Origin of the sequence: Streptomyces humidus (assembly GCF_014649655.1) — a bacterium.
GTDB lineage: Bacteria > Actinomycetota > Actinomycetes > Streptomycetales > Streptomycetaceae > Streptomyces > Streptomyces humidus.
Genome location: NZ_BMTL01000050.1, coordinates 1 through 52,238, shown reverse-complemented (window position 1 = coordinate 52,238; position 52,238 = coordinate 1). Strand labels below are relative to the sequence as shown.

Below are 52,238 nucleotides of genomic sequence, written 5' to 3'. Positions count from 1 at the left end.
TAGACCTTGCGGATGCAGCCGAACGTGCGCGACAGCTCTGCTGCCTGCTCGTCCGTGGGACAGAAGCGGTACTTGAACGCCCGCTTCACCTGCGTCGGGGCCATTCTCACAAACTAGCGACATGGCAGATGAAGACCAAACCTGCCGGTCAGAGCACAGCCTTTCGCCCTGGCGGCGAAACCCCGCTCCCTGCCCTGCTCCGCAGGAGTCCGTTCCCTCTCCGCCGTGAACGGCGGAGCATCCACGGAGGAACTCGATGACCACCGACTCCCCCGGCCGGACCTCCCCGCACGCCGCCGAAGACACCCCGCCCGCACCCACGGACGGGCTCACGTGCCGGCCCGCGCGCCCGCCTGCGCACCCGCTGCTGGGGCGCCTCCTCGACGCCGCCGAAGGACGCTTCCCGCCGGCCGACGGGGCCGTCACGGTCCTGCCTTCGCTGCCCGGCGGCCTGGAGTGCTCGGTCGCCTTCACCGGCCACGCCGTCGTCGCCACGGCGCTGTCCGCCGCAAGGGTGCGCGCCCACCGGCCCGACGGGTTCGGCGGCTCCGTGTCCCCGGACTTCCTGCGCGCCCTGGCCGGGCCCGGGGGCTGGATCGGCGACGTCGACGCCACCCTGGTGGGCCGTGGCGTCGGCGGTCCGGCCCGCCTGGGCCGGCTCGTGGGGTCCGACGACCACCCGCGGGTCCGGTACGCCCGCGAACTCCGCTCCGACGTACGGGTGTTCGGCGACGACCGAGGGCTGGTCACCCTCGCGGCGGGGCTCGCCGGACGCACCGAACTGAGCATCGAACTGCACCGCCCCGAGGACAGCGGCGGCGGCTGCGGACGGGGCAGATCGCTGCTGGGCGACGCGCTGACGCTGGTCCCCGGGGGTGAGCCCGTCTTCGCGGCCGTCGCCCCCGGCAACGCGCGCTCTCTGCGGGCCTTCCTCGCCGCCGGGTTCGCCCCGATCGGGTCCGAGGTCCTGGTCCGCCCCGACCGGACCCGGGCATGACGGCCGGCTCCCCCGGCTCCGGACTCCCCTGAGGACCCGCCGCAGCCACGAGGCGGTGGCCGGCGCACCCGCCTTCCGGCCCGACGCACCGCACAGCCGGGCGAGGACAGCCCACTGACGCCGAAGGCCCGCCGCCCCCTGGGACACGCCACGAGGGACGACGGGCCTTCCGCGCAGCGCTGGGCCCGCCGGGCGCTCAGACCGGCGGGCGCTCAGGCCGGCGCGCGCGCTCAGGCCGGCGCGCGGTCTTGCGGTCACGCGTCGGTGCGGTCAGGCATCGGTGCGCTCAGCGTCGGTGCGGTCACGGGGTCGTGAACCAGACCGTCGTGTCCGCCGGCAGCTTCGCCTCACCGGCGTCCGTCTCCGTCACCTCGTCGCTCGCGAGCAGCACCCGCCCGTACGCCGGGGTCGTCACCGACTCCCCCGTCGTGTTGGCGACGCACACGAACTCCCCGCGCCGGAAGGCGAGGACGCCCTCCGGGGCCTTCAGCCACTCCACCGAGTCCCCGGCGCCCAGGTCGTTGCGGGAACGGCGGATGCCGAGGGCCGAGCGGTACAGCTCAAGGGTCGAACCCGGGGCGCCGGTCTGGGCCGCCACGCTCAGCTCGCCCCAGCCGGCCGGCTGCGGAAGCCAGCTGCCGCCGTCGCCGAAGCCGTACGACGAGCCCTCGCGCGTCCACGGGATCGGCACCCGGCAGCCGTCGCGGAAGCCGTCCTGGCCGGCGCCGCGGAAGTAGGCCGGGTCCTGGCGCACCTCGTCGGCCAGGTCGACGACGTCGGGCAGGCCGAGTTCCTCGCCCTGGTAGACGTAGGCGGAGCCGGGCAGGGCCAGCATCAGCAGCGTGGCCGCCCGGGCCCGGCGCAGGCCGAGTTCGCGGTCGCCCGCGGTGCGGATCTGGGTGCCGAGGCCGGGCGGGTTGGCGAAGCGCGTCGCATGACGGGTGACGTCGTGGTTGGACAGGACCCAGGTGGCCGGGGCGCCGACCGGTCGCATCGACTCCAGGGTGCGGTCGATGACCTCGCGGAGCTCCGCCGCGTCCCATGCGGCGCTCAGGTACTGGAAGTTGAACGCCTGGTGGAGTTCGTCGGGGCGGACGTAGTTCGCGGTGCGCTCGATCGTCGGGGTCCACGCCTCGGCGACGAAGATCCGCCCGCCCGTCTCCCGCCCCCGCCCTTCCGCGGAAGCCCCTTCGGGTCCCTTGTCCCCGCCGGAGTACTCGTCCAGGATCAGCCGCCACTGGCGGTAGATCTCGTGGACGCCGTCCTGGTCGAAGAACGGCATGACATCGTTGCCCAGCAGCTTCACCTGGTCGTGGGCGCCGAGGTCGGGGAGTCCGGCGGCCTTGACCAGGCCGTGGGCCACGTCGATGCGGAAGCCGTCGACGCCCATGTCCAGCCAGAAGCGCAGGATGGAGCGGAACTCGTCGCCGACGGCCGGGTGGTCCCAGTTGAAGTCGGGCTGTTCGGGGGCGAAGAGGTGGAGGTACCACTCGCCGGCCGAGCCGTCCGGTTCGGTGACCCGCGTCCACGCCGGGCCGCCGAAGATGGACTCCCAGTCGTTGGGCGGGAGTTCGCCGTCCGTCCCCTTGCCGGGGCGGAAGTGGTAGCGGTCGCGCAGGGGCGAGCCGGGGCCCTCCGCCAGCGCCCGCTTGAACCACTCGTGCTGGTCGGAGGAGTGGTTGGGGACCAGGTCGACGATGATCCGCAGGCCCAGCTCGTGCGCGTCGCGGATCAGGGCGTCGGCGTCGAGCAGGTTGCCGAACATCGGGTCCACCGCGCGGTAGTCGGCGACGTCGTAGCCGGCGTCGGCCTGCGGGGAGGCGTAGAAGGGGCTGAGCCACACGGCGTCCACGCCGAGGTCGCGCAGGTACGGGAGGCGGGAGCGGACGCCTTCCAGGTCGCCCATGCCGTCGCCGTCGCTGTCGGCGAAGCTGCGGGGGTACACCTGGTAGATCACCGCGTCCCGCCACCAGTCACGGCGCTTGGCGACGGTGGCGACAGCCGAGGTGGGGGTGGGGGCCGGGGCTGCGGGCTGCTGACTCATGGCGTCCTTGGTACGTAACGGAGTTGTGGTCATGGGGCTTGGGGCTCGGCTTCGGTTTCGAGGGCGAGTGGTCTCGAGGCGAGTCGAGGGGCGGGGTGATGAGGCGGCCGCGGTGCCGGCGGGGTCGGATGGACACCGCGGCCGCCACCCGCGCGCCCTGGGGCGCACGGGAGTCCCATGAGGGGCTCAGCCCTTGGTGCCGCCCGCCGTGAGACCGGTCACCAGGTTCTTCTGCACGAGGTAGAAGAACCCGGCGGCCGGTATCGCGATCAGCACGGCGGTGGCGGCCATCAGGTTGCGCTGGGCGTCGTGCTCGCTGACGAACGACTGCAGACCGACGGCAAGCGTGTACTTGTCGTCGCTGAGCATGAACGTCGAGGCGAAGGCGACCTCGCTGAAGGCGGTGAGAAAGTTGTAGAAGGCGGCTACCGCGAGGCCGGGTTTGGCCAGCGGGAGCACCAGCCGGAAGAAGGTGCCGAACGGGGTGAGCCCGTCGACGCGTCCCGCCTCGTCGATCTCGAAGGGGATGGTGTCGAAGTACCCCTTGAGCAGCCAGGCGCTGTACGGGATGACCGTCGTGCAGTAGACGAGGATCAGGCCGAGGTAGTTGTCGATGAGCTGCAGGTCGGACAGGATCTGGTACATCGGCACCATGAGCACGGCGACCGGGAACATCTGGGTGACCAGCAGCACCCACATGAACTTCTTGTAGCCGGGGAAGCGCATGCGCGAGACGGCGTAGCCGGTGGTGGCGGCGATGAGCACGCCGACGGCGGTGGTGCCGAGCGTGACGATGAGCGAGCTCTTCAGCCAGTTGAAGAACTCGGTGTGCTGAAGGACGAACGAGTAGTTGGCGAACGTCATCTTGTTCCAGATGCCGCCCGGGTGCAGGTAGTCGTCCTTGTCCGGGCCGAGGGACAGATAGACCAGCCAGGCGATCGGGAAGAGCGCGATCAGGCTCGCGACGATCAGGACGCCGTGCGAGGCGAGCGCGCCGGCGCGGCTGTTCTCGCCGCGTCGCCGGGCCGGGCGCGGGGCCCTGGCGGGACGCTGCTCGGCCACCGGGGCGGAGGTCTCGGCTGTGGTGGTGCTCATGGGGACTCCTGCCTCAGATCGCGAGCTGCTGCTCGTTGCGGTTCAGCCATCGGCGGTAGAACGAGGTGAAGACGATCAGGATGGCCAGCAGCAGGATGCCGTAGGCGGCGGACTGGGCGAAGTCACGCGGCTGCTGTCCGAAGCCGAGGTAGTACGCCCAGGTGACGAGGATCTGCGCGTCGGGGGCCGTGTTGCCGAACAGCAGGAAGATGACGGCGAACTGGTTGAAGGTCCAGATGATGCCCAGCAGGACGACGGTCGAGCTGACCGAGCGCAGACCCGGCAGGGTGACGTAGCGGAAGCGCTGCCAGGCGCTCGCGCCGTCCATCTCGGCGGCCTCGTAGAGGGAGGCGTCGATCGCCTGCAGGCCGCCGAGCAGCGAGATCATCATGAACGGCACACCGCACCAGGTGTTGACCATGATCGCGGCGAACCGCTGCCAGAAGGTGTCCTCCAGCCACAGGGGCGAGGGCAGGTGCAGGGCGTCGAGCGCGGAGTTGATGACGCCGCCGTCGGCGAGCATGAACCGCCAGCCGAAGACCGTGACGAACGTGGGCACCGCCCAGGGCAGCACCAGGATCAGCCGGTACAGGGTCCGTCCGCGCAGCTTCTGGTCGAGGAGCAGGGCGAGGCCGAGCCCGATGCCGTAGTGCAGGGCGACACAGGCCGCGGTCCAGGCGATCGTCCAGATGAAGTGCGACCAGAAGCGGTCGTAGGCGGTGGGGCCCCACAGGATGTCGGCGTAGTTGTCAAGGCCGATGAACCTGTAGGTGGCGTCGATGTGGTTGACGCCGATCGTGCGCGCCGTGTTCAGGCTGTTGGCGTCCGTCAGCGTCAGGTAGAGGCCGTACACCAGGGGATACAGCACGAGGACGCCGAGGACGACCGCCACCGGGGCGATCATCACGTAGGCGTACCAGTGCTTGTGGTAGCCACGCTTCAGGCGTCCGGAGAGCCCTGGCCCCGGCTCACGGTCACCGCGGCGCTTGCCGGTCGCGCGGTCGATGGCGACTGTCATGGTTCGACACCTTCTGGATCTTCACGCTGGATCGTCGAGGGGGTGGTGCTCACAGGCCGGTGGCCGCCGGAACCTCCCCCCTCCTGAAGTGTGGGGGTCCCCCCGCTCGGGCGGAACCGACAGCGGGGGAGGATCCGGCGGCCACGCGGGCTCACTTGCTGAAGTCCGGCACCAGCTTGGCGATGGCGAGTTCAGCGTTGCTCAGGCCCTTGTCGAGGGTCTCCTTGCCGCCCGCGATCTTGGGCAGTTCGGTGTCCAGCGGACCCCACAGGGAGCTGTACTCCGGCAGCGCCGGGCGCGGCTGGGCGGCGGCCAGGACCGTCTGGTAGCCGGCGATCCCCGGGTCGGCCTTGACGGCGTCGGTGTAGGCGTCGTCGCGCGTGGGCAGCGTGGAGTTCTTCTGGGCGATGGCCGCCTGGGAGGACGCGGAGGTCATGAAGTCGACGAACTTCAGCGCGGCGGCCTGGTGGGCCTTGTCCGAGCCCGCGTAGACCGAGAGGTTGTGGCCGCCAGTGGGGGCGCCCGCCTTGCCGGTGGAGCCGGCCGGGACGGTCGCGATGCCGAGGTTGGCCTTGTCCTTGAAGGCGCTGCCCTTGTAGAAGTTGGTGATCTCCCACGGGCCCTGCACGATCGCGGCGACCTTGCCGTTGACGAACGCGTCCTGGATGTGGGCGTACGCGTCGGCCGTGGTGTCGGCCTTGTGCAGGCCCTTGCCGTCGAAGAGGCCCAGCCAGGCGCCGTACGCCTTCTTCGCGGCCGGCGAGGCGACGGTGATCTTCTTGGCCTTGGCGTCGACGGTGTCGGCGCCCTCGCCGTAGAGGAAGGACTGTGCGTAGTAGGCCTGGGTGGAGCCCCAGTAGCCGTCGACGCCGGTCTTGTCCTTGACGGTGGCGGCGGCGGTCTTCAGCTCGTCCCAGGTCCTGGGGGCCGCGGTGATGCCGGCCTTCGCGAAGAGGGCCTTGTTGTAGACCAGCGCGAGGGTGTCCGTGACCAGCGGGACGCCGTACGTCTTGCCCTCGTACTGGGCCTGCTCCAGCAGGTTCGGCTTGAACTTGGACTCGTCCTTCAGGGCGTCGGTGCCGTCCAGCGGCAGGAAGTAGCCCTTCTTGGCGAAGGCGGGGGTCCAGCCGACCTCGGAGCGCAGCACGTCCGGGGCGCCGGAGGCGCCGGCTGCCGTGTCGAACTTGTTCTGCGCCTGGTCGAAGGGCACGTTGACGTACTTGACCTTGACGTCCTTGTTGGCGGCCTCGAACTGCTTGACCAGGGCCTGGTACGTGGGCGCCTCATTGGTGGCGTTGGAGGTGTCCCACCAGGTGATGGTGACCGGCCCGGACGAGTTGTCGCTGCCGCTGTCGTCTCCGCCGCAGGCCGTCGCCGCGAGGGCGAAGGACGCCACCAGCGCGGTGGCCGCTATGCCACGCCGCATGAGTTTCTCCTTGAGGGTGAAAGCCCGTATAGCTACAGGAGGCGGTCCCGTCCGCCTCCTGCCGACTGTGCCGACCGCGCCGTTGCTGCCGCCGGGCGACGTGAACGTAACAGCGCGGCAAGCGGCACGAAAGACCTTGCAGAAAAAAAGTGCAAGAGATCTCTGAAGTTATCCGCGCGTGACGCGTGCGTGACCTCCCCTCGACCGCCATGAGACCGTTGTTGTCACGGTTGACCGGCCTCACAGCGGGGTGGGCGGCCGCTGTGCAAGACTCTGAAAGCTCTTGCCATCACTTTCACGAGGGAGCGCGATGACGCAACAGCCCGGCGCGGCCCGTTCATCAGGCCGCCCACGGCGGCCTGTCGGTGTCCAAGGCAGCGTCCGACCGGTACAGTCCACCCCTGTGACCACACGGCTTGCCGACATCGCCGCGCAGGCGGGGGTGAGCGAAGCGACCGTCAGCCGCGTCCTCAACGGCAAGCCTGGCGTCGCCGCCACCACCCGTCAGTCCGTGCTCGCCGCTCTGGACGTCCTGGGCTACGAGCGCCCCGTCCGGTTGCGCCGGCGCAGCGCGGGCCTGGTCGGCCTGATCACGCCGGAGCTGGAGAACCCCATTTTCCCGGCCCTGGCCCAGGTCATCGGCCAGGCGCTGACCCGCCAGGGCTACACCCCCGTCCTCGCCACCCAGACCCCGGGCGGCTCCACGGAGGACGAGCTGACCGAGATGCTGGTCGACCGGGGCGTCGCCGGCATCATCTACGTCTCCGGTCTGCACGCGGACACCACCGCCGACATGGAGCGCTACGAGCAGTTGCGCGCCCAGGGCGTCCCCTTCGTCCTCGTGGACGGCTTCTCCCCGAAGGTGCAGGCCCCTTTCATCTCCCCCGACGACCGGGCGGCGATGACCCTGGCGGTCACCCACCTCGTGTCCCTCGGCCACACGCGGGTGGGTCTGGCCCTCGGCCCCAAGCGCTTCGTGCCGGTGCAGCGCAAGATCGAGGGCTTCGTGCGGGCGATGCAGGAGCAGTTGCACCTGAGCCCGGAGACGATCGAGACCGAGCTGGTCCAGCACTCCCTCTACACCCTGGAGGGCGGCCAGGCGGCGACCACCGCGCTGATCGAACGGGGCTGCACGGCCATCGTCTGCGCCAGCGACATGATGGCGCTGGGCGCGATACGGGCGGCCAGGCAGCGCGGTCTCGAGGTCCCGCGGGACGTCTCGGTGGTCGGCTTCGACGACTCCCCGCTGATCGCCTTCACCGACCCGCCCCTGACGACGGTGCGCAAGCCGGTCCCGGCGATGGGCCAGGCCGCCGTCCGCACCCTCCTGGAGGAGATCGGCGGGACGCCCGCGCCGCACAGCGAGTTCGTGTTCATGCCGGAACTCGTGGTGCGCGGCTCGACCGCCTCGGCCCCCGGGGACCGCGTCCGCCGCTAGGCGGACAGCCAGGACGGACAGCGTCCGCGGAGCGTGACCGGCCAGGGGCGTGACCGGCCGGAGGGCGTGCCCGAACGGGACGGCCGTCCGCGGAGGGAGCGGAGCGGGACGCCTGCATCCGGTGTGCCGGAGGAGACCACGGCGGCCGTTGCGCCGTAGAACGTGCGGGCCGGGTCCTACCGAGGGATGATCGGGCCAAGAGGTCCTTTCTGGCAGACTTTGTGTCCATGGGTGAACCGACTGTGACGCCAATGGAAGGCCGTGAGCAGGCCGTTCCTCACCCTGTCACGGCCCGCGAGCGAGAGCGCCGCCTCGGCCGTCTGCGCACCCCGCGCCAACCGCGCCTCTGGTTCGAGATCCTGCTCATCGCGGTGAGTTACTGGACGTACTCCCTCGTGCGCAACGCGGTCCCGGAGCAGCGCGACGCCGCGCTGCGCAACGCGGACTGGATCTGGCGTGCCGAGCACGCCCTCGGCATCGCGGTGGAGGAGTCGGTCAACCACACGGTGAACTCGGTGACCTGGCTCATCGTGGGCATGAACTACTACTACGCCACGCTGCACTTCGTCGTCACCCTGACCGTCCTGGTCTGGCTCTACCGCAGTCATCCGGGCCGCTACGCGGCGGCCCGTCTGGTGCTCTTCGCGGCCACGGCCGTCGCCCTGGCCGGTTACTACCTGTATCCGCTCGCACCGCCACGCCTGATGCCGGGCCGCGACTTCGTCGACACGGTGGCGGTGCATCGGACGTGGGGCTCGATGGCGTCCGGCGACCTCAAGCACATGTCGAACCAGTACGCGGCGATGCCGTCCATGCACATCGGCTGGTCCGTGTGGTGCGGCCTGACCGTCTTCGCCCTCGCCAGGCTCCCCTGGGTGCGCATCCTGGGTCTGCTGTACCCGATGGCGACCCTGGTGGTCATCGTCGCCACGGCCAACCACTTCTGGCTGGACGCGGTCGGCGGCATCCTGTGTCTGGCCTTCGGGTTCATCGTGGCGCGCGTCTGGTACGGAGCGTTGCCGTACTCCCTGCCGAGGAAGGTGCCGGCGAGGAGGGCGGACGCGTTCCCGTCCCGGAGACCACCGGGGCCGGGCGGCCGACCGCGTCCAGCGCGGGACCCCCGTCAGTCGCGACGGGACCCCCGTCAGTGACGTGACCGGACTGTCCGTGACCGGACTGTCGGGGTCCCTGTTTCCGTCTCCGGCTCTGTTTCCGTCACCGTCTCCGGCTCTGTTTCCGTCACCGTCTCTGTTCCTGTTTCCGTCTCCGTCTCCGTCTCCGTCGCGAACGGGACCTCCGGCAGGGTCGGGGTGCGGCACGGGTCGCGCTGGGCTCCCCGTGGCCGCCGGCCGGGAATGGCCGGCCGCCCCCGTGACAACCGATGCCCTCAGAGTGACGGAAACAGGCCGTGGCGCTTCGTCACAGTCCGTCGCTCGGTTCGTCCCGGCCTGCGACGCCGGGAAAACGGACGGCAGGCCGCCCGACACCCGACGGGCTGGACCCGCCGCCATACCCGACGGTCGCCCGGTGATCCACCCCCGCAAGGCACGGCCCGCAGCCCGCAGCCCGAGCCCACGACCCATAGTCCACAGCCCGCGGGCCGCGGCCCGCGAGGACTCTCCCCCGCGCCTACCCCCCGTAGAACAGCTCGTCCACGACTCCTCGTGCCAGGCGGGCAGTTCGACGGTAGTCGTCGAGCATGTCCCCCACCCGGCCGGGTCCGTAACCCAAGTACCGTCCCACGGCGACCAGTTCCCGCGGGTCGGACGGGAACGTGTCGCCGGCCCTTCCGCGCACCAGCATCACCGCGTTGCGCACCCGCGTGGCCAGCACCCAGGCCTCGTCCAGCGTCGCCGCGTCCTCCTCCGTCATGAGCGCGGCGGCACGGGCGGCGGCGAGAGCTTCCCGGGTGCGGGTGGTCCGCAGGCCCTCCGTCGACGCCCCGTGCCGCATCTGCAGCAACTGCACGGTCCACTCGACGTCGGACAGCCCGCCCGGACCGAGCTTGGTGTGCAGCTTCGGATCCGCGCCCCGGGGCAGCCGCTCCGACTCCATACGGGCCTTCAGCCGGCGGATCTCCCGCACGGCCTCCTCGGAGAGCCCGCTCGCCGGATACCGCAGCGGATCCGCGAGCGCGATGAACCGTCGCCCCAGCTCCTCGTCCCCCGCGACGGGTTCGGCCCGCAGCAGGGCCTGCGCCTCCCAGACCAGCGACCACCGCCGGTAGTAGGCCTCGTAGGACTTCAGCGTCCGCACGAGCGGCCCGGACTTGCCCTCCGGTCGCAGATCCGCGTCGATGAGCAGCGGCGGATCGGCGCTGGGGATCTGCAGCAGCCGTCGCATCTCGGAGACGACCTTGTTGGCGGCGTCCGTGGCCTCCCGCTCGTCGACGCCGTCCCGGGGCTCGTGCACGAAGAGCACGTCGGCGTCGGAGCCGTAGCCCAGCTCGTGTCCCCCGAAGCGCCCCATGCCGATGACGGCGAAGCTCGTCGGGAGGGTGTCCCCCCAGCCCTCCCGGACGACCGCGTGCAGGGTCCCGGCCAGCGTGGCGGCCGTGAGGTCCGACACGGCGCCGCCCACCAGGTCCACCAGGGCGCCCTGGTCGGCCTCGGCCGGCTGGCCCTCGGTGCCGTAACTGCCGACGATGTCCACGGCGGCCGTGCGGAACAGCTCGCGCCGTCGCACCCCGCGCGCCGCCGTGACCGCCTGCACGGCCCCCTCGGCCCGTCGCACCGCGGCGAGTATCTCCTGCTCCAACGGGCCCCGTGCGCGCGGCTCCAGCCGCCCGCTCTCCCCGTCGCCGAGCAGCGCCACCGCCTCCGGCGCCCGCATCAGCAGATCGGGGGCGAGCCGTCCGGCGGACAGCACGCGCGCGAGGTTCTCCGCGGCGGCCCCCTCGTCCCTCAACAGCCGCAGGTACCAGGGGGTCTTGCCCAACGCGTCCGAGACCTTGCGGAAGTTGAGCAGCCCCGCGTCCGGGTCGGCGGAGTCCGCGAACCAGCCCAGCAGCACGGGCAGCAGGGTGCGCTGGATGGCGGCCTTGCGCGAGACGCCGGAGGCCAGCGCCTCCAGGTGCCGCATCGCGGCGGCGGGATCGGCATAGCCGAGCGCGACCAGCCGCTCCCTGGCCGCCTTGGCGCTCAACCTCGTCTCGCCCGGCGCGAGTTGGGCGACGGCGTCGAGCAACGGCCGGTAGAACAGCTTCTCGTGCAGCCGCCGCACCACGGCGGCGTGACGCTTCCACTCGCGGCCCAGCTCGGCCACCGGGTCGGCGCGCAGTCCGAGGGAGCGGCCGAGCCGGCGCAGGTCCGCCTCGCTCTCCGGCACCAGGTGGGTGCGGCGCAGCCGGTAGAGCTGGATCCGGTGCTCCATGGACCGCAGGAACCGGTACGCGGCGTCGAGCTGCGTCGCGTCGGCCCGGCCGACGTACCCGCCGGCGGCGAGCGCCTGCAGCGCGTCCAGCGTGGTCCCGCTGCGCAACGACCCGTCGGCCCGGCCGTGCACCAGCTGGAGGAGCTGCACGGCGAACTCGACGTCTCTGAGGCCGCCCGGCGCGAGCTTCAGCTCGCGGTCGATCTCGGCGGCCGGGATGTTCTCGACGACCCGACGCCGCATCCTCTGCACGTCGACGACGAAGTTCTCCCGCTCGGCGGCCTTCCACACCAACGGCTCGACGGCGGCGACGTACTCGGCCCCCAGCTCCAGGTCGCCTGCCACCGGGCGGGCCTTCAACAGGGCCTGGAACTCCCAGGTCTTGGCCCATCGCTGGTAGTAGGCGATATGGCTGCTGAGCGACCGCACGAGCGGGCCGTTGCGGCCCTCGGGCCGCAGATTGGCGTCGACGGGCCAGATGGACCCTTCCACCGTGGTCTCGGAACAGATCCGCATCATGTGGGAGGCGAGCTTGGCGGCGGCCCGCAGCGCCTTGTCCTCGTCGGCGCCGTCGACGGCCTCCCCGACGAAGATGACGTCGACGTCCGACACGTAGTTCAACTCGTGTCCGCCGCACTTGCCCATGGCGACGACGGCGAGACGGCACAGCGCGGCGTCGCCGGGCGCGGCGGCCCGGGCGAGCCGCAGCGCGGCCCGCAACGTCGCGGTGGCGAGATCGGCGAGCTCGGCGGCGGCCTCGGCGACGTCGGTCGTCCCGCACACGTCACGCGCCGCGATGGAGAGCAGACAGCGCCGGTAGGCGACCCGCAGCAGCACGGGGTCGGCGGCCTCGGCCAGCCCCCGCTCGAACTCCTCCACCCCCGGATGCAGATCCCGGGGCTCGTAGGTGACCAGCGCCTCCCAGTCCCGCGGGTGCCGGGCGAGGTGGTCGGCCAGGGCGGCGGACGCCCCCAGCACCCCCAGCAGGCGGTCGCGCAGCGGCTTGGCCGCGATCAGCGTGTCGAGCAGTTCCCGCCGTGCGGTGGGGCCGGGCTGCGCCTCCAGCAGCCGGACGAGACCGAGCAGCGCGAGATCGGGATCGGCGGTGGCCCCGAGGGCCTCCAGCAGAAAGGGGTCGTCCCGCACCGGGGACAACTCGGGCCCGTCCAGCAGCCGCTCGGAGGCGGACGGATCGGTGAAGCCGTGCCGCAGCAGCCGTGTGAAGGTGCTGCTCCTGCGCCCCGGCGCCATCATCCCCGGCCTCCTCCTGCGATCAAGCTCGTCCGCAGTCGAGCGTAACCCGCACGTCTCGCTGGCGCTGCGGGCAGGATTCCGGTTCTGTGGGGGAAAGGCGCTCTGTGTCCGTTCTGTGCGGAGCGCCGTGATCTTCGTGAACGGGAACGGACAAGGAGCCTCCATGGACATGACCCTCGAAGTGATCCTGCTGCCGGTGTCGGACATCGACCGGGCCAAGGAGTTCTACAGCGACAAGGTCGGTTTCCACGTCGACATCGACGGCGAGGTGATGGAGGGCGTGCGGATCGTGCAGCTCACCCCGCCCGGCTCCGGCTGCTCGATCGCCCTGGTGGACGGCCTCCAGGTACCGACGGGCGTGCCGCAGCCGGGCACGTACCACGGCATGCAGCTCTGCGTGACCGACGCGCAGACCGCCTACGAGGAACTGACCGCCCGGGGCGTCGAGGTGAGCGAGCCCCGCCGGCTCGCCCCGCGGGACGGTGGGACCTTCCTCTACTTCACGGACCCGGACGGCAACGGCTGGTCGATCCAGGAGTACCGCCGCCGCGAGACGGAGCCGCTGCACGAACTTCTGGCGAAGCAGGCCGCCGGCTGACCCCTCGAAAAGACGTACGGGCTGTGGCCCACGACGACCACAGCCCGCGCCGGTATTCACGCCACCGTCTACCGGACGCCTCCTCGCCCCGCTGTCCACGCACCGCCGGTACGGCTGCCTCACCGACACCCACATCACGCGGCTGTTCACCGCCGCGTGAGGCCAAGGGCGAATCCCCGCGGCACTGCACCGCCGCGTGGACCGACACCCACACCGCATCGGAACTGTGACCATGGCCGACGACGACAGGAGCGCCGCCCGCGAGGTCATCGCCGACTACGCGCAAGCGCACTTTGAATTGCCTCTCCGCGGAGAGGAATCTGGCGTCAGGGGCTCATTTCCTTGATCGGTGTATAGACCTCGTCGTCGGCGGCACCACCCGAATCGGCCCTGCGCAGCCAGATCTGAGCCTTCACTTCTTCGCCCCCTGCTTCCGTGTCCAGCTGGTCACGAAATACCATGATGGTCTTCTCCCGACTGACGAGGGAGGAGGAGGCCCTGAATCGGCTCGGCAGCGGATAGGGGGTGATCTGATCGTCGCCGCCGCCGAAGGGCTCACCACGGTCGTCCTCCCACAGTTTCACCGCGTCGTCGAAGTCGACGGACACTTCGTCGTCCCTGAAGCGGATATCGTAGGAGACCGTAATTGACCAGATGCTGCGATCGTTGGGCAACGGCCCGAACTCGCTGATCTCTTGGTTGATGATATTCGCCATCTCGGCCACCTCGCCGTTCGCCGTATTTCGATTTGACGGTTCGCCTGGCTCGACCCCCTTTCCTGCACACGGACTTACCCCTCCGCATTTCCATGAGACGGCTGCGGTCGACTCGTTGCAAGTCGGAGGATGTGGATTACCCTTCCGTGTGCCTCGTATGCCGTTCAGTGGCCCGACTCGTGCCGTGATCGCGGCACCGACAGGTGCCCGTCCCTCCTCTGCTGACGGCCCGCATACGGCCCAAGGCCCGTGAAAGACAGGTGGAGCCGACGGTCCACGACCGTCGGCTCCACTTCTCGTCGCAGCGGGAAACCCCCTGACCTGCCCCTACAGCACCGGCAGGTTCTTGCGCAGTTCGAAGGCCGTCACCTCGGAGCGGTACTCCTCCCACTCCTGCTTCTTGTTGCGCAGGAAGAAGTCGAAGACGTGCTCGCCCAGCGTCTCGGCGACGAGGTCGCTGCGCTCCATCAGGGTGAGCGCCTCGCCGAGGTTCTGCGGGAGCGGCTCGATGCCCATGGCGCGGCGTTCGGCGTCCGACAGGGCCCAGACGTCGTCCTCGGCGCCCGGCGGGAGCTCGTAGCCCTCCTCGACGCCCTTGAGGCCGGCGGCGAGCAGCATGGCGTAGGCCAGGTAGGGGTTGGCGCCGGAGTCGATGGAGCGGACCTCGATGCGCGCCGAGCCGGTCTTGCCGGGCTTGTACATCGGCACGCGGACCAGGGCGGAGCGGTTGTTGTGGCCCCAGCAGATGTACGAGGGGGCCTCGCCGCCCGCGCCCGCGGTGCGCTCGGAGCCGCCCCAGATGCGCTTGTAGGAGTTGACCCACTGGTTGGTGACGGCGGCGATCTCGGCCGCGTGCTTCAGCAGACCGGCGATGAACGAGCGGCCGACCTTCGACAGCTGGTACTCCGCGCCCGACTCGTAGAACGCGTTGCGGTCGCCCTCGAAGAGGGAGAGGTGGGTGTGCATGCCGGAGCCGGGGTGTTCGCTGAACGGCTTCGGCATGAAGGTCGCCTGGACGCCCTGCTCCAGCGCGACCTGCTTCATCACCAGGCGGAACGTCATGATGTTGTCGGCCGTGGACAGGGCGTCGGCGTAGCGCAGGTCGATCTCCTGCTGGCCGGGAGCGCCCTCGTGGTGGGAGAACTCGACCGAGATGCCCATCGACTCCAGCATGGTGATCGCCTGGCGGCGGAAGTCCATGCCGACGTTGTGCGGGGTGTGGTCGAAGTAGCCGGAGTTGTCGGCCGGGGTCGGGCGGGAGCCGTCGACCGGCTTGTCCTTGAGCAGGAAGAACTCGATCTCCGGGTGGGTGTAGAAGGTGAAGCCCAGGTCGGAGGCGCGCGCGAGGGCGCGCTTGAGGACGTAGCGGGGGTCGGCGAAGGAGGGCGAGCCGTCCGGCATGAGGATGTCGCAGAACATGCGGGCGGTGCCGGGGGCCTCCGCGCGCCAGGGCAGCACCTGGAAGGTGGACGGGTCCGGCTTGGCGATCATGTCGGACTCGTAGACCCGGGCGAAGCCCTCGATCGCGGAGCCGTCGAAGCCGATGCCCTCGTCGAAGGCCTGCTCCAGCTCGGCGGGGGCCACGGCGACGGACTTGAGGAAGCCCAGAACGTCCGTGAACCACAGCCGTACGAACCGGATGTCGCGCTCCTCCAACGTCCGGAGCACGAACTCCTGCTGCTTGTCCATCTTCCGCTTCCCCATCCTTGCTGGTCAGGCCGCCTGTTTCCCGTCCCACGGAGAGGCGGTCGGGCACCCGAGCATCACACCACGCCGGCGTTTCATCCGCGTTGCCGACCATGATCGCCTCGGCGACCCGGGTCTGAACGCCTGGCGTCCGGCAGATGCACTGCTCTGCAGCCCATCTTGCCTGCTCGCACCGGCATCCGTAATGCCCGACCCCCTCCGTCTGCGCTCGCCGCTCGAATCGCACCCCGTGTCGCACCCGTGCCGCCGCCCCGTCGCGCCCTCCGGGCGGCCCCGCGCCGGTCCCGTCACACCCGCGCGCCGTCCCGTGATCCGCCGGTGCTCCGGTACTCCGAACCGGCCGGCGGGGCGGACCCGGCGCGGATCACGGCGTCGACGAGGCGCTGCCGGGCTCGGCGGCGTCAGGACGGTGGAGCCGGGCGGGCCGGGAGATGCCCAGGAGCAGCGGCCCCGTCGGGTCCGCCACGAGGTCCGCGAGGGTGATCGGGTCGAGGGACGCGAAGAACGCCTCCTGGGCCCGGCGCAGGGCGCCCCGCAGCCGGCAGGCCGAGCGCAGCGGGCAGGGGACGGTCCCCTCGCAGTCGACGACGTCGCCGTCGCCCTCGAAGGCGCGCACGATCGCGCCCACGGAGGCGGTACGGCCCCGCTGGGTCAGCGCCAGGCCCCCGCCCCTGCCCCGGCGGGCCTCCAGCAGGCCCATGTGCTGGAGCTCGGCCACGACCTTGGCCGTGTGCGTGTAGGGGACGTCCATGGCGGCGGCCACGTCACGGGTGGTGGGGGTGGGGGTGGCGGCCACGTCACGGGCGGACGCGTCACCGGGGGCGGGGGCGGCGGCCGGGTCGTCGCCGGTCGCCGCGAGCCGCATGAGGACGCGCAGCGCCAGATCGGTGGATCGCAACAGCCGCATGCACCGAAGCGTAGATAATGCGCATCTCCGCTTCAAATTACGCGGGCTCCGGTCATGTGGCTGTGAGCGGTCTACGACATTCCCCCGCCCCCCATTACGATCAGCTGACCCGTACGTCAGCAGCCTCCCGACCGTCCCGCCCCTTTCCCCCAGAAGGACAGGCCTCATGGGTTCCGCCAGCAAGGACACCAGCGCCACGCGCAAGGAGCGCATAGAGGAGATGCGGCGGGCCGAGCAGGCCCGTGAGCGGCGCAACCGGTTCCTCGTGATCACGGGCAGCGTCGTCGCCGTCGCCGCGCTCGTCGCGGGCGGGGTGTTCGTCGTGAAGTCGCAGTCCAAGGACGACGGCGCCGCCGACGGCAAGTCGTCCGCGTCGGGATCGGCCGCCGGCAAGTTCACCACCGGGGCGGACGGGGTCAGGACGTGGAAGGGGAAGCTCGGGCGCACGCACGTCGCCAAGCGGGTCGAGTACCCGACGGAGCCGCCCGTCGGCGGCGACCACAACCAGGTGTGGATGAACTGCGACGGCGACGTCTACACCAAGGCGGTCGACAACATGAACGCCGTGCACTCGCTGGAGCACGGCGCGGTCTGGGTGACGTACAACAGCAAGGCCGCCAAGGCCGACGTCGAGGCCCTGGCCGCCAAGGTCGAGAAGACGCCGTACACCCTTATGAGCCCCGACGGCGACCAGGCCGAACCGATCGTGCTCACCGCGTGGGGACACCAGCGCACGGTCACGGGCGCGAGCGACCCGAACGTGGGCAAGTTCTTCGAGAAGTTCGTGCAGGGCGCGCAGACGCCCGAGCCCGGCGCGGCGTGCACGGGCGGTCTGTCGCAGTGAGGTACGCGGGAGTGGCGGTCGCCGTGGCCGGAGTGCTCGTCGCCGCGGGGGCCGTCACCTACTCCGTGGCCGGGGACGGCGGGCCGGGCGCCGAGGTCCCCGTCGCCGGCTCCGCGGACGCCGGATTCGCCCGCGACATGGCGGTGCACCACCAGCAGGCCGTCGAGATGTCGTACATCGTGCGCGACCGGACGACGGACGTGGAGGTGCGGCGTCTCGCGTACGACATCGCACAGACGCAGGCCAACCAGCGCGGCATGCTGCTCGGCTGGCTCGATCTGTGGGGGCTGCCGAAGGTGTCGGCGGACGGGCCGATGGGCTGGATGGACATGGCCGGCATGAGCGGCGGCAAGGACGGTGCGCTGATGCCGGGGATGGCCACCGACACCGAGCTGAAGAAGCTCGGGACCCTGAACGGCAGGGCGGCCGAGGTGTTCTACCTGCGGCTGATGACCGCACATCACAAGGGCGGCATCCACATGGCCGAGGCATGCGTGCACAAGTGCACGGTGGACGTGGAGAAGCGGCTCGCGCAGGGCATGGTGGACGCCCAGCAGTCGGAGATCGGCCTGATGGCGGACCTGTTGAAGGCGCGCGGGGCCAAGCCGTAGCCGAGGTGCGGCCGGTGGCCCGCGGACGGGCCGGGATCAGGCCGCGGCCCGCCGACGCCCATGCCCCGCAGCAGCGCGGCGGTCACCCCGGCCTCACGGCCACCCCGACCATCCGACCGCCCTTCCACCCGACCTCACCGGCCCCGCGGCCCGGTGACCGTGCCCGCGGTCCGGTGCACGGCTCCCTCGGTCAAACCATAGGGTTTTCCCTCGACTTCACGGACGTATCCGTCAAATCAGCCCAGCAAGCGGTCACTTGGGGGCTTCTTGGTTTTCGCATGCCCCAGGCATGAAGGGTTCGTCGCAAGAGTGGCCAGCACGTCGAGTGATCCACTCGCGTCGAACCACATACAGGGGGTCCTATGAGATCCAATCGCGCCGCGCTGCGCGCCGGAGCGAGCATGGCAGCGACACTGCCCATGATCGCCGGCGCGCTGGCGCTCGGCATACCCGCGGCGCACGCCGCGGCCAGCCCGGCCCGTGACACGCTGGCCGGGACCAAGCCCGCGTGGGCCACGGCCAAGGCGGACAAGGGCGCGACCGCGGACAGCGCCCAGGTCTCCGCCCGCGTCTACCTCGCCGGACGTGACGCGGCCGGCCTCGCGCAGTACGCGAAGTCGGTCTCCGACCCGAGCTCCGCCGCCTACGGCAAGTACCTCTCCGCCGAGCAGGCCCAGGCCCGCTTCGGGGCGACCGACGCCCAGGTGGCAGCGGTCAGGTCGTGGCTGACGGCGGCCGGTCTGAAGGTGACCGGCACCAGTCGGCACTACGTCTCGGTCAGCGGTGACGTGGCCGCCGCCGAGAAGGCGTTCGGCACCCAGCTGCACAACTTCGCCAAGGGCGGCAAGACCTACCGCGCACCGGCGAAGAGCGCGACGGCGCCCGCGAGCCTGGACGGCGCCGTCCTGACCGTGACCGGTCTGGACAACGCGCCGCACAAGGCCGCCTCCAAGGACCAGCTGCCGCCGCCGGACGCGGTGTTCAAGAACGCCGGGCCGTTCTCCTCGTACTACGGCTCCAACACCGCGAGCGGCCTCCCGTCCGCGTACGGCAAGAAGATCCCGTACGCCGTGCAGGGGTACACCGGCAAGCAGCTGCGGTCCGCCTACGGGGCCGGGAAGTTCACCGGCAAGGGCGTGCGCGTCGCCATCACCGACGCCTACGCCTCGCCGACCATCGCCTTCGACGCGGCCACGTACGCGAAGGCGCACGGCGACGCGTCCTGGAAGACCGGGCAGCTGCGCCAGGTCCTGCCGGGGAACTACACGAAGACCGAGGAGTGCGGGGCGGCCGGCTGGTACGGCGAGGAGACCCTCGACGTCGAGGCCGTGCACGCGGTCGCGCCGGCCGCGAACGTCACGTACGTCGGCGCCGCGTCGTGCTTCGACGACGACCTGCTCGACTCGCTCAGCAAGGTCGTCGACAACCACCTGGCCGACATCGTCTCCAACTCGTGGGGCGACATCGAGGCCAACCAGACGCCGGACCTGGCGGCCGCCTACGACCAGGTCTTCCAGTTCGGCGCGGTCGAGGGAATCGGTTTCTACTTCTCCTCCGGCGACAACGGCGACGAGGTCGCGAACACCGGCACGAAGCAGGTCGACACCCCGGCCAACTCGGCGTGGGTGACGGCGGTCGGCGGCACCTCGCTGGCGGTCGGCAAGAACGACAAGTACCTGTGGGAGACCGGCTGGGGCACCGACAAGGCCTCGCTGTCGGCCGACGGCAAGAGCTGGACGGGCTTCCCGGGCGCGTTCACCTCGGGCGCGGGCGGCGGCACCAGCAAGACGGTCGCCCAGCCGTACTACCAGAAGGGCGTCGTCCCGAAGGCGCTCGCCACGGCCGTCAACGCCGCGGGCAACCGCGTCGTCCCGGACATCGCGGCGATCGCCGACCCGAACACGGGCTTCCGGGTCGGCCAGACCCAGACCTTCCCGGACGGGACCCAGCAGTACAGCGAGTACCGCATCGGCGGCACCTCGCTGGCGGCGCCGGTCATCGCGGCCGTCCAGGCCCTGGCCCAGGAGGCGCACGGCGGCGCGGCGATCGGCTTCGCCAACCCGTCGATCTACTCCAAGTTCGGGACGCGGGTCTACCACGACGTCACGGACAACCCGACCGGGTCCGGGCTCGCGGTCGCGCGCCTCGACTTCGCCAACGGCTTCGACGCGACGGGCGGTCTGCTGACCTCCGTGCGCAGCCTCGGCAAGGACAGCTCGCTGTCCGCGGTGAAGGGCTACGACGACGTCACCGGCGTGGGCACGCCCACGAACGGCTACGTGGAGTCGTACAAGAAGCACTGAGGCGCAGCCGGCAGGCGCCCTGAGGGGGCGCGGGGCAGGTCCCCGCGCCCCCTCCTCGCGCGCGGGGGCGGCGCACGGGGGGCGGCGCACAGGTGCCCGCACCCCGATCGCGTCGCTCTGACGATTACACTGGGCCCGTGCCTGAATCGAACTTCTGGTCCCTTTATCAGCACGGTTTCGCGCGGGTCGCCGCATGCACGGGTCACACCGTCATCGCCGACCCGCCGGCCAACGCCGACGCTGTCCTGCGCCACGCGCGCCGGTGCGCCGAGGAGGGGGTGGCCGTCGCCGTCTTCCCGGAGATGGTGCTCTGCGGCTACTCCATCGAGGACCTGCTGCTGCAGGACGCGCTGCTCGACGAGGTCGAGGCGGCGCTCCAGGAGGTGGTGGCCGGGTCGGCCGGTCTGCTGCCGGTCCTCGTGGTCGGCGCCCCGCTGCGGCACCGCAACCGGGTCTACAACTGCGCGGTGGTGGTGCACCGCGGGCGCGTCCTCGGCGTCGTGCCCAAGTCGTACCCCCCGAACTACCGGGAGTTCTACGAGCGTCGGCAGATCGGCGACGGCGCCGACGAGCGCGGCGGGTCGGTCCGCGTCGGCGGCGAGGCGGTGCCGTTCGGCGTCGACCTGCTGTTCGCGGCGCGGGACGTCCCCGGTCTTGTGCTGCACGCGGAGATCTGCGAGGACATGTGGGTGCCGGTGCCGCCCAGCGCGGAGGCGGCCCTCGCCGGTGCGACCGTCCTCGTCAACCTGTCGGGCAGCCCGATCACGGTCGGGCGGGCCGAGGACCGCAAGCTGCTGTGCCGCTCGGCCTCCGCCCGCTGTCTGGCCGCGTACGTGTACGCGGCGGCCGGACTGGGCGAGTCGACCACCGACCTGTCCTGGGACGGCCAGGCCATGGTCTACGAGAACGGCGTGCTGCTCGCGGAGACCGAGCGGTTCCCGCTCGGCGACGAATACGCGGTCGCCGACGTCGACCTCGACCTGCTGCGCCAGGAGCGGCAGCGGATGGGCACCTTCGACGACAACCGCCGTACGCACCGCGCGCGCACCGACGACTTCCGGACGGTCGGGTTCGTGCTCGACGCGCCCTCTACCGACCTGGGGCTGCGCCGCCGTCTGGAGCGCTTCCCGTTCGTGCCGGCCGACGCCGACCGCCTCGCCCAGGACTGCTACGAGGCGTACAACATCCAGGTCGAGGGCCTCCAGCAGCGCCTGGCGGCGATCGGCGGCCCGAAGGTGGTCATCGGGGTGTCCGGCGGCCTGGACTCCACGCACGCGCTGATCGTCGCGGCCCGTGCGATGGACCGTGCGGGCCGCCCGCGCACCGACATCCTGGCCTGGACCCTGCCCGGCTTCGCCACCAGCGACCACACCAAGGACAACGCCCACAAGCTGATGAACTCACTCGGCGTCACCGCGGCCGAGCTGGACATCACGCCCACCGCGCGGCTGATGCTGCGGGAGATGGACCACCCGTTCGCCTCCGGCGAGCCGGTCTACGACGTCACCTTCGAGAACGTGCAGGCCGGGCTGCGCACCGACTACCTGTTCCGGCTGGCCAACCAGCGCGGGGGCATCGTGCTGGGCACCGGTGACCTGTCGGAGCTGGCGCTCGGCTGGTCCACGTACGGCGTGGGCGACCAGATGAGCCACTACAACGTCAACTCGGGCGTGCCGAAGACGCTGATGCAGCATCTGATCCGCTGGGTCGTCAGCAGCGGCCAGTTCGACGAGGAGACCGGCAGGACGCTCGCCGCGATCCTCGACACCGAGATCAGCCCGGAGCTGGTGCCGGGCGAGGAGATGCAGTCCACCGAGTCGAGGATCGGCCCGTACGCGCTGCACGACTTCACGCTCTTCCATGTGCTGCGGTACGGCTTCCGGCCCTCGAAGATCGCCTTCCTGGCCTGGCACGCCTGGCACGACCCCGACGCCGGCGACTGGCCGCCGGGCTTCCCCGACGCCAAGCGGGTGGCCTACGACCAGGCGGAGATCCGGCGCTGGCTCGAGGTCTTCTGCCGCCGCTTCTTCGCGTTCGCGCAGTTCAAGCGGTCCGCGATGCCCAACGGTCCGAAGGTGTCGGCCGGCGGTTCGCTCTCTCCGCGCGGCGACTGGCGGGCTCCGTCGGACAGTTCGGCGGCAGCGTGGCTGCGGGACCTGGCCCGGTTCGACGAATGAGGCGACGGCGACGGGATGTGGTCACCGTCGCCACCGAGGCTTCGTCGCCCGTCGCCCCCGGGACGTCGTCACCGAGGGGGCCGCGGTCCTGTCAGCGGTGGGCTTCCGCGGTCGCCGGGCGGGGCCGGTGGGTGGCGACGATCCGGTCCCGGGTGGCGGTGCGCGGGGTCCGGCGGGCGTCGACCGCGTAGGCGATGCCCGCCACGAGCAGGCCGAGGACGGCCAGGACCGCTCCGGCCAGAGCGGGCGAGGTGACGCCGAGGCCGGCGGTGAGGGCCAGGCCGCCGATCCAGGCGCCGCCGGCGTTGGCCAGGTTGAAGGCCGCCTGGTTGGCGGAGGAGGCGAGGGAGGGGCCGTCGGCCGCCTTCTCCATCACCATCAGGTTCAGCGGCGAACCCGTCACGAACGCCGCCACGCCCAGCAGGACCACGGCCAGCGCGCCGCCCCACGTGGTCGTCATCAGCAGCGGGAAGAGGGCCAGGACGAGGACCAGCGAGGTGAGCCCGGCGAACAGCGTCGGGCGCATCGCGCGGTCGGCGAGGCGGCCGCCCAGCAGGTTCCCGGCGGTCGCGCCGACGCCGAACAGGGCCAGCAGCAGCGTCACGCTGGAGTCGGCGTACCCGGCGGAGTCCGTCAGCATCGGCGTGATGTAGCTGTACGCGGAGAACAGCGCGCCGAAGCCGGCCACGGTGGTGCCGAGCGCCAGCCACACGGGCAGCGAGCGCAGGGCGGCCAGCTCACGGCGCAGGCCGACGGCGGGCGCGTGGGCGTGGTCGCGCGGGATGAGCAGGGCCAGGGAGGCGATGGCCACCAGGCCGATCGCGCTGACGCCGAGGAAGGTCGCGCGCCAGCCGAGGTGCTGGCCCACGAGGGTGGCGACGGGGACGCCCGCCACGTTGGCGACCGTCAGGCCGAGGAACATCAGCGACACCGAGCGGGCCTTGCGCTCCGGTGCGACCAGGTTGGTGGCCACCACCGCGCCCACGCCGAAGAAGGCGCCGTGCGGCAGACCGCTGAGGAAGCGGGCGGCCAGCAGCCAGCCGTCGTCCGGGGCGAGCGCGGAGAGCGCGTTGCCCGTGACGAACAGGGCCATCAGGGACATCAGGACGGTGCGGCGGGACATCCGCGCCGTCGCCGCGGCCAGCAGCGGCGCGCCGATGACGACGCCCAGCGCGTACGCGGAGACGAGGTGTCCGGCCGCCGGGATCGAGATGTGCAGGTCGTCCGCGACCTCGGGCAGCAGGCCCATCATCACGAACTCGGTGGTGCCGATGCCGAAGGCACCCACGGCCAGGGCGAGCAGGGCCAGGGGCATGAAGGACTTGCCTTTCAGAGAGAGCGGATTCCGTTCATCATACGTTTCGTATGTTCAGGGACGGAACAAAGTCTCCCCGGTCCGGTATTCCGGCGGGCGACGCCCCGGTTACGGTGTGGTGACCTTCACACGCGCCGCCACCGGCAGATGGTCGCTCGCCGTCTGCGGCAGCGTCCAGGAGGTGACCGGCTCCACGCCCTTCACCATGATCTGGTCGATCCGGGCCATCGGGAACGAGGCCGGCCAGCTGAACCCGAAGCCGCTGCCCGCCGCGCCCTGCGTGGAGCGCATCTGCGAGGTCACGGCGTTGAGCGAGCGGTCGTTCATGGTGCCGTTGAGGTCGCCCAGCAGGATCACCCGGGTCAGTTTCTCGTCGGCGATCGCCTCGCCCAGCGCGTCCGCGCTCGTGTCGCGCTGCCGGGCCGTGAAGCCGGCCCGCAGCTTCACCCGCACCGAGGGCAGATGCGCGACGTAGACGGCGACCTCGCCCTGCGGCGTCGCGACGGTCGCCCGCATCGCGCGCGTCCAGCCCAGCTTGATGTCGACCGGCTTCACGCCGCTCAGCGGGTACTTGCTCCACAGACCGACCGTGCCCTGCACGGAGTGGAAGGGATACGTCGCCGCCAGCGCTCCCTCGTACACCGGCGCCGCCGTGGCGGTCAGCTCCTCCAGGGCCACCACGTCCGCGCCCGACGCGGCGACGTCACGGGCGGTGCCGGCCGGATCCGGGTTGTCGGCGTTGACGTTGTGGGTGGCGACGGCCAGGTCGCCGCCGCCGCCGGTCCGGTCGACGAGAAGTCCGCCGAAGAGATTCGCCCACACCACGGCCGGCAGGACGACCGCGATCAGCGCGGTCGCCGACCTGCGCACCAGCGCGAGGACCAGCAGCACCGGGACGAAGACGGCGATCCAGGGCAGGAACGTCTCCGTGAGACTGCCGAGGTTGCCGAACCGGTTGGGGATGCGCGAGTGCAGCAGCATCACCAGGGAGAGCGCGAGCGCCACGCCTGCGAGGACCAGACCGCGCCGCCAGATGCGCGGATCGCCGCGCCACCCCGTCGACAGCCGGCCGACGAGGCGTCCGATCAGGCGCCGGAGCCGGGCTCCCCGAGGCTCGTGTCCCGAGCCGCCGTTGTCGTCCGTCTCCGTCATGTACGCCTGCTGCGCCATACCGTCGCCTCACTGCCTGCCGTGCACACCGTACGTCCCCCCGGGTACGACCCTAGGCGATGATCGGCTTCGTTCTCGCCGTCTCGTGACGGCCGTACGGGCAGGAGGACGAACGGGGCGCTCTCACGGGTTCCGGCCCCGGGCGGCCCGGCCCGGTCTGTGACGGAACGCGCACATCCGCGTTACGGGACGGGTGAGCTGACGGGCCGTAGCCCGGCCAGCAGCGTGTCGACGATGCGCTCGGGCAGGTCCTCGGGCAGGTCGGCGTCGGGCCGCAGCACGGCGCGGACCAGCATCGGCCCGACGAACAGGTCGTTCACGAGGTCGACGTCGACGTCGAGACGCAGTTCGCCGTTCCGCTGGCCCCGGCGCAGGACTTCGATCCCCACCCTGCGCCGGGGTGCTATGACCGTGTTGTTGTAGGCGGCCCAGATCTTCGGGCTGCTCTTCATCTGGGCCTGCACGTTGTGCAGGATGGCCGAGGAACGGTTGACGAGGCCTCGCCTGCGCAACGACTCCAGCAGCACGATCAGGTCGTCGCGCATGGACGTGCCGGGGAGTTCCAGGTCTTCCGGCTCGGTGGTGCGCAGGACGTCGACGAAGAGTTCCTCCTTGCCGCTCCAGCGGCGGTAGATGGCGGCCTTGCCGACGCCGGCGGTGCGGGCGATGCGCTCGATGGAGATCTCGGCGAGCGAGACGCCCTCCTCGAGCAGCTTCATCACGCCCTCGATGATGGCCCGTTCCACGGCCTCGCTCCGGGGCCGGCCCCGGACCGGCTGCTCCGCGGCTGTGCTGTCGGCAAGGCTCACGTTCCTCGGTCCTTTCGTCGCGCTGGGGGAATTGTCGCCCGGAGGGCGGGCGGGACGGCGACTGCGTGCCGCCCCGCCACCGTCCGCTAGCGCTTCGCCCGCGCCAGGTCCTCCTCGTCCGCTTCCTCCTGGGCGGGCTTCGGCCGGCCCGGCAGGAAGACGGCCACCACGATCGCGCCCAGCAGAGCCACCCCGGTCCCCCACAGGGCGGTGACGTGCATGGCGTGCAGGAAGGCGTCGTGGGCCGGAACGACCAGCGCCCGGCCCTGGTCGCCGAGCTTGGCCGCGATCCCGAGGGTGGCCTCGATGGACTCGCCCGCCGTGTCGCGCAGGCCCGCCGGCAGGGTCCCGAGACTGCCCTCGATGCCGTTCCGGTACGACGTCGACAGCACGGAGCCGAGGACGGCGATGCCGAGCGCGCCGCCGACCTGGCGGAAGGTGTTGCTCAGCGCGGAGGCGGAGCCCGCCTTCTCGCGGGGCAGGGCCTGCATGATGACGACACTGGTCGGGGTCATGATGTGGGCCATTCCCGCGCCCATGAAGAAGAAGACGACCTCCAGGAGCCAGATCGGGGTGTCGGCGTCCAGGGTGGCGAACGCGGCCAGCGTCGCGGCGAGGACGAGCATCGCCGCCGTGGTCGTCGCCCGGATCCCTATGCGGTCGACGACCAGCCGGGCGCGCGGCGCGAAGATCAGCTGGGCCGCGGCCAGCGGCAGCAGCAGCAGGCCGGTCTGCAGCGGCGAGTAGCCGCGCACGCTCTGGGTGTAGAAGACCGAGAAGAAGGTCACGCCCATCAGCGCGAAGAAGACCAGCGCGATGACGGAGATCGCGGCCGAGAACACCCTGTTCTTGAAGTAGTCCATGTCGACGGACGGGTGGTCGCTGCGCTTCTCGAACACCACGAACGCGGCCAGGACGGCCAGGCCGGCCCCGATGGTCGTCAGCACCGTCGGGTCCGTGAAGTCGGCCAGTTCGCCGCCCTTGATGATGCCGTACACCAGCAGGACGAGGCCGACCACGGACAGGACGACGCCGAGGGGGTCGACGCGGCCGGGCTTCGGATCGCGGGACTCCGGCACCAGCCACACCATCAGCCCGAACGCGAGCAGCACGATCGGCACGTTGATGAGGAAGACGGAGCCCCACCAGAAATGACCGAGGAGCAGTCCGCCGGTGATCGGGCCGATGGCGATGGCGAGTCCGACGCCGCCGGCCCAGACGCCGATCGCCTTGGGCTGCTCCTCCCGGTCGAAGACGTTCATCAGGACGGCGAGCGTGGCGGGCATCACGAAGGCCGCGCCGAGGGCCATCAGCGCGCGGAAGGCGATGAGCTGGGCGGGCGAGCCGGAGTGGGCGGCGAGCGCGGAGCCGATGCCGAACACCGCCAGCCCCCCGAGCAGGACCTTCTTGCGGCCGATGCGGTCGCCGAGGAGGCCGGCGGAGAACAGCAGTCCCGCGAAGACCAGCGTGTAGGCGTTGATCGCCCACTCCAGCTCGCTCTGGGTGGCCCCGAGGCCCGTCGGCGCGGGCGTCGAGATCGTCTTGATCGCGACGTTCAGGATCGAGTTGTCGAGCACCACGATCAACAGGCTCAGCATCAGGACGCCGAGGATCGCCCAGCGACGCCGGTGCACCGCTTCCGGTATCCGCGGAGCGGTGGGGACGGCAGGAGTAGTCATGACGTCGAGCCTAGAACAGTTCCGATACGGAACCGTCTCGTATCGATTCGTTCGGCGGCTTTCTTACTGAGGCTTTACCCACAGGGGGCGCTCTGGCCCTCTCCGACGCGAGGTGCCACCATGGGAGGTGGTCCGGGGACGCCGTGAGGGCGCCTCGAGATGACGAAGGAGCCGTTGCCATGACGCAGTTCTCGGCTGCCCCGACGAAGCCCGCCGACGGCAGCAAGGCGCTGTACGGGGGGAAGGGCACGCGCCGCATCACCGTCCGCGACCTCGCGCTCGCCAAGGAACGGGGCGAGAAGTGGCCCATGCTCACCGCGTACGACGCGATGACCGCGTCCGTCTTCGACGAGGCCGGGATCCCCGTGATGCTCGTCGGCGACTCCGCGGGCAACTGCCACCTGGGGTACGAGACGACCGTGCCCGTCACCCTCGACGAGATGACCATGCTGTCGGCGGCGGTCGTGCGCGGCACCTCCCGGGCGCTGATCGTCGGCGACCTGCCCTTCGGCTCCTACCAGGAGGGGCCGGTGCAGGCGCTGCGCTCCGCGACCCGCCTGGTCAAGGAGGCCGGCGTCGGAGCCGTGAAGCTGGAGGGCGGCGAGCGCTCGCACCGCCAGATCGAGCTCCTCGTCGAGTCCGGCATCCCGGTCATGGCGCACATCGGCCTGACCCCGCAGTCCGTGAACTCCATGGGCTACCGGGTGCAGGGCCGCGGCGAGGAGGCGGCCGCCCAGCTGCTGCGGGACGCCAAGGCCGTGCAGGACGCGGGCGCGTTCGCGGTGGTGCTGGAGCTGGTGCCGGCGGAGCTGGCGGCCGAGGTCACGCGCGTGCTGCACATCCCGACGGTGGGCATCGGCGCCGGTCCGGAGACCGACGCGCAGGTGCTGGTGTGGACCGACATGCTCGGGCTGACCGGCGGCCGGGTGCCGAAGTTCGTCAAGCAGTACGCGAACCTGCGTGAGGTCATGGGGAACGCGGCGAAGGCCTTCGCGGAGGACGTCGTCGGCGGAACGTTCCCGCTGGACGAGCACTCCGTCCACTAGGGCGCGTTTCGAAAGTAGCGTCGCCCGCCCGGAGGGCGGGCCCGGCGGCGTCTGGTGCGTGCGATCGCAAGGCGGAGGGTCGCCCCGATACTGGATGTATCGGGGTGATCCCGACAACGCGGCGAGCGTGCGTGCCAGGCGTCGCCGGGCAGACGGGACTTTCGAAACACGCCCTAGAACCGGAGCCGGCCCCGCACCACGGCAGCCCGCCGACCGTCCCCCGTCGGCGGGCTGCCGGCGGCTGCTGTCGGCGGGGTGGGACGGTCGGCGGGCGGGCCCGCATGGCGGCGCAGGCCCTGCCGGTGGCCCGCCGGGGCGTCGGTCGGTCGCCCGGCGGTTGTCGGTCGGTTGTCGGTGACTGTCGGCGGTCGTCGGCGTTCTGTCGGCATTCTGTCGGCGGGGGGCGGCACTGTTGTCGGCATGACGCGAATCGACACGAACCCCGCAGGCGCGACGAGCGCCGTGACCGTTCGGGGGCTGGTGAAGCACTACGGCGAGACCAAGGCCCTGGACGGGGTCGACCTGGACGTACGCGAAGGCACCGTCATGGGGGTGCTGGGGCCGAACGGCGCCGGAAAGACCACCCTCGTACGGATCCTGTCCACCCTGCTCGCCCCCGACAGCGGACACGCGACCGTCGTCGGCTACGACGTCGTACGCCAGCCCCGGCAGCTGCGCCGGGTCATCGGCCTCACCGGTCAGTACGCCTCCGTGGACGAGAAGCTCCCCGGCTGGGAGAACCTGTACCTCATCGGACGCCTGCTCGACCTGTCCCGCAAGGACGCCCGCGCCCGCGCCGACGAGCTGCTGGAACGGTTCTCGCTCACGGACGCGGCCAGGCGGCCGGCGAGCACGTACTCCGGCGGCATGCGGCGACGGCTCGACCTGGCCGCGTCGATGATCGGACGTCCGCACGTGCTGTTCCTGGACGAGCCGACCACCGGGCTCGACCCCCGCACCCGCAACGAGGTCTGGGGCGAGGTCAAGCGGATGGTCGGCGACGGGGTGACCGTCCTGCTCACCACCCAGTACATGGAGGAGGCCGAGCAGCTCGCCTCCGAGCTGACCGTCGTGGACCGGGGCAGGGTCATCGCGAACGGCGCCATCGAAGAGCTGAAGGCGAAGGTCGGCGGCCGCGCGCTGCGGGTCCGCCCGGCCGACCCGGCGCAACTGCGCACACTCGCCGGATGGATCGACGACCTGGGCCTCACCGGACTCGCCACCACGGTAGTGGACGCCGAGCGCGGCTCGGTCCTGGTACCGGTCCTCAGCGACGAGCAACTGACCGCCGTGGTCGGCGCGGTCACCGCCCGAGGCGTCACCCTGGCCTCCATCAGCACCGAACTGCCCAGCCTGGACGAGGTGTTCCTGTCCCTCACCGGCCACCGCGCCGGCGCCGTGGACGACGCCGAGCCCGCCGACACCCGTGAGAAGGTCTCCGTATGAGCGCCACGACCGCTCCTGCCGCCGGCATCGAGGCGGACGCCCGCATCCCGCTGCGCGGTCACCTGCGCCACACCGGGGCTCTGGTCCGCCGCAATCTGCTGTGGATACGGCAGGACCCGGAGTCGATGTTCGACGCGCTGCTGATGCCGATCGTCTTCACCCTGCTCTTCGTGTACGTCTTCGGCGGCTCGATCGGGCAGGCGCTGGGCGGCGGCCAGGACGGCTACGTCCAGTACGTGATCCCCGGCATGATCGCGATGATGAGCATGACGCTGTCCCAGGGCGTCGGCACCGGCTTCAGCCAGGACTTCAACTCCGGCGTCATGGACCGCTTCCGCTCGCTGCCGATCGGGCGCGGCTCGGTACTGTTCGCGAAGATCTCGGTGGAGATCGTCCGGATGCTCTTCGCGACGACCGTGCTGATGATCGTCTCCGTCCTGGTCGGATTCGACGTCGAGAGCTGGCCGGGACTGTTCGCGGCCGTCGGTCTGTCCACCGTGTTCGCCTCGTCGATCATGTGGGTGTTCCTCACCCTGGGCGTGGTCCTGAAGAACGCCCAGTCCGTGCAGGCCATGGGGTTCCTGGTGCTCTTCCCGCTGCAGTTCGGCTCGTCGATCTTCGCCCCCACGGCGTCGATGCCGGGCTGGCTCCAGGCCTTCACCGACTACAACCCGCTGTCCGCGCTCGCGGACGCGGCGCGCGGTCTGATGTCGGGCGGCCCGGTCGCGCACGGCCTGTGGGTGACGCTGGCCTGGTCGGTCGGGCTCACCGCGGTGATGGCCCCGATCGCGATCCACAAGTTCCGGACCAAGAGCTAGGCGCCACCCGCTCCCGGTGGACCGGTCAGGAGCGTCGTCGGCGCCCGTGACCGGTCCACCGGGGGCGGTGTGCGTCCCACCAGAGCGGTGACCTCCTCGTAGGAGAGGCCACCGCCCTCGGCGTACGCCGACGCGAAGTCGTCGTCGTCGAGGGCGGCACGGGCCCGGGTCACGGCCACGTCGTGCGCCTCGCGTTCCCAGCGCGTGTGCACGTGCCCCGGCGGCAGCAGCGCGTCGGCGGCGCCCAGGCAGCGGGCGGCGGCAGCGGCGTGGCTGCCGCCGTCCACGCCGGCGAGAGCGGTCGCGGCGACGCAGAGGTAGACGGAGCGCAGGTGCGGGGCGATGGCCAGGGACAGCGGGTCGGCTGCCCGGAGCAGCGCGGCGCGGATGCCGGTCAGGGCCTGCTCGTAACGGTCCTCGACCGCGTCGAGCCAGGCCTCCGTGCCCTGCGCGAAGGCTTCGAAGACCGCGAGACGCCCGGAGTCCAGGTTCCCTCGCAGCAGACGGAGTTGCTCGCGCGCCTCGGCCCGGCGACCGGTGATGCCGAGCCGGCCGACGAGAACGAGCCGGGCCACCGGGAGGGCCTCGTGTCCGCTCTGCTCGGGCCGGTCGATCACCTCGCGCAGCAGACGCTCGCCCCGCGCCCCGTCCTCCACCTCCAGCAGCACGCTGCCCAGCCGCGCTGTCAGAAACGCCGCCTGCATCCGGGCGTTCAGCCGTTCGGCGTGGTCGATGGCCTCTTCGTAGTCGGCGGCGGCCCTGCGGTAGTCGCCCAGCCGCTCATGGGCCTCGGCGCGGGCGGAGAGCGCCTCTGCGGTGCCCCAGACGTCGCCGAGCCGCCGGAAGATCTCCAGCGCCTCGTCGGCGTCACGGCGGGCGCTCTCGGCCCACTCGGACCGGTTGGCGAGGATGTTGGCGCGCAGCTGCAGACAGGAGGCGAGTTCCCACTCGTAGCCCGGCGTGCGGCGGCAGGTGTCGACGTTGGCGTCGGAGACCACCCGGACCCGCTCCATGTCGCCGGTCATCAGCACGGCGAAGAACCAGAGCAGTCCGGGCGTCCGGCAGGTCTGTGGGAGTCCCGGCTCGTAGACCTCGGCGATCAGGCGCAGCTTGGCCTGCGCGGCCGGGCTCCGCCAGGTCGCCAACTCGGTTTCCATACAGGCCAGATGCGCGAGATGGACGCCTCGGCGGGCCTCCAGGAGCAGCTCCCCGGCCAGTGGGGGCGGGGCGTCGATGCACGGCTTCCACACCGGGGCGGCCCGGCGCAGGGGTTCGGCGAACGGGTCGGGGCCCAGGGCCATGACCTCGACGCACCAGGCGCGGGCCTCCAGGCGCAGGTCGCGCATCTGCCAGTACCAGACCAGGGAGAGGGTCAGGCTGAGCGCCTCCTGCTCGTCGCGCGCGTCGACGGCCCGGCGCAGCGCGGTGCGCAGGTTCTCGTACTCGAGCTGGAAGCGCTCGACGGCCTCGCGCTGCCCCGAACCGCGCAGCAACGGCTCGGTGGTGCGGGCGAGTTCACGGTAGTACGTCAGATGCGCGCGCTCGGCGGCCGCCCGCCTCCCCGACTCGTCCAGCCGTTCGCCCGCGTACTCGGCGACGGTCTCAAGGAGCCGGTAGCGCATTCCCCCGCCGGGCGCGGGAGCGGCGACGACGAGCGACTTGTCGACCAGGGAGGCGAGGGAGTCCAGGGGGCTGCGGACAGCGCGAAAGGCGCGGGGGGCGTGCGGCGTGCGGGAGTTGGAGAGGCCGAGGAAGGCCTGCGGGTCGGGGGAGGTGGGGGGTGCGGGGGATGTGCGGGGCTCGGGGGCGCCGACGGCGTCCGAGGGCGCGAAGGCGGGCGGGACAGGCAAGGCGGATGGGGCAGGCGAGGCGGAAGGGGCAGGCGGGGCGCACACGGCTTCGACCGCGGCCAGGTCGCAGCCCCGGGCGAAGACGGAGAGCCGCGCCAGGACGTCGCGTTCGTCCTCGTCGAGCAGGTCCCAGGACCAGTCGACGACGGCCCGCAGGGTCTGCTGGCGGGGCAGGACCGTACGGCTGCCGGAGGTGAGCAGACGGAAGCGGTCGTCGAGCCGGCCGGCGATCTGGCGGGGCGTCAGCATCCGCAGCCGGGCGGCGGCGAGCTCGACGGCGAGGGGCAGACCGTCGAGGCGACGGCAGATCTCGGCACAGGCCTCGGGGTCGTCCTCGACGCGGAAGCCCGGCCGGGCGGCCGCGCCCCGGTCGGCGAGCAGCCGCAGCGCGGCCGGCTCCGGCAGAGGGTCCAGCGGGCGCAGGACCTCCCCGGGCACGCCGAGGGGCTCACGGCTGGTGGCCAGCACCGTCACCCCGGGGCAGCGCGCCAGCAGCTCCTCGACCAGCCGGGCGGCCGCCTCCACCACGTGTTCGCAGTTGTCCAGGACGATGAGCATGCGACGTCGGACACAGTGCTCGACCAGCCGCTCCACAGGGTCGCCGCGACGCTCGGCGACGGCCCGCAGCTCGTCGGCGCCGGCGCCGTACAGCACGGTCTCGCGCGCCCCCACGGCGGTGAGGACGGTCTGCGCCACGGCCTCCGGGTCGGCGACGGGCGCGAGCTCGGCCAGCCAGACGCCGTCGCGTGCCGTGTCCCCCACGGCCTCGGCGGCCTCCTGCGACAGCCGTGTCTTGCCGGCCCCGCCGGGCCCGAGCAGCGTGACGAGACGGGCGCTCGCGAGGTCGCCCCGGAGGGCCGCGATGTCGTCCTCGCGGCCGACGAACGAGGTGAGCCGCGCGCGGAGGTTGCCCAGCGCGGGCGGCGCCCCGGACCGGGAGACCCGCACCGACCGGGCGGCCGTCCCCGCGGGCTCCCCCTCCCCCGGCCCCTCCGGTGCCGCCGGGGCTGCCGGGGCTGCCGCGACCTGCGGGGCCTGCGGGCCCTGCGGGACTCGCGGAGCTCGCGGGCTGAGCAGTTCGGCGTGCAGGGCGCGCAGTTCGGGCCCGGGGTCGGCGCCGAGGCGTTCCGCCAGCAGTCGGCGCACCTCGTCGTAGGCGGCCAGCGCCTGGGCGGTGCGGCCCGCGTCGCGCAGGGCGCGCAGCCGCAGCGCCTGGAGCGGCTCGTCCAGGGGGTGGGCGTCGCACAGGGCCGTGAGCTCGGGCAGCGACTGCCCGGCCTGGCCGAGGGCTATCGCGGCGGTGTGGCGGGCACGCGCCGCGTCCAGGCGACGGGCGTCCCAGCGGGCCGCCTCGGCGGCCCGGTCGGGCAGGTCGGCGAGGGCCGGACCGTGCCACAGGGCGAGGGCGTCGTCCAGCAGGACGGCCGCCTCGGCGGGGTCGCCGTCCGCCAGAGCGCGCGCCCCGTCGGCGGTCAGCCGCTCGAAACGGTGCAGGTCGACGTCGTCGGGGACGGCCGCCAGCCGGTAGCCGCCCGCGGCCGAGTGGATCGCGTCCGCGCCGAGGATCCGGCGCAGCCGGCCGACGAGCGCCTGCAGCGCGCCCGGCGCGTCGGCGGGCGGCTCCCCGGCCCAGACCTCCGCCGTCAGCAGCCCTGCCGGAACGCTCCGCCCGGCCCGCAGCGCCAGCACCGTGAGCAGGGCGCGCAGCCGCGCCCCGCCGACCACGACGGGGGTGCCGTCCGGGCGGAGTGCCTGGGTCGTGCCGAGAATGCGGTAGCGCACGGGAGTCATTGTCCCCGGCGCGGTCGGCGAGGGTCACGGGGTTTCCCGGAGTGGCGGCGAACGCCGTGCCCTGGTCCCAGCCGATCCGCCCGTCCCACCCGGCGCGCCCGGCCCGCGCGCGGTGCGCCGGAGCCCGGCGGGCCCGGTCCGTCCGTGCGGAACCCGGGGCCCGGCATGAGACGTTTCCCCGGTGTGCCCGGTACGGTCGGGCAGTTCCACATGTGCGTACGAACTCAGGGGGCCCCATGACGACCGCCACCACCCGCGACAGCGAGCGCCAGATCAGTCCCGTCTTCATCGGCATCCTGGCCGTGACGGCGGTCACCGGCTGGGCGACCTGGACGGGCTTCGCCGAGCAGCCCGGCGTAGCGGTGTTCCTGTTCGTGACGGCGGCCTGGATCGTGTCCCTGTGTCTGCACGAGTACGCGCACGCGCGGACCGCCCTGCACAGCGGCGACATCTCGGTCGGCGCGAAGGGCTATCTCACCCTCAACCCGCTCAAGTACACGCACGCCCTGCTCAGCATCGTCCTGCCGGTGCTGTTCGTGGTCATGGGCGGGATCGGTCTGCCGGGCGGCGCGGTGTTCATCGAGCGCGGGCGGATCCGGGGGCGGTGGCGGCACAGTCTGATCTCGGCTGCCGGGCCGCTGACGAACGTGCTGTTCGCGGTGGTGTGCACGGCGCCGTTCTGGCTGGACGCGCTGGACGGCGTGCCGGACGACTTCCGGTTCGCGCTCGGCTTCCTCGCCCTGCTCCAGGTGACGGCGGCGATCCTGAACTTCCTGCCGGTGCCGGGTCTGGACGGCTACGGGGTCATCGAGCCCTGGCTGTCGTACGGCGTGAAGCGGCAGGTCGAGCCGTTCGCGCCGTTCGGCCTGCTGTTCGTGTTCGCCCTGCTGTGGGTGCCGTCGGTGAACAGCGCCTTCTTCGACGTGGTCGACGCGCTGCTGCGCCAACTCGGGATCAGCGAAATTGACACGTACTGCGGTCAGTCCCTGTACCGCTTCTGGCAGGGCACGAACGAGTTCTGCTCGGCCGGCCGGTGACCTCGGCCGGCCCGTGACCCGGGTCAGCCCGTGACCTGGGTCCGGTCAGTCCTGCGCGCCTTGTCCCGCTTCAGGTAGTACCAGGTCATGTTGGACGACAGGCCCGCGAGCAGCACCCACACGATGCCCAGGAGGCTGCCCTGGACGAAGGAGACGACCGCCGCGGCCACGGCGAGCACGCAGACGACGAGGCTGTAGAGGGCGAGTCGCCGGGTCGGGCCGGGCGAGGGCAGGGGAGGCATGTCGGTCGGCTCCTGTCGGGGGACACTGCTTCGCCGTCCAGTGTCCCCCATGCGCTCAGACGTCGGTGACGCGCAGCCCGGCGTGGGCCTTGTAGCGGCGGTTGACCGAGATCAGGTTGGCGACCAGGGACTCCACCTGGTGGGCGTTGCGCAGCCGGCCCGCGAAGACGCCGCGCATGCCGGGGATGCGGCCGGCCAGCGCCTGCACGATCTCGACGTCGGCCCTCTCCTCGCCCAGCACCATCACATCGGTGTCGATCTCGTCGATCTCCGGGTCCTGCAGAAGGACCGCCGACAGGTGGTGGAAGGCGGCGGCGACGCGCGAGTCCGGCAGCAGGGCCGCGGCCTGCTCCGCCGCGCTGCCCTCCTCCGGCTTCAGCGCGTAGGCGCCCTTCTTGTCGAAGCCGAGCGGGTTGACGCAGTCGACGACGAGCTTGCCCGCCAGTTCCTCGCGCAGGGCCTCCAGCGTCTTGCCGTGGCCGTCCCACGGGACGGCGACGATCACGATGTCGCTGCGGCGCGCGGTCTCGGCGTTGTCGGCGCCCTCGACACCGTGCCCGAGTTCCTCGGCGGCGGCCCGGGCGCGGTCGGCGGCGCGCGAGCCGATGATCACCTTCTGGCCGGCCTTGGCCAGGCGGTAGGCGAGGCCCTTGCCCTGCGGGCCGGTGCCGCCGAGCACGCCGACGACCAGTCCGGACACGTCGGGAAGATCCCAGGGGTCCTTCGCGGGGGCCTTCGCGGGGGCGGCCCCGGGGGTGTGGTGAGCACTGTCGGTAGAGGTCATGGGCCGACTTTACGTGGGCACGTCCGGCGGCCCTTCCTCATGTCGGGTGAACGGGCGGCGAACCCCGGGCCGGGGGCGGCCGGGTGCGGCAGCATGCGGGCGCATGGACGCCGTACGGGTCGCGCTGCTGCGTGAGGTGCTCGCCGGGACCGAGTGGCTGGGTGCCACCCGGCGGTTCGCCGCGGTGCTGCGGGGGTCGGTCGTGTCGCACGGGGGCGGGCTGCTGCTGGCGGGCACGGCGGAGTACGAGCCCTGGCATCTCGCGGCGCATCTGGTGGACGAGGCGGCGTGGTCGGGCACGCCGGAGCTGGCGCCCACGCTGGTCCGTCACGATCCGCGAGCCGGCGACCCCGCGCACCTCGCGGTGGGTCCGGGCCGGATCGAGGCTGCGCGGCGGGGCGAGACGCTGCTGGTGGCGTCGCCGTCGGCGGACGCACCGCTTCTGGAGCGGGTGGCGGACGCCCGCCGGGCCGGGGTCACGGTGCTCGCGCTCGGTCCCGTCGAGAGGGATCTGGCGGCGCTGGCGCACGAGGCGCTGGCCGTGCCGGACGGCTCCGAGCTGGACCTGGACACCGTGCAGCACCTGGTGAGCGCGGCGGCCGGTGAGACGCTGCCGCCGGCCCGAGGGCGCCGACGGCTCGCGGACCGTCTCTCCCGCCTCGCCGATCGTCTGACGGCGCCGCCTCCTCCCCCCTGGTGACGCGGCAGAAGCTGTGGTCCCCGGCTTTCCTCACGGCCGGCCATGACCCCGCGTGACGGACTCCGGCCCCTCCATCGACCCTCGGCCCTCCGCGGTCCCCGCACGTCTTCGCGGGCCGCTCCCCGGTCTCGCCCCGTCTCGCCGCCTGGCGGGCCTCGCGGGACGGCGCGGGCGCGGGCGCAGCGGTCGACGGCCGCACCCGCGCTGAGCGGTGACCGCCCGGCCACATGTTCTGGTGGAGGTCAGTCCTCGTCCGTGGGTCCGCCCGTGGGGGCGTCGTGCCATCTGGGGTCGTTCTCCCACTGGAGGTTGCGTTCGCGGGCGCTCTCCATGGCGTGTTCGGCCTCCGCACGGGTGGCGTACGGGCCGAACCGGTCCTTGGCCGGGCACTCCGGCCCGTCCTCGACCTTCTTGTGCTCCAGGCAGTAGTACCACTCGCCCGGTTTGCCGGCGGTCCGCTTCTTGAACAGGGGCATGACGGCTCCTCTCGCCATCGTCATGTTCCCCCATGCCCGCTCGTTAGACTCACTGGCATGTCTGGCCAGTCGCTGCTCGCACCGGGGGAGCTGTCCCCCGCCCGTTCCGTGCCCGGAAACATCCGCCGCCCCGAGTACGTGGGCAAACCGGCGCCGACGCCCTATACCGGGCCGGAGGTGCAGACGCCCGAGACGGTGGAGGCGATGCGCCGGGCCGGCCGGATCGCCGCGCGGGCGATGGCGGAGGCCGCGAAACTGATCTCGCCGGGGGTCACCACCGACGAACTGGACAGGGTCGCGCACGAGTACATGTGCGATCACGGCGCCTACCCGTCGACGCTGGGCTACCGGGGCTTCCCGAAGTCGCTGTGCACGAGCGTCAACGAGGTCATCTGCCACGGCATCCCGGACTCGACGGTCCTGCGGGACGGCGACATCGTCAACCTCGACGTGACCGCGTACATCGGCGGGGTGCACGGCGACAACAACGCCACGTACCTGGTCGGGGACGTCGACGAGGAGTCGCGGCTGCTGGTGGAGCGGACCCGGGAGTCCCTGGAGCGGGCGATCAAGGCGGTCAGGCCCGGCCGTCAGATCAACGTCATCGGGCGGGTCATCGAGTCGTACGCCAAGCGGTTCGGGTACGGGGTGGTGCGGGACTTCACCGGTCACGGCATCAACTCGTCGTTCCACTCCGGGCTGATCATCCCGCACTACGACAGCCCGCACGCGACGACCGTCATCCAGCCGGGGATGACGTTCACCATCGAGCCGATGCTGACGCTCGGCACGCACGACTACGACATGTGGGACGACGGCTGGACCGTGGTGACCAAGGACCGCAAGCGCACGGCCCAGTTCGAGCACACCCTGGTGGTGACGGAGACGGGGGCGGAGGTCCTCACCCTGCCGTAGCCGCCCGCGTGCGAGCCCGCTCTCCTCGGAGGGCGGGCTTTTCGCGGTCACGGGCTTCCCCCGCGCGCGGGCCGGGCCCCCTCGCTTCGCCGCGAGGGGGCCCGGGGTCGGTCAGAACCGGTCGCAGTGCTTGCCGGCCCAGAAGATGTCCGCGGAGACCGTGTCGATCGCGCCGATGTACGGGCTGCAGACGACCCTGAAGTGGTGGTGCGGGCGGGGGGCCTCGTCGGCGGTGGCGGTCGTCGCGCCGACGGCGGCGAGCGCGATGCCCAGGACGGTCGCGGCCAGGACTGAACGGATACGCATGACGTTCCTCTCACGGGGCTGAGTGGTCACGCCCAGAGGTCCCCGTTCGCCTCCCCGCGCACACGCCACACCACCCGTACGGACCCCAGGGACCGGCTCGAAGGGCTCAGCGCTCCAGGAACACCCGGCCGCCGACCTCCACCCAGCCGTGGGGCTGCGGGGCCGTCAGGATCTGGGAGCCCGCGCCCTGCGTGATGTTCAGGGCGCGGCCGAGCCGTTCGGTGAGCAGGAGGGCGGCCGCGCCGGTGGCCTCGTCCTCGTCGACGCCGTCGTCGCGGCCGGGGAAGGCGCGGGCGCGGATCCGGCCGGCCGGTTCGTCCTCCCAGGCCCAGGCGTAGATCCACTCGCCTTTGGGCGGCACGGGCAGGTCGTCGACCTCCGCGGCCGTCGCGTACTGCCGGAGGGTGCGCGGCGGGGCCCATTCGGCGCGTGCCTCGATCCAGGTGAACTCCCCGTCCAGGCGGGTGCCCACGACGCCGGCCGGGGTGACGAGCTCGGGCACGTCGAGCAGCCAGGCGGCGCCCACGCACGGGTGTCCCGCGAAGGGCAGCCGCAGGGTGGGCGTGTAGATGTCGATGACTCCGCGCTCGGGGTCGTCGACGAACACCGTCTCGCTGAAGCCGAGCTTCGCCGCGAGGCCCTGGCGGTCCTCCGGGTCCGGCAGCACCGAGCCTTCGCGGACCACGCCCAGTTCGTTGCCGTAGCCGCCGTTCGGCGCGCAGAAGACACGGAGCACGTCGTAATCAGTCACCGGGGAATTGAAGCACCGGTCGGGCGGCGGTCCGGCCCGGACGGCGGCCCGTCCCGGAGGGCGGGTTCGCCGTCCGGGAGGCGTGGGCGGCACAGGAAGCGGAATCCTTGAGTTTCTCTTGACCTCCCCTTGACGTCCGCTTTGTCTCACCGTGATCGTCTCGTGCTCTTACAGCGTCTATGAGAGGTGAATCACGGCCTCGACGGGTATCAGGCAGGTAAGCCTTGGATAAGTTAGGTGAGCCTCACCAATCCGCGTGCGCCAGTCACGCGGTTTTCAGCCACCGCTGGGAGCTTGAATGCGAGCCGCCGGACTGTCCGTCGTCACCGCCGTAGCCGCCGTCACGGCCCTGACCGCCGTCACGGGCTGCGCCTCGAAGAGCGACGCCAAGGACGGCGAGCGGGTCATCGGGGTGACGGCCACCGACTCCACGTGTGAGACCTCCAGGAAGGAGATCTCCGCCGGACACGTGGAACTCGCCGTCGAGAACAAGGGCTCCAAGGTCACGGAGGTCTACCTCCTCTTCCCCGACGACCGGATCGTCAGCGAACGGGAGAACATCGGCCCCGGCACCAAGCAGCGGGTCACCGCCGAGGTGAAGGCCGGCGAGTACCGCATCGCCTGCAAGCCGGGCATGAAGGGCGACGGCATCCGCCAGACCCTCAAGGTCACCGGCGGTTCCACCGCCGCGCGCGACCCCCGCCTGGACCAGGCCGTGGCCGCCTACCGCGCCTACGCGCAGACCCAGGCCGACGAGACGCTGCCCAAGGTCGCCGTCTTCGTCGCGGCGGTCAAGGCCGGGAACGTCGAGGCCGCCAAGAAGGCCTATGCGCCCTCGCGCATCGGCTGGGAGCGCACCGAGCCGGTCGCGGAGTCCTTCGGCACCATCGACCCCAAGGTCGACGTGCGCGCCGACGGCCTGGAGAGCGGCCAGAAGTGGACCGGCTGGCACCGGCTGGAGAAGGCCCTCTGGCAGGACAAGAAGATCGGCGCCGAGGAGAAGACCCTCGCCGACCAGCTCGTCACCGACCTGACCGACTGGCAGAAGCGGGTCGGCAAGGCCGTGATCACCCCGACCTCCATGGCCAACGGCGCCAAGGAGCTCCTCGACGAGGTCGCCACCGGCAAGGTCACCGGCGAGGAGGAGCGTTACTCGCACACCGACCTGGTCGACTTCAAGGCCAACGTCGAGGGTGCGCAGCAGTCCTACGAGCTGCTCAAGCCGGTCGCCAAGGAGAACGACGCCGCCCTGGTCACCGAGCTGGACAAGCAGTTCGCCGCGCTGGAGGCGCTGCTGGACAAGTACCGCCCGAACAAGACGTCGTACGAGTTCACCTCCTACGACAAGGTCGGCGCCGCCGGCCGCAAGGAACTGTCGGACGCGGTCAACGCGCTCGCCGAGCCGTTGTCCAAGCTCGCCGCCGCCGTCGCCAAGTAAACGAGGGGCACAGGAACATGACGGAGTCGCAGACGAGGAGCGGGAGTCCCTCCCGGCGGTCGCTGATCGGCTGGGGCGGGGCCGGGCTCGCGCTCGGCGCCGCCGCGGCCGGCGGCGCGGTCGCGATGACCCGCACCGGCAACGACGTCGACCCGGCCGGCGCCGACACGGGCGCCGCCGTCGCCTTCCACGGCGTGAACCAGGCGGGCATCGCCACGCCGGTGCAGGACCGGCTGCACTTCGCCGCGTTCGACGTCACGACCACGGACCGCGCCGAGTTCGTCCAGGTGCTGAAGGACTGGACGGAGGCGGCCCGGCGGATGACGGCCGGGAAGTCGGTCGGGGAGGGCGCCTACGGCGGTCTCGCCGAGGCGCCGCCGGACGACACCGGCGAGGCGCTGGGGCTCAAGCCGTCCCGGCTGACCCTGACGGTCGGGTTCGGGCCCTCGCTGTTCCGGAAGTTCGACCTCGCCGACCGGCGGCCGGACGCCCTCGTCGACCTGCCCACGTTCGCCGGGGACGCCCTCGACGCGGCCCGCAGCAACGGCGACCTGTGCGTCCAGGCGTGCGCCGACGACCCGCAGGTCGCCGTGCACGCGATCCGCAACCTGGCCCGGATCGGCATGGGCAAGGTCGTCATCCGCTGGTCGCAGCTGGGCTTCGGCAAGACCTCCTCCACCACGCCCGAGGCGCAGACCCCGCGCAACCTGATGGGCTTCAAGGACGGCACCCGCAACATCGCCGGCACGGAGACGGACCGGCTGGAGAAGTTCGTGTGGGTCGGCGAGAAGGACGTCACCGGGAAGTCGGCGTGGATGACGGGCGGCTCCTATCTCGTGGCCCGCCGTATCCGCATGCACATCGAGACCTGGGACCGCACCTCGCTGCAGGAGCAGGAGGACGTCTTCGGCCGTGACAAGGGCGAGGGCGCTCCGGTGGGCAAGGCGAAGGAGCGCGACGAGCCGTTCCTGAAGGCGATGAAGCCCGACGCGCACGTGCGGCTCGCGCACCCCGACGCCAACCACGGGTCGACGATCCTGCGCCGCGGGTACTCCTTCACCGACGGCACCGACGGTCTGGGGCGCCTGGAGGCAGGGCTGTTCTTCCTCGCCTACATGCGCGACGTGAGCAACGGGTTCATCCGCATCCAGCGCAATCTCGCCACCGACGCACTCAACGAGTACATCCAGCATGTGGGTTCGGCCGTCTTCGCCGTCCCGCCGGGCGTCCGCGACAAGGACGACTGGTGGGGCCGGACGCTGTTCTCCGGGGAGGCGTGACCCGTGTTCTCCAACTACCTGATCGGACTGCGCGAGGGCCTGGAGGCCTCTCTCGTCGTCTGCATCCTCATCGCCTACCTGGTCAAGACCGAGCGCCGCGACGCGCTGAAGCCGGTGTGGACCGGCATCGCCATCGCGGTGCTCATCGCGATGGTCTTCGGCAGCGTCCTCGAATTCGGCTCGCAGGAGCTGACGTTCAAGGCTCAGGAGGCCCTCGGCGGCTCCCTGTCGATCATCGCGGTCGCGCTGGTGACGTGGATGGTGTTCTGGATGCGGCGCACCGCCCGGCACCTGAAGTCGGAGCTGCACGGCAAGCTGGACACGGCGCTCGCGATGGGCACCGGCGCGCTGGTGGCCACCGCGTTCCTCGCGGTCGGCCGGGAGGGCCTGGAGACGGCCCTGTTCGTGTGGACGTCCGTCCACGCGGCCGGTGACGGCACCCCGCGCCCGCTGGTCGGCGCGGCGCTGGGCCTGGCCACGGCCGTCCTGCTGGGCTGGCTGTTCTACCGCGGGGCGCTGCGGATCAACCTGGCGAAGTTCTTCACCTGGACGGGCGGCATGCTGGTCGTGGTGGCCGCGGGCGTGCTGGCGTACGGGGTCCACGACCTCCAGGAGGCCGACTGGGTCCCGGGCCTGACGGACCGGGCGTTCGACGTCAGCGACACGATCCCGCCGGACAGCTGGTACGGCACGCTGCTGAAGGGCGTGTTCAACTTCCAGCCCGATCCGACGGTCCTCCAGGTCACGGTGTGGCTGCTCTACCTGGTCCCGACGCTCGCGCTGTTCCTCGCCCCGGTAGGGTTCGCCTCCGGGAAGGGGAAGGTGAAGTCGCCTGATGACCAGGGAACGCAGCCTGACGACCGGGGTTCGAGGGCGTCGAGGACTCCGCAGGCTTGACCGGTACGCCCTCGCGACGGCGTCGCTCGTCACCGTCTCGCTGACGGCGAGCGGCTGTGTGGTGGTCCACGGCGAGCTGGAGGTGCTCCCGTCGGCCACGCGGGGCGAGGCCGTGAAGGCCGTCGAGCAGTTCACGGCCGCGTACAACAAGGCGGACGCGGCGTACGACCCCTCGCTGGACGCCGGGCACACCGCCGGCGCCCTCGCGGTCATCGACGCGGCGCGGCTGAAGGCCGGCCGTCTCAACAGCCCGACGGGCAACCCGCAGCACACGCCGCTGGTGTTGTCGGACGTGAACTACACCGTCCCCGCGAAGGCGGGCTGGCCGCGCTGGTTCGTCGCCGACGCGAAGGGCAACAAGGGCGGCGACGCCCGCTGGCTGCTGGTGTTCACCCGTGAGGCGCGCAAGCGGCCGTGGCAGGCCACGTATCTGACGCTGGTGGCGCCGGGCGCGGTGCCGGCGTTCAAGAAGGACGCGGACGGGTGGGCCGAGGCCGTGCCCGCGGACACCGCCGGACTCGCCCTGGCGCCCCGGGATCTGAGCAAGGACTACACGGCGTACCTGCAGAGCGGCCGGGGCGCCTTCGCGGACGGCGCGTACACCAGCGCGCTGCGCGCCTCGCGGGCGAAGAACGCCACCAGGCCGGGCCTGGCCACCCAGTACGTCGACCAGCCGCTGGCCGGGGGCGAGTACGCGCCGCTGGCGCTGCGCACCGCGGACGGCGGGGCGCTGGTCTTCTTCACCACGCACCACTACATGAAGCAGACGGCGGCCGCGGGCGCCGCCGTGCCCACCCCGGACCCGGACGTGCGCGCGCTGACGACCGGCGAGATCAAGCAGTCCCTGACGATGGAGTTCGTCGCCGCGGACGTCGCGCTGAGCCCCGCGAAGGGCGCGCAGGACGGCAAGGTGTCGGTGCTGAGCCGCCTGGAGGGGTTCACCGGCGCCAAGGGCGAGTGAGGCCGGCGCGGGTGCGGATCGGGACCGGACGGGTGCGGCCCGGGTCCCGGGGGCACGCGGTCACCGGCGCAGCGGCCAGGCTCCCGGCGCGTGGTCGTGGTCCTGCCCGGTGTGGCGGGCGCAGGCGTCGGTGAGGGTTTCCAGGAGGGTCAGCGGGTCGGGCAGCGGATGCTCGGGGCCGCGCAGCCAGTGCACGGTCCGGCCGTCCTCGCCGGGGAGGCGGGCGGGCGGCACGAGGACGTAGGAGCCGCGGCAGTGCCAGCGCAGGCCGGGGTGCTCGTCCATGGTCTCGGGGTGGCAGTCCAGCTCGCACGGCCACCACTCGTCCTCGTCCTCGGGGGTGCCGCGGGTGAGGGTGAAGAAGAGCAGGCGTCCGTCGTCGCTCTCGGCGACCGGGCCGATGTCGACGCCGTCCTCGAGCAGCCGCTCCAGGGCTTCGCGGCCGGCTTCCAGGGGCACGTCGAGAACGTCGTGCGTCGTGCCGGTGGCGGTGATGAAGTTGGCCTGGGGCTGGTGGCGGGCCCAGCGCTCGACCTGGGCGCGGTCGGTCGTGGACTGCGTCTGCCAGGCGAAGGACACCGGGTGGCGGGCGGGGGTCGGACAGCCGACCCGGTCGCAGGAGCAGCCGTAGCCGGGGGCGGGATACGCGGCGGGCGCCAGGGGCAGTCCGGCTTCGGCGGCGGCCAGCAGCAGGGCCTCACGGTCGCCGCCGTCGGCGGCTTCGGTCGGGCCGCTCGCGCGCAGCCACTCCGTGAGTCTTCCCCACAGTCCGGTCCGGCCGTCGAACTCCGCGCTCATCTGTCCCCTCGCCTCGCTGGTGCGGACAGCATGCCCCATCGTCGCATCATCCCGCGCATCGGGGGCCCTAGCCGTGAAACGGGGCAGGTGGGACGGGTGGGGCCAGAGTGGCCGATGTGCCCCGGATCGCTCCTGGCCGCGAGTTGCGGATCGCGGGGGCTCCGGGGCTCCGGGGCATCAGGTGACCGGGCATCGGGCATCGGGTCACCTGGGGGCGAGGCCGTGGAGCGCGTAGTCGACGAGGGTGTCGGTGTACTCGTAGGTGATCGGGCCCGTGTACTGCAGCCAGCGCTGGGCGAGCGGGGAGACGAAGAACTCCAGGGCGATGCGCGGGTCGAGGTCGGCGCGGACCTGGCCGGCCCGCTGGGCGGAGCGCAGGCGGTCGACGTACAGCTGGAGGGACGGTTCCAGGAGCCGGGCCGTGAACTCGCGGCCCATCTGCTCGTCGACCACGCCCTCGGCGGCCAGCGCCCGGGAGGGGGCGTCGAACCGCGGGTCCTTCAACTGGTCGACGGTGGCCCGCAGGACGGCCTTGAGGTCGGCGGCGAGGTCGCCGGTGTCGGGGATGCCGTCGGCCTCGTGCCCGGCCCGGCCGGCGTCGCGGGCGGCCAGCTCGCCGAGGTCCAGGAACGCTTCGAGCAGGACGTCGGCCTTCGACCCCCACCAGCGGTAGATGGTCTGCTTGCCGACGCCCGCGCGGGCGGCGATGCCCTCGATCGTGGTCCTGGGGTAGCCGACCTCCACGACCAGCGCGAGGGCCGCGTCGTAGATGGCGCGCCGGGACCGCTCACTGCGGCGGCTGGTGTCGGGGGCCGGTTTGCCGGACTGGGTGACCATGCCCCGACGGTACCAAGGCTGTGAGACGGCACGTCTCGCGAGCGGTCCGGCGAGCGGTCCCTGCGAGCGGCCCCGGGGAGCGCGCGCGGGTCCTAGCGACCCAGGTCGCCGGAGGCCTCCTGGGGGTAGCGGACCCCGATCCGTTCCCGGGCCGCGTCCAGCGTCCGCATGACGGCGAGGCTGCCCTCGAGGGGCACCAGCGGGGACTCGGTCTCGCCGGCCCGCAGCGCGCGCATGACCTCGCGGGCCTCGTGCCGGAACGTCGTACGGGGGCCGTCCGCCGGGTCGGCGGCGAACTCCTCCGGGTCGCGGCCGGTGCGGTGCAGGACCAGACGGTCGGGGTGGAAGAAGCCGGACGGGATGTCGATGCGGCCGCGCGAGCCGGTGACGGAGGCGGTGGTGCCGGTGCCGCCGGAGAGGGAGCAGTGCAGCGCGGCGAGCGCGCCGGAGTCCCAGGACAGCGCCAGCGCCGTCTGCAGGTCGACGCCCTCGGTGGACAGAACGGCCTGGGCGGCGATGCCCGAGGGCTCGCCGAGCAGCAGGTGGGCGAAGGAGACCGGGTAGACGCCGAGGTCGAGGAGGGCGCCGCCGCCCTGCGCGGGGTCGCGCAGCCGGTGCGAGGGCGGGAAGGGCCCTTCGAGGCCGAAGTCGGCCTGCACGGTGCGGACCTCGCCGATCGCGCCGTCGTCGACGAGCTCCTTGAGGCGGCGGACGACCGGGTTGCAGTACATCCACATGGCTTCCATGAGGAAGCGGTCGTGCCGCCGGGCCAGCGCGACGAGCTCCTCGGCCTCGCGCACGTTCAGCGTGAACGCCTTCTCGCACAGCACGTTGCGCCCGGCCTCCAGGCACAGGCCCGCGGCGGTGCGGTGGGCGGCGTGCGGGGTCGCCACGTAGACGACATCGATGTCCTCGTCGGCCGCGAGGGCGGCCCACTCGCCGTAGGCCCGCGGGATGCCGAACCGTTCGGCGAACGCCTTGGCGGAGACCTCGGTGCGTGAGGCGACCGCGACGACCTCGGCGTCGGGCAGGTCGATCAGGTCCGCCGTGAACGCGCCGGCTATGCCGCCGGTAGCCAGGATCCCCCACCGCACCGTGTCCGTCGTCATACCCTGCCCCGCCCTCGTGCCGTCCCGTCAGTGTGTTCGAGCTGAGAGCATAGGTGGCCGAGACGTCGGAGAGGGAGGGGCAGCGACATGCCGGAGGGTGGGGCCGTACCCGAAGCGCCGGAAGCCGTCGTCGCGGCGTCGCCGCGCGAGCGGCGCACGACCGGACTGCTCGTCACGCTCGTCCTGGGCGGGCTGACCGCCACTCCCCCGCTGTCGATGGACCTGTACCTCCCGGCGCTGCCGGAGGTGACCCGCACGCTGCACGCGCCCGCAGCGACGGTGCAGCTCACGCTCACCGCGTGTCTGGCCGGCATGGCTCTGGGGCAGTTGGTGGTCGGCCCGATGAGCGACCGGTGGGGGCGCAGGCGCCCGCTGCTCGCCGGGCTCGCCGTCTACGTCGTGGCGACCGCCCTGTGCGCTCTGGCGCCGACCGTCGAGGTGCTGGTCGCGTTCCGGCTGCTGCAGGGACTCGCGGGCGCGGCCGGGATCGTGATCGCACGGGCCGTCGTACGGGATCTGTACGAAGGCGTGGCGATGGCCCGTTTCTTCTCCAACCTGATGCTGATCTCCGGGGTCGCCCCGGTGGTGGCGCCGTTGATCGGCGCGCAGATCCTGCGGACGACGGACTGGCGGGGCGTGTTCGCGCTGCTCACGGTGGTCGGGCTGGTGCTGGCCGTTCTGGTGTGGGCCAGGCTCCCGGAGACGCTGCCCGCCGGCGGACGCCACGCGGGCGGGGTCGGCGAGGCCCTGCGCTCGATGCGCCGGCTGCTGTCCGACCTGCGCTTCGCCGGCTACCTGCTCACGGGCGGCTTCGCCTTCGCCGCGCTGTTCGCGTACATCTCCGCGTCGCCGTTCGTGGTCCAGGAGATCTACGGCGCCTCCCCGCAGACGTTCGGTCTGCTGTTCGGCGCGAACTCGGTCGGGCTGGTGGTGGTCGGCCAGATCAACGGCAAGATCCTGGTGGGCCGGGTGCGGCTGGACCGGGTGCTGGCGGTCGGCCTGGCGACGGTGGCGCTGGCCGCGACCGCGCTGCTGGCGATGACGGCCGGCGTGTTCGGCGAGGTCGGGCTGGCCCCGGTGGCCGCCGCGCTGTTCGTGCTGATGTCCGCGATGGGCGTGACGCTGCCCAACGCGCAGACGCTCGCCCTGATGCGGGTCCGGCACTCGGCCGGCTCCGCCTCCGCGCTGCTCGGCACCTCCTCGTTCCTGATCGGCGCGATCGCCACCCCCCTCGTCGGGATCGCCGGAGAGGGAACCGCCGTCCCGATGGCCGTCGTCCAGGTGGCCGCCGCACTGGTGGCGTCGGCCTGCTTCGTGGTTATGTGCCGTCCCTGGACGGACGCGGGGACGCAGGACGGCGATCATCCCGGTCCGGGACCTTCGAGAGCGGGGGAGGAGAGCTGAGCGCACCGAGACTGCGCGTCGACACTCCGGAGCGGGCCGGGCTCGACCCCGAGGAGACGCGGCTGCTGGTCCGTGACGTCGCCGACCTCACCGCGGGCGACCGGCCCTGGGCGGCCGGCGCCGTCGTGGTCGCCGGGCGCGGCCCCGTGATCGCCGTGCGGGAGGCGGCGGGCTGGGCGGTGCGGTACTCGGCCTACGATCCGGCGGCCGGCGCGGGCGTGGAGCTGCCGCCCGAGGCGCGGGTCGCGATGACCGTGGACACCCCCTTCGACCTGGCCTCCCTCACCAAACTGTTCACCTCGGTCGCGGCGGTCCAGCAGATCGAGCGGGGCACCCTCGGCATCGACGCCCGGATCGGCGCCTATCTGCCCGACTTCGGCGCGGCCGCCGCACACGGCATCACCGTCCGCCAGCTCCTCACGCACACCTCGGGGCTGCGCCCCGAACTGCCCCTGTACGACTGCGCGGACGGCGGGGAGCGGCTCGCGCTGCTGCGCGCGGAGGCGCCGGTGGGCGAGCCCGGCGCGTACCTGTACTCCGACCTGAACATGCTGCTGCTGCAACAGCTCCTGGAGCGGCTGACCGGGCGCACGCTGGATGTCCTGGTGCACGAGGGCATCACCCGTCCGCTGGGGATGACCTCGACCGCGTTCGGGCCCTGCCCCGGCGCGGCCGCCACCGAGGACCAGCGCAGGCCGTGGGCGAAGGCGGACCGGGGGATGCTGCGGGGCGTGGTGCACGACGAGAACGCGTGGGCGCTGGGCGGGGTGGCCGGTCACGCGGGCCTGTTCTCCACCGGCCGCGACCTGGCGGTGTTCTGCCGGACGCTGCTGGCGGGCGGTTCGTACGGTCCAGCCCGCGTCCTCGGCCCCGACTTCGTGGAACTGCTGCTGACGCCTCCGGGGCTGGGCTTCGCGGTGGACCAGCCGTGGTTCATGGGCGAGCTGTCCGGTGAGGGCGCGGCCGGACACACGGGGTTCACCGGGACCTCGCTGGTCCTCGACCCCGCCACGGACACCTTCGTGGTGCTGCTGGCGAACACGGTGCATCCGGTGCGCAGGGCGCCGGACAGCGCGCCGCGCGCCCTGGCGGGGACCCGGATGGCGATGGCGGTGCGGTGAGGGCGACCGGCACGGGCCCCGGGCGGGCGGGTGCGTGGTGAGGGCGCGGCCCGCGGCCTGAGAAAATCGGCGCGTGAACCTCTCCGCATCCGCCGCCGAGACTCTCCGTGCCGCCCTCGGGGACCTTCTGGACGGGCTGCCGCCCAAGCAGGCCGCGCAGGCCGTCGACCGGCTCATCGCCAGCTACCGGGGGGCGACCCCGACCGACGCCCCGATCCTGCGCGACCGCGCGGACGTCGCCGCCTACGCCGCCTACCGCATGCCGGCGACCTTCGAGGCGGTGCGCTCGGCGCTGGAGGCGTTCGCGGACGCGGCCCCGGACTGGACGCCCGGCAGCCATGTCGACGTCGGCGGCGGGACGGGCGCGGCGACCTGGGCCGTGAGCGCGACCTGGGCGGGGACCCGCCCGGTGACCGTCCTCGACTGGGCGGAGCCCGCCCTGGCCCTGGGCCGCGAGGTCGCCGCCGCGCACCCGCCGCTCCGGGACGTCCGCTGGCAGCGCGCCCGCGTCAACGCGTCCCTGGTGCTGGAGAGCACCGACCTCGTCACCGTCTCGTACGTCCTCAACGAGCTGGCCGCGCCGGACCGGGCCGCGCTCGTGGACGCGGCCGCGTCGGCCGCGCAGGCCGTGGTGATCGTGGAGCCCGGCACCCCCGACGGCTACGCCCGGGTGATCGAGGCCCGCGACCGGCTGATCGCGGCCGGCTTCCGCGTCGCCGCGCCCTGTCCGCACAGCGCGGCCTGCCCGATCGAGCCCGGGTCGGACTGGTGCCACTTCTCGGCGCGGGTCAGCCGTTCCTCCCTGCACCGGCAGGTCAAGGGCGGCTCGCTGCCCTACGAGGACGAGAAGTTCAGCTATGTGGCGGCCGCCCGCTTCCCCGTCTCACCGGCCCCCACCCGCGTCGTCCGGCGGCCGCAGATCCGCAAGGGCCAGGTGCTCCTCGACCTGTGCGAGACCGAGGAGCGGCTCAGCCGTACGACGGTGACGAAGCGGCACGGCGAGCTGTACCGGGCGGCCCGCGACGCCGACTGGGGCGACGCCTGGCCGCCGGTCCGCCCGTGAGCGCGTTGTCGGCCGCGGCTGATGCGACGCCGTGTTGCCGACCAGCCCGCTTTCCCTTATGCGAACCCGAAGCAGACCACGGCTGTTTCCTGGACACCGGCGGATATCTCAGACATCAGCCCGGAAAATCTTCGCCGGACACCGACGGAGGGAGTCGCGGTACCTCAGCAAGCCCTGCGCACACCGAGGCTGACACCCACGTCCACACCCTCATGACGAAGGAGTGCTTCCAGGCCACGGTGGACCATGCCACATCGGAACCGAGCCCTGGCACGCACGCGTCCCCCGAGATGCCTTCATCAGGAACGCGGGCGCAAGGAGGAACAGTTGGGCGGCGAGGACGACCCGTCGGTCGGTGACGCGCTGATCGGCTTCCTGCTCGTCGGAGGGGCGGGCGTGCTCATCCCGGCCGCCGTCGTGCTGCCGCTGATCGGCCTGGGCATCTGGCTGACGCATCGCTGGCGGGGACGGCACGCCAGGGACCCCGCAGGAGTCGAAAGGCCTGCTGGACCGACTACTGGGAGAGCAATGAGCGCCGAAGCCCTTCAGTGGTTCAAGTCGACCTACAGCGGCAGCGAGGGCGGCGAATGCGTCGAGGTCGCCACCTGCCCCACCGCCATCCACATCCGTGACTCCAAGAACGCCCCCGAAGACGGCCCCGTCTTCCACGTGACCCCCACCACCTGGGCCGCCTTCACCACGTCCCTCCGGTAGAAGCCGCCCCGCTCAGCCCTGAACGGCCTTGCTGAGGGGACACAGGGTCGGCGATGGTGGGTCAGTGCCCTGAGCCTGTTCGTGTTTGACCCTGCACGCGATCCCACCCGTGACCACCCCGATCATTGATCTTGTGGTGTTACGAGGCGAATTGACGGAGGCGGCATGGGATCGGACATATTTTCTGGCCAGATTTCAAACGCTGCCCCGGCGGCACGTGCCGTGGGCGTTCTACAGAATCGGCCCAGCCGACGGTCGCGGTAGCGCGTCTCCGATCGCGAAGGCGGTGAGGCCCGCGCCTGCCGTAAGCCTGCAGCGGCGCGCAAAGCCGACTGTCGGGGCCACGGAATGCCCTGAGAGTCCTCACCCTCCTGTGAAGGGTGCCCCGAAGCATCGACGCCGGAAGGGGCTTGAGCCAGATCTCGAAACGCGCCCCGGAAAGCGGTGCGTTCTCGGCCTGAATGCCGGCCTCGGAGTCGGACTGGAATGCGGCGAGCATTTCACTCGCGGATACTTCGTTCATCTCATCGCCGCCTGACGGGTGACCAGGTTTCCCCGAGGTCGGGGCTGATCTCGTGGGCCTGGATTTCACCAACAAGGAGATGCTCATCTTCGAAGAAGACTTCATACGGAGTGTCGTGGATCTGAACATTCCTCAACGTGCCTGTGCCGGGATCGATGTCTGCCACCCTGTTGGACCAGCAGCAGCCCGCGCTGGCCCTCGGCCGGGAGATCGCCGCCGCCCACCCCGCGCTCGACGTCACCCGCTGGAGAAAAAGCAATCCGCCCCGCTGGATGACATCCAGCGGGGCGGGATTGACCGATGAGGCCGGTGTGACCGGCCGGCCGACCATTGCGCCAGTGACTGTGGCGCTAGCCTCGATCTTTCTTGACGGTCCACCGACGGAGTCGGCGGACCGTTTCGCTTTCGGTGGCTGAGGGCGGGCAGGCCGCTAGCCCGAGTGTCGCCTCGG

The 52,238-nt window shown here is 71.9% G+C and carries 45 protein-coding genes and 1 pseudogene; 24 read left to right on the top strand and 22 right to left on the bottom strand.

Annotated features, from left to right (window positions below; all coding sequences use genetic code 11):
- The coding region (locus tag IE239_RS37710) for a helix-turn-helix domain-containing protein (RefSeq protein WP_190153971.1) at positions 1–104 on the bottom strand (104 nt) is incomplete at its 3' end.
- 152 nt (positions 105–256) lie between these two features.
- Here IE239_RS37710 and IE239_RS37705 point away from each other — a divergent pair.
- Positions 257–997, top strand: coding sequence for a hypothetical protein (locus IE239_RS37705; RefSeq protein ID WP_229878652.1), 741 nt, complete (start codon positions 257–259; stop codon positions 995–997).
- 301 nt (positions 998–1,298) lie between these two features.
- Here the strand turns inward: IE239_RS37705 and IE239_RS37700 are convergent, their stop codons facing one another.
- The 4 genes from IE239_RS37700 to IE239_RS37685 all read right to left on the bottom strand — a co-directional run bounded on the left by IE239_RS37700 (position 1,299) and on the right by IE239_RS37685 (position 6,580).
- Entirely contained in the window at positions 1,299–3,041 is a 1,743-nt protein-coding gene (locus IE239_RS37700) for a glycoside hydrolase family 13 protein (RefSeq protein WP_190153970.1), read from the bottom strand.
- 186 nt (positions 3,042–3,227) lie between these two features.
- The gene (locus IE239_RS37695) at positions 3,228–4,136 is read right to left on the bottom strand and encodes a sugar ABC transporter permease (protein WP_190153969.1); all 909 of its coding nucleotides are present in this window, start codon (positions 4,134–4,136) and stop codon (positions 3,228–3,230) included.
- Between the two features lie 13 nt (positions 4,137–4,149).
- Positions 4,150–5,154, bottom strand: coding sequence for a carbohydrate ABC transporter permease (locus tag IE239_RS37690; RefSeq protein WP_190153968.1), 1,005 nt, complete (start codon positions 5,152–5,154; stop codon positions 4,150–4,152).
- Between the two features lie 151 nt (positions 5,155–5,305).
- Positions 5,306–6,580 carry an extracellular solute-binding protein gene (locus IE239_RS37685; RefSeq protein ID WP_190153967.1) on the bottom strand — a complete coding sequence of 425 codons (1,275 nt, stop codon included), beginning with the start codon at positions 6,578–6,580 and terminating at the stop codon, positions 5,306–5,308.
- Positions 6,581–6,983: 403 nt separating this feature from the next.
- Here IE239_RS37685 and IE239_RS37680 point away from each other — a divergent pair, with 403 nt between their 5' ends.
- Positions 6,984–8,018 carry a LacI family DNA-binding transcriptional regulator gene (locus tag IE239_RS37680; RefSeq protein WP_190153966.1) on the top strand — a complete coding sequence of 345 codons (1,035 nt, stop codon included), beginning with the start codon at positions 6,984–6,986 and terminating at the stop codon, positions 8,016–8,018.
- Between the two features lie 227 nt (positions 8,019–8,245).
- Complete coding sequence (locus tag IE239_RS37675; RefSeq protein ID WP_190153965.1) at positions 8,246–9,169, top strand: phosphatase PAP2 family protein; 924 nt, start codon at positions 8,246–8,248, stop codon at positions 9,167–9,169.
- A gap of 478 nt (positions 9,170–9,647) precedes the next feature.
- Here the strand turns inward: IE239_RS37675 and IE239_RS37670 are convergent, their stop codons facing one another.
- Complete coding sequence (locus IE239_RS37670) at positions 9,648–12,644, bottom strand: bifunctional [glutamine synthetase] adenylyltransferase/[glutamine synthetase]-adenylyl-L-tyrosine phosphorylase (protein WP_190153964.1); 2,997 nt, start codon at positions 12,642–12,644, stop codon at positions 9,648–9,650.
- 163 nt (positions 12,645–12,807) lie between these two features.
- On the opposite strand from IE239_RS37670, the gene IE239_RS37665 reads away from it, so the two are divergent.
- Complete coding sequence (locus IE239_RS37665) at positions 12,808–13,242, top strand: VOC family protein (protein WP_190153963.1); 435 nt, start codon at positions 12,808–12,810, stop codon at positions 13,240–13,242.
- A 36-nt stretch (positions 13,243–13,278) separates the two neighbouring features.
- Positions 13,279–13,472, top strand: a pseudogene (locus tag IE239_RS42700) (bifunctional DNA primase/polymerase); the annotation flags it as partial.
- 96 nt (positions 13,473–13,568) lie between these two features.
- On the opposite strand, the gene IE239_RS37660 reads toward IE239_RS42700, so the two are convergent.
- The 3 genes from IE239_RS37660 to IE239_RS37650 form a co-directional block, all read right to left on the bottom strand.
- On the bottom strand, positions 13,569–13,958 hold the full coding sequence (locus IE239_RS37660) for a hypothetical protein (protein ID WP_190153962.1): 390 nt from the start codon (positions 13,956–13,958) through the stop codon (positions 13,569–13,571).
- A gap of 327 nt (positions 13,959–14,285) precedes the next feature.
- Complete coding sequence (gene glnA2, locus IE239_RS37655; RefSeq protein ID WP_190153961.1) at positions 14,286–15,647, bottom strand: gamma-glutamylpolyamine synthetase GlnA2; 1,362 nt, start codon at positions 15,645–15,647, stop codon at positions 14,286–14,288.
- Between the two features lie 382 nt (positions 15,648–16,029).
- Complete coding sequence (locus IE239_RS37650) at positions 16,030–16,572, bottom strand: RrF2 family transcriptional regulator (RefSeq protein ID WP_190153960.1); 543 nt, start codon at positions 16,570–16,572, stop codon at positions 16,030–16,032.
- A 166-nt stretch (positions 16,573–16,738) separates the two neighbouring features.
- Here IE239_RS37650 and IE239_RS37645 point away from each other — a divergent pair, with 166 nt between their 5' ends.
- From IE239_RS37645 to IE239_RS37630, 4 genes are all read left to right on the top strand, one after another.
- On the top strand, positions 16,739–17,416 hold the full coding sequence (locus tag IE239_RS37645) for a thioredoxin-like domain-containing protein (RefSeq protein ID WP_190153959.1): 678 nt from the start codon (positions 16,739–16,741) through the stop codon (positions 17,414–17,416).
- A gap of 11 nt (positions 17,417–17,427) precedes the next feature.
- Positions 17,428–18,027 carry a DUF305 domain-containing protein gene (locus tag IE239_RS37640; protein WP_229878651.1) on the top strand — a complete coding sequence of 200 codons (600 nt, stop codon included), beginning with the start codon at positions 17,428–17,430 and terminating at the stop codon, positions 18,025–18,027.
- 362 nt (positions 18,028–18,389) lie between these two features.
- A complete protein-coding gene (locus tag IE239_RS37635) occupies positions 18,390–20,330 on the top strand; it encodes a S53 family peptidase (protein WP_190153957.1) in 1,941 nt (646 codons plus the stop codon).
- A gap of 137 nt (positions 20,331–20,467) precedes the next feature.
- A complete protein-coding gene (locus IE239_RS37630; RefSeq protein ID WP_190153956.1) occupies positions 20,468–22,507 on the top strand; it encodes an NAD(+) synthase in 2,040 nt (679 codons plus the stop codon).
- Positions 22,508–22,598: 91 nt separating this feature from the next.
- Here the strand turns inward: IE239_RS37630 and IE239_RS37625 are convergent, their stop codons facing one another.
- The 4 genes from IE239_RS37625 to IE239_RS37610 all read right to left on the bottom strand — a co-directional run bounded on the left by IE239_RS37625 (position 22,599) and on the right by IE239_RS37610 (position 27,480).
- Positions 22,599–23,822 (bottom strand): MFS transporter, encoded by a 1,224-nt coding sequence (locus IE239_RS37625; protein ID WP_190153955.1) that lies wholly within the window; start codon positions 23,820–23,822, stop codon positions 22,599–22,601.
- Positions 23,823–23,930: 108 nt separating this feature from the next.
- Positions 23,931–24,992, bottom strand: coding sequence for an endonuclease/exonuclease/phosphatase family protein (locus IE239_RS37620; protein WP_190153954.1), 1,062 nt, complete (start codon positions 24,990–24,992; stop codon positions 23,931–23,933).
- Positions 24,993–25,174: 182 nt separating this feature from the next.
- Positions 25,175–25,801, bottom strand: coding sequence for a TetR/AcrR family transcriptional regulator (locus IE239_RS37615; protein ID WP_190153953.1), 627 nt, complete (start codon positions 25,799–25,801; stop codon positions 25,175–25,177).
- Positions 25,802–25,887: 86 nt separating this feature from the next.
- Positions 25,888–27,480 carry an MFS transporter gene (locus tag IE239_RS37610; RefSeq protein WP_190153952.1) on the bottom strand — a complete coding sequence of 531 codons (1,593 nt, stop codon included), beginning with the start codon at positions 27,478–27,480 and terminating at the stop codon, positions 25,888–25,890.
- 179 nt (positions 27,481–27,659) lie between these two features.
- On the opposite strand from IE239_RS37610, the gene panB reads away from it, so the two are divergent.
- From panB to IE239_RS37595, 3 genes are all read left to right on the top strand, one after another.
- Positions 27,660–28,526, top strand: a complete 867-nt coding sequence (gene panB, locus IE239_RS37605; protein ID WP_190153951.1) for a 3-methyl-2-oxobutanoate hydroxymethyltransferase — start codon at positions 27,660–27,662, stop codon at positions 28,524–28,526.
- Between the two features lie 420 nt (positions 28,527–28,946).
- Positions 28,947–29,972: an ATP-binding cassette domain-containing protein gene (locus IE239_RS37600; protein ID WP_190153950.1), complete on the top strand. Its 1,026-nt coding sequence runs from the start codon at positions 28,947–28,949 to the stop codon at positions 29,970–29,972.
- On the top strand, positions 29,969–30,790 hold the full coding sequence (locus IE239_RS37595; protein ID WP_190153949.1) for an ABC transporter permease: 822 nt from the start codon (positions 29,969–29,971) through the stop codon (positions 30,788–30,790). Before IE239_RS37600 ends, IE239_RS37595 begins: the two co-directional genes overlap by 4 nt.
- Here the strand turns inward: IE239_RS37595 and IE239_RS42695 are convergent.
- Positions 30,787–34,431, bottom strand: coding sequence for an AfsR/SARP family transcriptional regulator (locus IE239_RS42695; RefSeq protein ID WP_229878649.1), 3,645 nt, complete (start codon positions 34,429–34,431; stop codon positions 30,787–30,789). The genes IE239_RS37595 and IE239_RS42695 overlap by 4 nt on opposite strands.
- 236 nt (positions 34,432–34,667) lie before the next feature.
- On the opposite strand from IE239_RS42695, the gene IE239_RS37585 reads away from it, so the two are divergent.
- Positions 34,668–35,468, top strand: coding sequence for a site-2 protease family protein (locus IE239_RS37585; protein WP_190153948.1), 801 nt, complete (start codon positions 34,668–34,670; stop codon positions 35,466–35,468).
- Positions 35,469–35,491: 23 nt separating this feature from the next.
- Here IE239_RS37585 and IE239_RS37580 read toward each other — a convergent pair whose 3' ends face one another.
- Both IE239_RS37580 and npdG read right to left on the bottom strand, forming a co-directional pair.
- Positions 35,492–35,761, bottom strand: coding sequence for a hypothetical protein (locus tag IE239_RS37580; RefSeq protein ID WP_190153947.1), 270 nt, complete (start codon positions 35,759–35,761; stop codon positions 35,492–35,494).
- Positions 35,762–35,765: 4 nt separating this feature from the next.
- On the bottom strand, positions 35,766–36,494 hold the full coding sequence (gene npdG, locus IE239_RS37575) for an NADPH-dependent F420 reductase (protein WP_190153946.1): 729 nt from the start codon (positions 36,492–36,494) through the stop codon (positions 35,766–35,768).
- A gap of 103 nt (positions 36,495–36,597) precedes the next feature.
- Here npdG and IE239_RS37570 point away from each other — a divergent pair, with 103 nt between their 5' ends.
- Complete coding sequence (locus IE239_RS37570; RefSeq protein ID WP_190153945.1) at positions 36,598–37,194, top strand: hypothetical protein; 597 nt, start codon at positions 36,598–36,600, stop codon at positions 37,192–37,194.
- Positions 37,195–37,436: 242 nt separating this feature from the next.
- Here IE239_RS37570 and IE239_RS37565 read toward each other — a convergent pair whose 3' ends face one another.
- On the bottom strand, positions 37,437–37,670 hold the full coding sequence (locus IE239_RS37565; protein WP_190153944.1) for a hypothetical protein: 234 nt from the start codon (positions 37,668–37,670) through the stop codon (positions 37,437–37,439).
- Positions 37,671–37,727: 57 nt separating this feature from the next.
- Between IE239_RS37565 and map the strand changes: the two genes are divergently transcribed.
- Complete coding sequence (map, locus tag IE239_RS37560; RefSeq protein WP_190153943.1) at positions 37,728–38,585, top strand: type I methionyl aminopeptidase; 858 nt, start codon at positions 37,728–37,730, stop codon at positions 38,583–38,585.
- A gap of 111 nt (positions 38,586–38,696) precedes the next feature.
- Here map and IE239_RS37555 read toward each other — a convergent pair whose 3' ends face one another.
- Together IE239_RS37555 and IE239_RS37550 are read right to left on the bottom strand one after the other, a co-directional pair.
- Positions 38,697–38,891, bottom strand: coding sequence for a hypothetical protein (locus IE239_RS37555; RefSeq protein WP_190153942.1), 195 nt, complete (start codon positions 38,889–38,891; stop codon positions 38,697–38,699).
- Between the two features lie 106 nt (positions 38,892–38,997).
- Positions 38,998–39,642: a PhzF family phenazine biosynthesis protein gene (locus IE239_RS37550; protein WP_190153941.1), complete on the bottom strand. Its 645-nt coding sequence runs from the start codon at positions 39,640–39,642 to the stop codon at positions 38,998–39,000.
- A gap of 298 nt (positions 39,643–39,940) precedes the next feature.
- On the opposite strand from IE239_RS37550, the gene efeO reads away from it, so the two are divergent.
- From efeO to IE239_RS37530, 4 genes are read left to right on the top strand one after another with little or no spacing between them, the layout of a single operon-like run.
- A complete protein-coding gene (efeO, locus tag IE239_RS37545; RefSeq protein ID WP_190153940.1) occupies positions 39,941–41,080 on the top strand; it encodes an iron uptake system protein EfeO in 1,140 nt (379 codons plus the stop codon).
- Between the two features lie 17 nt (positions 41,081–41,097).
- Positions 41,098–42,360, top strand: coding sequence for an iron uptake transporter deferrochelatase/peroxidase subunit (gene efeB / locus IE239_RS37540; protein ID WP_190153939.1), 1,263 nt, complete (start codon positions 41,098–41,100; stop codon positions 42,358–42,360).
- 3 nt (positions 42,361–42,363) lie between these two features.
- On the top strand, positions 42,364–43,257 hold the full coding sequence (gene efeU / locus IE239_RS37535) for an iron uptake transporter permease EfeU (RefSeq protein WP_190153938.1): 894 nt from the start codon (positions 42,364–42,366) through the stop codon (positions 43,255–43,257).
- Positions 43,196–44,218, top strand: a complete 1,023-nt coding sequence (locus IE239_RS37530; RefSeq protein WP_190153937.1) for an SCO2278 family lipoprotein — start codon at positions 43,196–43,198, stop codon at positions 44,216–44,218. Before efeU ends, IE239_RS37530 begins: the two co-directional genes overlap by 62 nt.
- A gap of 60 nt (positions 44,219–44,278) precedes the next feature.
- On the opposite strand, the gene IE239_RS37525 is transcribed toward IE239_RS37530, so the two are convergent.
- From IE239_RS37525 to IE239_RS37515, 3 genes are all read right to left on the bottom strand, one after another.
- Positions 44,279–45,016 (bottom strand): bifunctional DNA primase/polymerase, encoded by a 738-nt coding sequence (locus IE239_RS37525; RefSeq protein ID WP_190153974.1) that lies wholly within the window; start codon positions 45,014–45,016, stop codon positions 44,279–44,281.
- Positions 45,017–45,220: 204 nt separating this feature from the next.
- Entirely contained in the window at positions 45,221–45,853 is a 633-nt protein-coding gene (locus tag IE239_RS37520; RefSeq protein ID WP_190153936.1) for a TetR/AcrR family transcriptional regulator, read from the bottom strand.
- Positions 45,854–45,945: 92 nt separating this feature from the next.
- The gene (locus tag IE239_RS37515; RefSeq protein WP_190153935.1) at positions 45,946–46,962 is read right to left on the bottom strand and encodes a Gfo/Idh/MocA family protein; all 1,017 of its coding nucleotides are present in this window, start codon (positions 46,960–46,962) and stop codon (positions 45,946–45,948) included.
- An 87-nt stretch (positions 46,963–47,049) separates the two neighbouring features.
- Between IE239_RS37515 and IE239_RS37510 the strand changes: the two genes are divergently transcribed.
- The 5 genes from IE239_RS37510 to IE239_RS37490 all read left to right on the top strand — a co-directional run bounded on the left by IE239_RS37510 (position 47,050) and on the right by IE239_RS37490 (position 52,203).
- A complete protein-coding gene (locus IE239_RS37510; protein ID WP_190153934.1) occupies positions 47,050–48,366 on the top strand; it encodes a multidrug effflux MFS transporter in 1,317 nt (438 codons plus the stop codon).
- Complete coding sequence (locus tag IE239_RS37505; protein WP_373308210.1) at positions 48,294–49,487, top strand: serine hydrolase domain-containing protein; 1,194 nt, start codon at positions 48,294–48,296, stop codon at positions 49,485–49,487. Before IE239_RS37510 ends, IE239_RS37505 begins: the two co-directional genes overlap by 73 nt.
- Positions 49,488–49,560: 73 nt before the next feature.
- Complete coding sequence (locus tag IE239_RS37500; RefSeq protein WP_190153933.1) at positions 49,561–50,550, top strand: small ribosomal subunit Rsm22 family protein; 990 nt, start codon at positions 49,561–49,563, stop codon at positions 50,548–50,550.
- 327 nt (positions 50,551–50,877) lie between these two features.
- Positions 50,878–51,264, top strand: coding sequence for a DUF397 domain-containing protein (locus tag IE239_RS43190; protein WP_308435454.1), 387 nt, complete (start codon positions 50,878–50,880; stop codon positions 51,262–51,264).
- Between the two features lie 678 nt (positions 51,265–51,942).
- Positions 51,943–52,203 (top strand): hypothetical protein, encoded by a 261-nt coding sequence (locus IE239_RS37490; protein ID WP_190153932.1) that lies wholly within the window; start codon positions 51,943–51,945, stop codon positions 52,201–52,203.
- Positions 52,204–52,238: the final 35 nt, after the last annotated feature.

Excerpts from the sequence above, each read along its gene's own strand:
- IE239_RS37705 (WP_229878652.1), top strand. The coding sequence starts at position 257 with ATGACCACCGACTCCCCCGGCCGGACCTCCCCGCACGCCGCCGAAGAC.
- IE239_RS37700 (WP_190153970.1), bottom strand. The coding sequence starts at position 3,041 with ATGAGTCAGCAGCCCGCAGCCCCGGCCCCCACCCCCACCTCGGCTGTC.
- IE239_RS37695 (WP_190153969.1), bottom strand. The coding sequence starts at position 4,136 with ATGAGCACCACCACAGCCGAGACCTCCGCCCCGGTGGCCGAGCAGCGT.
- IE239_RS37690 (WP_190153968.1), bottom strand. The coding sequence starts at position 5,154 with ATGACAGTCGCCATCGACCGCGCGACCGGCAAGCGCCGCGGTGACCGT.
- IE239_RS37685 (WP_190153967.1), bottom strand. The coding sequence starts at position 6,580 with ATGCGGCGTGGCATAGCGGCCACCGCGCTGGTGGCGTCCTTCGCCCTC.
- IE239_RS37675 (WP_190153965.1), top strand. The coding sequence starts at position 8,246 with ATGGGTGAACCGACTGTGACGCCAATGGAAGGCCGTGAGCAGGCCGTT.
- IE239_RS37670 (WP_190153964.1), bottom strand. The coding sequence starts at position 12,644 with ATGATGGCGCCGGGGCGCAGGAGCAGCACCTTCACACGGCTGCTGCGG.
- IE239_RS37665 (WP_190153963.1), top strand. The coding sequence starts at position 12,808 with ATGGACATGACCCTCGAAGTGATCCTGCTGCCGGTGTCGGACATCGAC.
- IE239_RS37660 (WP_190153962.1), bottom strand. The coding sequence starts at position 13,958 with ATGGCGAATATCATCAACCAAGAGATCAGCGAGTTCGGGCCGTTGCCC.
- glnA2 (WP_190153961.1), bottom strand. The coding sequence starts at position 15,647 with ATGGACAAGCAGCAGGAGTTCGTGCTCCGGACGTTGGAGGAGCGCGAC.
- IE239_RS37650 (WP_190153960.1), bottom strand. The coding sequence starts at position 16,572 with ATGCGGCTGTTGCGATCCACCGATCTGGCGCTGCGCGTCCTCATGCGG.
- IE239_RS37645 (WP_190153959.1), top strand. The coding sequence starts at position 16,739 with ATGGGTTCCGCCAGCAAGGACACCAGCGCCACGCGCAAGGAGCGCATA.
- IE239_RS37635 (WP_190153957.1), top strand. The coding sequence starts at position 18,390 with ATGAGATCCAATCGCGCCGCGCTGCGCGCCGGAGCGAGCATGGCAGCG.
- IE239_RS37625 (WP_190153955.1), bottom strand. The coding sequence starts at position 23,822 with ATGCCCCTGGCCCTGCTCGCCCTGGCCGTGGGTGCCTTCGGCATCGGC.
- IE239_RS37620 (WP_190153954.1), bottom strand. The coding sequence starts at position 24,992 with ATGGCGCAGCAGGCGTACATGACGGAGACGGACGACAACGGCGGCTCG.
- IE239_RS37610 (WP_190153952.1), bottom strand. The coding sequence starts at position 27,480 with ATGACTACTCCTGCCGTCCCCACCGCTCCGCGGATACCGGAAGCGGTG.
- panB (WP_190153951.1), top strand. The coding sequence starts at position 27,660 with ATGACGCAGTTCTCGGCTGCCCCGACGAAGCCCGCCGACGGCAGCAAG.
- IE239_RS37600 (WP_190153950.1), top strand. The coding sequence starts at position 28,947 with ATGACGCGAATCGACACGAACCCCGCAGGCGCGACGAGCGCCGTGACC.
- IE239_RS37595 (WP_190153949.1), top strand. The coding sequence starts at position 29,969 with ATGAGCGCCACGACCGCTCCTGCCGCCGGCATCGAGGCGGACGCCCGC.
- IE239_RS42695 (WP_229878649.1), bottom strand. The coding sequence starts at position 34,431 with ATGACTCCCGTGCGCTACCGCATTCTCGGCACGACCCAGGCACTCCGC.
- IE239_RS37585 (WP_190153948.1), top strand. The coding sequence starts at position 34,668 with ATGACGACCGCCACCACCCGCGACAGCGAGCGCCAGATCAGTCCCGTC.
- IE239_RS37580 (WP_190153947.1), bottom strand. The coding sequence starts at position 35,761 with ATGGGGGACACTGGACGGCGAAGCAGTGTCCCCCGACAGGAGCCGACC.
- npdG (WP_190153946.1), bottom strand. The coding sequence starts at position 36,494 with ATGACCTCTACCGACAGTGCTCACCACACCCCCGGGGCCGCCCCCGCG.
- IE239_RS37570 (WP_190153945.1), top strand. The coding sequence starts at position 36,598 with ATGGACGCCGTACGGGTCGCGCTGCTGCGTGAGGTGCTCGCCGGGACC.
- IE239_RS37565 (WP_190153944.1), bottom strand. The coding sequence starts at position 37,670 with ATGCCCCTGTTCAAGAAGCGGACCGCCGGCAAACCGGGCGAGTGGTAC.
- map (WP_190153943.1), top strand. The coding sequence starts at position 37,728 with ATGTCTGGCCAGTCGCTGCTCGCACCGGGGGAGCTGTCCCCCGCCCGT.
- IE239_RS37555 (WP_190153942.1), bottom strand. The coding sequence starts at position 38,891 with ATGCGTATCCGTTCAGTCCTGGCCGCGACCGTCCTGGGCATCGCGCTC.
- efeO (WP_190153940.1), top strand. The coding sequence starts at position 39,941 with ATGCGAGCCGCCGGACTGTCCGTCGTCACCGCCGTAGCCGCCGTCACG.
- efeB (WP_190153939.1), top strand. The coding sequence starts at position 41,098 with ATGACGGAGTCGCAGACGAGGAGCGGGAGTCCCTCCCGGCGGTCGCTG.
- IE239_RS37530 (WP_190153937.1), top strand. The coding sequence starts at position 43,196 with ATGACCAGGGAACGCAGCCTGACGACCGGGGTTCGAGGGCGTCGAGGA.
- IE239_RS37525 (WP_190153974.1), bottom strand. The coding sequence starts at position 45,016 with ATGAGCGCGGAGTTCGACGGCCGGACCGGACTGTGGGGAAGACTCACG.
- IE239_RS37520 (WP_190153936.1), bottom strand. The coding sequence starts at position 45,853 with ATGGTCACCCAGTCCGGCAAACCGGCCCCCGACACCAGCCGCCGCAGT.
- IE239_RS37515 (WP_190153935.1), bottom strand. The coding sequence starts at position 46,962 with ATGACGACGGACACGGTGCGGTGGGGGATCCTGGCTACCGGCGGCATA.
- IE239_RS37510 (WP_190153934.1), top strand. The coding sequence starts at position 47,050 with ATGCCGGAGGGTGGGGCCGTACCCGAAGCGCCGGAAGCCGTCGTCGCG.
- IE239_RS37490 (WP_190153932.1), top strand. The coding sequence starts at position 51,943 with ATGTCTGCCACCCTGTTGGACCAGCAGCAGCCCGCGCTGGCCCTCGGC.